We start from the raw sequence: 57,671 nt of genomic DNA on the forward strand, positions 1-57,671 counted from the left end.
GGCGGCTCATATCCGCATGGCAGGTACTTTGATTGTGGACGATGGCGCTAAAGCTGCCATCACCACCAACCACAAAAGCTTGCTACCGATTGGTGTGGTTGAGGTTCATGGCGTATTTGATGATGGCGATGTGGTTGAGATTGTGGATAAAAACAAAACTCGAATCGCTGTTGGTCAAGTGGGTTTTTCATCAACAGATGCCAAAAAGATCGTCCAAAAAAAATCTACCGAGATTCCCAAAATCCTGCATGGCGTTGACGAAAAATCCGTCATGGTACACCGTGATGATATGGCAATTTTATGACTTTATAAAATAAAACAGACAGTGATTTTTTGACTTAAATGATTTGACAGATTCAGTCAAACCCAAAAACAAATTGATAGAGACAGTTATGACAGTACAGTTTGCCTCCCTAAAAAATGACCGCCTACTACGAGCGCTCAAATTCTTGCCTGTGGATACGACGCCTGTATGGATGATGCGTCAAGCAGGGCGTTATTTACCAGAATATAAAGAAGTGCGTGCGCAGGCGGGTGATTTTTTGAGCCTATGTAAGGATACCGATAAGGCAACCGAGGTCACTTTGCAGCCTTTACGCCGATTTGAGTTGGATGCCGCCATCTTGTTTAGTGATATCTTGACTATTCCAGATGCGTTTGATTTGGGCTTGTACTTTGCTGAAGGTGAAGGTCCAAAGCTGACCAAAACGGTGCGTACAGAAGCGCAGATTGCCGCTTTGCCAAAGATTGACATGAATTCATCGCTTGATTATGTCATGAAAGCGGTGACAAGCATTCGCACGGCGCTAAATGGTCAGGTGCCTTTGTTTGGTTTTAGTGGCAGTCCGTGGACGTTGGCGACCTATATGGTAGAGGGCGGCTCTAGCCGTGATTTTCGCCATACCAAGCATATGATGTATGCCACACCTGAGCTTTTACATGCACTGCTTGCTAAGATTACGGATGCAGTGGTGGATTATTTGGATGCGCAGATTGTGGCAGGTGCGCAGATTGTGCAGATTTTTGACAGTTGGGGAGGTGCGCTTGGTCATCGCCAGTTTGCTGAATTTAGCCATGCTTATAATCGCGATATCGTGGCACGCCTAAAAGCCATCCATCCCGATGTGCCTGTGGTCTTATTCACCAAAGGTGGTGGGCTTTGGCTTGATGTTCAGGCAGACAGCCAAGCCGATGCACTGGGACTTGATTGGACAATGCCTTTGGATAAGGCGCGCCATACTTTGCACGCCTTAAATGTCAAAAAGGCGCTGCAAGGTAACTTGGATCCGACCACGATTTTTGGTTCACCTGAGATGATACGCAGCGAGGTTCGCCGTATGCTTGATGATGCTTATGTACTTGATAAAACAGGGTATATTGCCAACTTTGGGCATGGCATCACGCAGTGGTCAAATCCTGAACATGCCAAAGTCTTTATTGATGCGGTGCACGATTATCAGATTTGATCACCTATACCAAAATCCCCTAAGTATATCACTTAGGGGATTTTATTAATCATTATACTTGCTCTAAGGCTTGCTCTAAATCGGCAATCAAGTCATCAATATGCTCAATGCCAATGGAGAGTCTGACCATGTCATCGCTGACACCAGCCACTTTAAGTTCATCATCACTGAGCTGGCGGTGTGTGGTGGTTGCTGGGTGGCAGGCTAGGCTCTTGGCATCACCGATGTTTACCAAGCGAGTGATTAGCTGCAGGGCATCAATAAAGCGCGTGCCGCCACTGCGACCGTCCTTAACACCAAAAGATAAAATCGCCGAAGGCTTGCCGTCCAGATATTTATTCGCCAAATCGTGCTGTGGATGGGTGGAGAGACCAGCATAATTTACCCAACTTACTTTGGGGTGTTCTTGTAGATATTTGGCGACTGCTAAGGCATTTTGGGTATGGCGCTCCATGCGCAGGCTCAAGGTTTCTAAGCCTTGTAAGATCAAAAAGGCGTTCATCGGACTGATGGCGGCGCCAGTATTGCGTAGTGGTACGACTCTAGCACGCGCGATGTAGGCAGCTGCACCCAGCGCTTCTACATAATTGACGCCGTGATAGCTTGGGTCGGGTGTATTTAGCGATTTGAATCGCTCAGGATAATCACCCCAAGCAAATTTACCGCTATCAATGATGGCACCGCCGACACTTGTACCATGACCGCCGATATATTTGGTCAAAGAATGAATGACGATATCTGCGCCATGCTCAAAAGGCTTTAGTAGCACTGGTGTAGCGACGGTATTATCGACGACCACAGGAACGCCATATTCATGAGCAATATTCGCCACAGCTTCTAAGTCCACAATATTTCCCAAAGGATTACCGATAGACTCCAAAAAGACAAGCTTGGTTTTGTCGTCTATTTTATCACGCAGACTTTCGGGATGATTACCATCAAAAAAGCGCACTTGAATACCCTGTTTTGGCAAGGTATGAGCAAATAAATTATAAGTCCCGCCATACAGCTGTGACACCGAGACGATATTATCTCCTGCTTCAGCAATGGTTTGGATGGCATAGGTAATGGCAGACATACCAGAAGCAAGCGCAAGTGCGCCAATACCGCCTTCAAGAGCTGCGATGCGCTCCTCAAGCACTGCGGTGGTTGGATTCATGATGCACGTATAGATATTGCCTTGCACTTTTAGATCAAATAAATCCGCGCCATGCTGCGTATTATCAAAGGCGTAAGAAGTGGTCTGATAAATCGGCACCGCCACAGATTTGGTGGTTGGCTCAGGGTGATAGCCTGCATGAATGGCTAAGGTTTCGTCACGATAACTCATGTTTTGCTCCTTGTTTGATAAACTTTTAGATATTATTAATTGTTTGTGATATGTTTATAAAAATAAAAATAATCAATAAGGCTTGATTGTATTACAAATTTATGACGCATACTTATCAATCAATGCTCAATTTATTTAGTCATTATTCATTTAAAATGATCGCTCCATCTTCGATCAGTCATTTGCAATTCAGGCGTGTTTCAGCTAAGATGACAAGTTAATTTTTAATAGTTTAAGGGGTGGAGTCATGAGCGCGATTGAGCAAACAATCAACATCGGCATCGTTGGTGGAACAGGCTATACAGGCGTCGAGCTTCTTAGAATCTTAAGTCGTCATCCGAACGCAAGCATTCAGTATTTAACCTCAAGAAGTGAAGTGGGGCGCGCTGTCAGTGAGATTTTCCCAAGCTTGCGCGGCGTGTGCGATGTGGTCTTCAGTGACATGACGGACGCTGTCATGGATCAGATGGCAAAGGCGTGTGATCTGGTATTTTTTGCGACGCCGCATGGGGTTGCGATGGCGCATACCCCTAAGCTTGTAGCAGCGGGCGTCAAAGTCATTGATTTGGGTGCGGATTTTCGTTTGCAGTCGCTTGATGATTTTGAAGAATGGTACGGCATGGCGCACACTTGCCCAGAGATTTTATCTCAATCGGTTTACGGATTATCGGAGGTCAATCGCGAGCACATCGCTGCTGCTCAAGTAATCGCTAATCCAGGCTGCTACCCGACGACGGCAATTTTGGGTCTTAAGCCAGTGATTGACGCCATGAATACCCATGCTGACGCCCTGATTGATGGACGCATCATCATAGATGCCAAATCGGGGATCTCAGGTGCAGGCAGACAAGGTAAGCTGTCGATCAGCTATGCTGAAACGGCAGATAATTTTAGTGCTTATGGTGTGACAGGACATCGTCATACGCCAGAGATCGCACAAGGCGTGAATGAGATTTTATCAGCAAAATTCCCAGTCAAAATCCGTTTTGTACCGCATCTGGTGCCTATGATTCGTGGTATGTTGAGCACCATTCATGTTCCTTTAAGTGATCAAGGTGCAGCTTTGAATTGGCAGGAGATTTTTGAGCGCGCTTATCAAGATGAATATTTTATTGATGTGCTTTCAAAAGGCGTATTCCCTGATACGCGTTCGGCTCGAGCATCTAATAAGCTGCGTATCAGTATTCATCACGATTTGGATGTCTTAACGATCATCGTGGTGCAAGACAATCTGGTCAAAGGTGCGGCAGGGCAAGCGGTACAAAATATGAACATCATGTTTGGTTTTGATGAGACGACAGGTCTAGATCTGGTACCAGTGACGCCTTGATTAGGGCGCATGATTGATCAGCGGCTTGTGCAGATGATATATTTACTCTGATAGGTTGCCAAACTGTGGTGAATTTTATTAGCATTATTCAACAGCGCTCAAATAAATGGGTAATATTTGTGTGCTAAAATCTCGCCGTGATCCCACCCAACACCCAATAAAGCATAATTTTTTAAAGGTATATATGCAGACAAATACGCGTTTTCATCATCAGTCAGGCATCGGCGTTTTACTGATTGTTTCATGGCTTTTATTGGCTGTATTTGCGGTTATTATTGGCTATTTGGTGATGAATCCAGGCGTGGTAACCAAGCCATCAGAACAGATGCCTGCCGTGAGTGCGCCCAATGAACAGGAGTGGCAGCCCACCATCGCTGATGACAGTACAAGAGTACATCCTGACACACCAGCGCCTATTGCTTCATATCATGAAGCGGTGAGCCGAGCTGCTCAATCCGTGGTGAATATCTACACCACCCAAAGTGAGCGCAGCCAAGTTTATTCAAACGATCCTGTATTGCAGCAGTTTTTGGAGCGTTATTATGGCGGCGTGCCGCACCAGGGCACTAATCTGGGTTCGGGCGTGGTGGTGTCTAGCGAGGGGTATATCGTCACTAACCACCATGTGATTAAGGGTGCTGACGAGATCACGGTAGCATTTAATGATGGCCGTAAAGCACATGCTACTGTCATCGGCAGTGATGAAGACAGTGATTTGGCGGTGATTCAGGTTGAGCTTGATAATCTTGTGCCAATGGCATTTCGCGCCGAGCCGATTCGTGTGGGCGATGTGTCACTGGCAATCGGCAATCCCTTTGGCGTTGGTCAAACAGTCACCCAAGGCATCATCTCTGCGACAGGGCGCGCTGGCATCGGCGTGAGTAGTTTTGAGGATTTCATCCAAACAGATGCAGCAATCAATCCAGGGAATTCTGGCGGCGCTTTGGTCGATGCTAATGGTGCCTTGATTGGAATTAATACGGCAATTTATTCGCGGTCTGGCGGCTCGATGGGTATTGGTTTTGCCATTCCTAATCAAATCGTCCAGCAGATCATGACATCGCTCATCACCACAGGTAAAGTGAGTCGTGGATGGATGGGTATCGAGATGGCGCGAATGACAGATGATCCCACCAGTATCGAGAGCAGCTCAAATGTTGTCGTTCGTCAAGTTTGGCAAAATAGCCCAGCAGAGCGTGCAGGCTTAAAAGCTGGCGATCAGATAGTGCGTATCGATGAGGTACAAATCACCAATGCCAATGAGCTGATCGGTGTGGTCGCGCGTAAGGCACCTGGCAGTCAGATGACTGTTGAGATCATACGCGACCAAATACCGATGACCTTACAGGTAGTATTATCCGAGCGACCCAGCTCAGAAACGCTAAGTCAAGCTGCACAAAACCCACCCGATCAGTCAAGACAAAGCGCGCAGATCGAAAGGCTCTTTCAGGAGTTAGAATCCCTAAGAAACGCCCAGCGATGATATCGCTTAAACCTTGGTAAAGCTAGTTTGCCAAGGTTTGATTTTAAAAACCGTGGCGTTGGGCTTGTATGCCTTTTTTGCTATCATCTGCTTTCGCCGTGTGAGATCAGCAGATGGATAGGCAAGTGGCTTTGATAAGTGTTTTGGTCAGCATTAAGAATTAAGTTTTCACAGTTGGGTGGGTGTGCTAAAATAGCGCATTGTCTTACTTTATGCAGCCCAATTATGCGCCATGTGATCACACTGATTCGCCAATACAGCTTAGTGCTGATCATTTTAGCGCTTTGGCAACTCGTGGTGGCAGTCGGCGTGCTGCCAGATTATCTTTTGCCAAGTCCTTGGCAAATCCTAAAGGCGCTCATCGATGATGCCAATCTGTTGGCACATCATGCCAAATATACTTTAGCCACCGCCTTTATCGGGACTATCATTGGTTTGGCATTAAGTTTTGTGCTGTCGATTCTAATGGATTTGTCGCGCGGTTTTCGCCAAAGTGTGTATCCGCTGATACTGCTAAATCAAACCATTCCGACCATCGCTATCGCGCCGCTTTTGGTTATTTGGCTTGGTTATGGTATCTTGCCCAAGGTGGTTTTGGTGGTGTTGTCGGTGTTTTTTCCGATGACCATTGCGCTGCTTGATGGCTATCGCTCTGTCAGTGCAGATGAGCTGAATTTATTTCGCTCTATGAAAGCCAATGCCTATCAAACTTATCGTCATCTTAAGATTCCCTCGGCAATGGGATATTTTTTTACAGGTTTGAAAGTTGCGCTCAGCTATGCCCTGATTTCGGCGGTGGTGGCAGAATGGCTTGGGGGCTATCATGGCTTGGGTGTGTATATGACCCGAGTGCGTAAGTCCTATGAGCTTGACAATATGTTTGCCGTGATTTTTTTGATCAGTTTTTTGACATTGGCGCTGATCGCACTGGTCAAATGGCTGGAGCGCCGCGCGCTTGATTATCAATATAAGGAATAATGATGAAAATGTTCAGTTTTCGACCACTGGTTGGTGTGACTTTGGCAGCTGTTTTGGGCTTGTCATTGAATGCGTGCTCAAAAGATCAATCAGGCAATGAGCCAAAGCTTCAAGAGCTGATCATTGCGCTAGACTGGGTGCCAAATACCAATCATACAGGGCTGTATGTCGCACTTGATCAAGGTTATTTTAAAGAAGCGGGTTTTGATGCCAAGATCGTACAGCCAAGCGAAGACAGCACGTCAACCTTGGTTGCAAATAAACGCGCAGATTTTGGCGTTTATTTTCAGCCGAACATGGTTAAGCGCCTGAATAAAGGCGAGCCGATTACGGCTGTGGCAGCGATCACTCAGCACAGTAGCGCAGGTCTGCTATCGCTAGCCGAGCTTGACGCAGGTACACCCCAAGATTTGCAGGGCAAACGCTACTCAACATGGGAAGATCCTGTCGATGATGCGGTGGTTGAGCAGGTTGTCGGCGCACCGCTTAATAAGATCCCTGGCGAATCCACCGACGCGACGACTGCGCTACGCATGAATCAGTTTGACTACATCATGGCGTATTATAGCTGGGATGGCATTCATGCTGGTATCAAGGGTGTGGATACGAACTTTTTTTATTTAAAAGATGCTGATCCAGTTTTTGATTATTATGCGCCTTTATTAATTGCAAATAATGACGCTTTAAAAAACAACCCAGAAAAGTACAAAAAAGCCTTGGCAGCGATCAAACAAGGCTATCTCTACGCTGCTCACCATCCAGATGAAAGCGCCGACATCTTAGTTAAGCATGCTCCAGAGATTAATGTAGAGCTTGCAAAAAAAAGCCAAGCGTATATCTCGCCGCAATATCTTGATGAGCAAGGCGATTGGGGGCGATTTGACTATGATCGCTGGGATCGGTTTTTTAACTGGGTTTATCAAAAAGGCTTGATGGATGAATTCACACCAAAAGCAGGCGTGACCAATGATTATTTGACCCAGTAATATATCGCTCATGCACCCAAAGCTTGAATTCAAAAAAATCGGTCATGCTTTCACCACGAAGGTAAAGACGCCATTATTTAATGGTCTGAATCTTAAAGTCGCCCAAGGCAGTGTGGTCAGCATCGTCGGTGCAAGTGGCGTCGGTAAAAGCACGCTATTTAATATCGCCGCTGGCCTGATCCATCCCAAATATGGGCAAGTGATGATCGATGGTAGCGATGTTACAGGCGTCGCTGGGCATGTGGGTTATATGCTCCAAAAAGATTTATTACTGCCCTATAAGACGGTGTATGATAACATCGCTCTGCCATTGGTGCTATCGCACAAAACCAAGCAAGAGATCGCAGCGCACATTCAGCCGAATTTGGCGATTTTTGGGCTAGATGGACTGACAGCAAAATATCCCAATCAGCTGTCTGGTGGTCAGCGCCAAAGGGCAGCTTTGCTTCGCACTTATCTGTCTAACAGCGAACTGATGCTGCTTGATGAGCCATTTTCTGCCTTGGATTTTGTGACCAAGGCGGATATGCATGAGTGGTTTGGACAGTTTCGTAGAGCCAATCAGCTGACTTGTTTGATCATCACGCATGATATTGATGAAGCGATTTATTTGTCGGATGAAGTTTATGTATTAAAAGGGGCGCCGGCGGTGTTTACGCACCACTTTTTGATCCCTAAGCAGCAAGACTTTTATCAATCCACCGAATATTTAACCCTAAAACAGCAAATTTTAACCGCCATTCGGTATTAAACATGTCTTTTGGGTAAGTTATCATTTAACTTTTGCCAAATCAACATCAAAAAACCGGCTGAAGTAGCCGGTTTTAATTATCTATATCGCTTAGATGATCAGTCAATACGCTCAATGGTCACATTGCCAACATTGCCAGTCATGCCAATGGCTTGTGCAGCACCATAAGACAAATCAAGCACACGATTGGTCTTAGGGCGATCATTGATTTTGACTACCACAGATTTGCCATTATCGCGATTGGTCACTCTGACGTAGCAGTTCATTGGTAAGCTGCTGTGCGCTGCGGTTAGGGCATTCATATCAAAAGTCTCACCGCTGGCGGTTTTACGACCATGAAACTGACGACCATACCAAGAAGCGATGCCATTTTGTTTAAACTTATTGACAGTGCTAGAGGCGACAGCTGTCAAGCGATCAAGCACAGGAACGTCTTCATCAGTTTTTTTGGATTTGGCAGATTGAGCAATCATTGGACTGTTAAGCGCCAAAGACGCAGGCTGACGCGCTGACTTGACCAAGCTTGATGCATTATTATGCTGCGTGGTGAGCTGCTGTAGCACATTGTCAATATTGGCAGGATTATTGCCGGCTTGCGCATTCATGCTTAAACTTGCGGTTAAAGTAATGCTCGCCAATCCAAGTAAAGATTTGCTCACTGTTTTCATGGTTACACCTTTAGTATTGAAAACTCTGACAATGATTGAAAAATCGGAACATGCTTAGCAAAGTATGCACAAATCAGAGTCAAAACATTATGTAAAATACCACTTCAAAAGATCAATGCAGTATCAATAAAAATTAATAAAAGAAAATGCTCATTGATGTAGTGCGCATCAAATACCTTATCTTAGCACTATTTTTTGAAATTACAAGGTCAATTATTCGCTATTTTAGCGGATATTGATCAAATTTTGTACAAAATATGGATAAATATTCTAAAAATCGCATTTTAGAAAAATATTAATCCAAGTCACTATGGCACCAAACTTTAATTTCAAGCAGGTATTAATTATTGATATTATCAATAATACCTTTATAATATGGGGTTGATTTGCTAAATTTCAAGCAATCGAGTATCCTGTCGGTGATGGATCAAATAATTTGGCGGTGAATTGATGAAAAATTTGAATCAATGCTTTTTGTTTATACTTATCATAAGTACATTGGCAGCCTGCAACACGCCCACACCAACCAAACCGCAAGCAGCACCGATAAAAAAGCCGTCGGTGGTCATCACTCAAGCCAAAACGAGCGAGCACACGCATGAGCATGATGAATCTGTGAGTGATGTGGGGCTACAGACACATTTTGAGACTTGGCTGCAGACGCATCGCACCGCCGAGCAAGAGGTAGCAAGCTATCAAGCGTATTTGCGATCAAGATTTGGCGATCATGTGCCGCCTATGAGTCAGCTGCTAACGACTGCGCGCTCATGGCAGGCGTGCGGTCATGAACCTTATCAGGTGCCGCCTGCACACCTTTGGGATAAGATTGTACCGACATTGCTGTTATATCAAGATCTCAAAAGCAGGGGCATATTGCCAGACAATACGCAAATTCGCTCAGTGTATCGAAATCCTGAGCTCAACCACTGCGCTGGTGGTGCGCCAATGAGTAAGCATTTGACCAATGGCGCCATTGATATTTGGGTGCCTGACTTTGAAATACAAAGCCAAGCACTGTACGATCTTCAAAATCGCTTATGCCAGTATTGGCTAGATCATGGCGAAAACCGCAATTTTGGACTGGGTTTATACGCCACAGGCGCCATCCATTTGGATACCCAGGGCTTTAGAAAATGGGGTGCTCAATTTTCTGAGGCGAACTCTGTTTGTCGTTATGTCTTGCCTAAAAGTACGCTATAATAATTGGCTAATCTTCAGCGGTATAAGTTATGTTGCCAACGCGCCTTATTCAAAATCGTCACATCTTAACTGAACTTGGCATCACCATGTGGGCGCCAAGATATACTGATGTGATGACTCTGCCGTCTTGGTCTGGCGCATCTATGGAGGGTGCTGATGTCAAAGACTCTGATTTGTCGATGTCATCCATGCAGTCGCCTGCCCATCAGTCGCTGTCGCCGAAGTCAGAAGTGCCGATACCACCGATCATACAAAGCCTGGATCTCCAACCAAAGACAGCCCCAACATCAGTTGCGCGCAGTCCAAAGCAGGTGATCGATACCCTACTTAAGACCCAACAAGCCAAAACATCACAGCCGAAATCGCTGCCGAATGACGATCGTTTGGAGGTAGATCAGCTGCTTTCTGAATCTAAATCGAAGGCTAAGGTGCTTGAATATCATGTGAAAGTCATGATATATAGAAGCTGGATGATTATGGCTGATGTCGATGCTTTGGATACGGCGGGGCGTGAGCTTTGGCTGTCTTTGCATCAGTCACTGACTCGTCAGGCAAAGCAGCATCAGCTTTCATTAATCAGTAGACAATTTGACTATCCATTATTTGAGGATGATCCTGAAAGTAACTCTGTATCTTTGGCAAATGTCAGTCTTAGAGGATTTATTTTTGGGTGTATGCGCGAATCTGGTCAGGTAAAATACCTTGCGCCTTTGACAACTTTGCCTGATTATCTGAATTTAGAGAGCATTCAAAATTTGACGCTCATTAGCGACCATCAAATCAGCCGAATGCTGCTAGATGGCGCGGCAAAAAAAGTATTTTGGCAAGCGCTGCATCGCTGAATGATGAATTTGATGGATAGTTTTAGCGCTATAAAATAGACCAATTAATACAGAATTGGTCTATTTTAGGCGATTAATCTGAGAAAATCAGGATGTTAATGACAAGGCTTTTTGAAAATGCCGCCGCAGTCTAGCTCACCTTGCTTGATAGGTATCTGCTCGCCGTGAGCATGGCGTGATGAGGTATCAAGAGCCTGACCGATCTTGGGCTTGCCGTACATCAAAGCGCCGACCCACATCGCGACATACATCAAAAGCTCGCTGCCTTCTTCGACAATGATACCCAGATCGCCCAAATTTAGCCATCCGTGCTCGCCAATATATTGTAGCCATAATAAAACAATGCCAAATAGAAGCATCAATCTAAAGCTTGCGCCTTTTGGAATCCATCGCTGAGCTTTGCCTTTGATCAGATAATTAAGCGCAGTCAGACCGATCACGCCCATAACAAAATGCGTATAAGTGCGATTGCTGATACCAAACCAACTCGCATCAACAGGATATAACACTCCGCGCAGCATATTGGTTTCGCGAATGACAAGCAATAAAAATACCATGCCCACCCCAAGCCACAACCATCGATCCATCTGACTCAAGCGATTACCAGACAGATAAAACGAACAAAAAGTTGCCAAAATCAGCAGCAGGCATTGTAGATTTTCAATTAGCTGATATTCATCAAACCAAATTCTTGGCAAATAGGGCGCAAATGGTACAGTCAGCACCGCCACGCACAACAACAAAACCCAAAACCACCCATCAGTACTCATGTGTTTATGTCTAAAAATCATCTTAAAATCCTTACTGCGTGATCATAGCGCTGATAATTGGCTTCTTCATCTTATACATGGTGCAGTCTGATCGCTGTATTTTTGCTGGTCTAGACTTTAAATAATCAGTCATCGACTGGCGACTTAAGTAGCGTGAAATTTTAACATAATTGTCATAATTTAATAGTGCAAAAATGCCTGCAAAAATAGAAAATGATTTTGCAAATTTGTCAGTTAAATGAAAAGCTACTAAGCTTTGATCTTGTCATCCTAAGCGATCGCTTATGAAAAATAATGAAGCCTTTTTTGAGGATATTTACTGATGAAATGTTTAAATACCGTCAAATGCCATAAATTTTCATGATATACTATGATGATTTATGGCGTCTTTTTTAAGGATAATAATATGACTCGTTTTGCAAATTTTTGTGCTGGTCCTGCCACCATGCCAACCGCCGTCCTTGAGCGTGCTCAAGCTGAGATGCTTGATTGGCAAGGTCTTGGCGCATCGGTGATGGAGGTTAGCCATCGTGGTGCGGATTATATTGAGATGGCTCAAAAAGCCGAAGCTGATTTGCGACAACTCATGGGCATCAGCGATGAATATGCTGTGCTGTTTTTGCAAGGCGGAGCGTCGCTACAATTTTCAGCAATCCCCTTAAATCTGATGAACGGCGGGACGGTGGATTATCTTGAGACGGGCACATGGTCAAATAAAGCCTATAAAGAAGCCAAGCGCTATGAGTCATTAGGTCTTGGTCAAGTTAACTTGGTCGCAACAGGCAGCGAAACACAGTTTAGCGATGTCCCAGATCCAAGCACTTGGCAGCTCACCGAAGGTGCAAGCTATTTTCATTATTGCCCAAATGAGACCATTCATGGTGTTCAGATGTTTGATGTGCCGACAGTTGAGGCGCCCATCGTCGCGGATATGTCATCGTGTATTTTATCTGAGCCGATTTCGGTAGATAAATTTGGTGTCATCTATGCAGGCGCCCAAAAAAACATCGGTCCAGCAGGCTTGACTTTGGTCATCATTCGTAAAGATTTATTAGATCAAGCCAGCGCATGGTGCCCGATGATCATGAGTTATAAAAATCAGCATGCCAATGACTCTATGCTCAATACGCCATCGACGTATGCCTGGTATTTATCAGGACTGGTGTTTGAGTGGCTGCTTGAGCAAGGCGGTGTCGAAGCGATCGCTAAAGTCAATCGCGCTAAGGCAGATGCTCTGTATGCCGCCATCGATGGCAGCGATTTTTATGATAATAAAGTCAATCCAAAATATCGCTCAATCATGAATGTACCGTTTCATTTGGCGGATGACAGTTTGGATAAGTTGTTTTTGGAAGAATCCAAAAAAGCAGGCTTACTAAACTTAAAAGGCCATCGTGCGGTGGGTGGGATGCGTGCCAGCATTTATAATGCCATCACACTGGAACAAGTTCAGTCGCTGACGGCATTTATGGCAGAGTTTGAGCGTAAGCACGGCTGATCATTGATGCGCTTGGCTTTTAGAGTTTGTCAAAAACCACGAATCGCATGGCTTGGTTCGTGGTTTTTGGTATTCATGGTGGCTTTATATGGCTGTGGCTACCATGATGATCATTCTTCTAATCATAAAACCAACCAGTCGGTATCTCAAGATACGGATACCAAATCATTAAATGTCCAACCAGATTTTTTAAATACGCTTGATCCTGCACCGCTTAGCCAAGCTCGGCGCGACAGTCATTTAACCGATCGGCTGCAGACTCAGACAGCTTTGGCGTTTAATAATAGTGCCCAATATGCTCATCTTAAGCATCTACCCTACGCCAATCCTCATGCACCCAAAGGTGGCACCCTGTCGATGGCAGCGATTGGCATGTTTAATAGTCTAAATAGCTTCATTGATCAAGGAGTGCCAGCGGCGGGCACCTTTTATTTGTACGACACTTTGATGGCAGGCTCGCTTGATGAAGCCTTTGTGCTGTATCCACAGCTGGCTGACAAGGTGAGCTTTGATCCAACTGATCGCAGCTGGATTATTTATCACATTCATCCAGACGCCCGATTTTGGGATGGCACTGCAGTGACGGCTTATGATGTGCAAGCGACTTATCAAGCCATCTTATCAAAAGGCTTGATGTCTTGGCGGGCGTTTTTGTCAGGCATTGAGGCGATCGAGGTGCTAGATACTCGTCAGGTGAAGTTTTACTTTACGCCTTCGGCGCCGACTGACTTGGGAGCGACGGTCGGTTTGATGCCAGTATTTGCGCGTGATGATATTATTAAAAATTTTGATAAAATCAGCTTAACGCCGCTCATGGGCAGCGGTCCTTATCGCCTAGACCGCGTAGAGCCTTCACGCCGCATCCGCTATATCAAAGACCCGTCATATTGGGGCCAAGATATCATGGTCAATCAAGGGCGATTTAATTTTGATGCCATTGAATATGTGTATTTCGCTGATGAAGCGATTGCCTTTGAAGGCTTTAAATCAGGGGTTTATCGATTTCGTATCGAAAATGATATTAAGCGTTGGGCGACTTTTAAGCCAAAAGCTGCTCACAAGATTTTAAAAGCTGCTATCCCAAATGATAATCCCGTGCTGATGCAGGGCTTGGTGATGAATCTTAGAAAGCCACTATTTCAAGACATTCGCGTGCGCCGCGCATTGAATTTGGCGTTTGATTTTGAATGGACGAATGCACAGCTTTTATACGGCGAGTATGAGCGATTAAACAGCTATTTTTTTGGCTCTGAAATCCAAGCCAAAGGTCAGCCCGATGAGATGGAGCGCCAAATTTTATCCAGCCTACCCTTAAATGATGACGAAAAATCCGCGCTAATTGGCGTGCCAAAACAGCCCATCTCCGCCCACGATGGCATCAATCGCAGCAATTTATTAAAAGCCAAAGCGCTGCTTGAGCAGGCAAGATTTGGTTATCGGCAAGGTCATCTGATCGACCCGTCAGGAAAGCCTGTGCGTATCGAGATTTTATTGGCGGATGATCAGTATGAAGCCATTATTTTGCCGTATATTACTCATCTTAAGCGGCTAGGCATTCAAGCCAGCTTGCGACGCGTGGATCATGCCAGTTATATTCATCGCAAGCGGCATTATGATTTTGATATGATCATTGATCGGTTTATGCAGGGTAATGCTCCAGGCGCGGAGCAGGCATATCTGTGGGGTAGCGCATCCGCCGATGAAATTGGCAATCAAAACACCATCGGCATAAAAAGCGCTGCTATTGATCAGCTGATTGATCGGCTGACTCAGGCGGACACTCGGGCGGATATCGTGCGCCATGCCAGAGTGCTCGATCGGCTGCTGCTGGCGGGGGAGTATATGATCCCTTGGTATGGCAAAACAACCACCGATGTGATGTATTATAATAACTATCATCATCCTGACCGTCTGCCTAGTAGCAGCATCGGCTTGGATTATTGGTGGTATGAATAATTTTCAATAAAATTTTTTGAATAAAGTTAAGGTGTAATGATGAAAAATTATCAGATTCAAGCGGTATCAGCTTTTGAGGATAATTATATTTGGCTGATTCATAATGACACCCAGGCGATCATCATCGATCCAGGCAGCAGCCAAGAAGTGCTTGATTATTTGAACAGGCATCAGCTGATAGCCAGTGCCATTTTGGTGACGCATCATCATGATGATCATACAGGTGGCGTTCGTAAGATTTTGAATGTTTATAAAGACTGTGCATTGTACGCACATGAAGAGCACGGCTTTAAAGAGTTGCCTTTTGTCAACTTGGTGGATGAAGGTGATGAATTTGGCGTGATTGGTCTGACCTTTAAAGTTTGGCGCACCGCAGGGCATACGGACAGTCATTTAAGCTATGTGGCGGATATTGACCAAAAAACGCGCGTATTTTGTGGTGATACGCTGTTTAGTGCAGGCTGCGGGCGAGTGTTTACAGGTACGATGGCGCAGCTGTTTGAGAGTATGCGCAGGTTTAATGAGATGGACGATGGGGTGGTTTTTTATCCTGCGCATGAATATACGCTGTCAAATCTTAAGTTTGCTCAAAGTGTGGCGACTGATGATGCTCAGCCGATGATCGATCAGGCGACCCAAGCAGTCAAAACCTTGCGCCAAGCAGGCAAAATGTCTTTGCCTGTGACCCTTGAGCACGAACGGAAAATCAATGTGTTTTTGCAAGCGTGCGATGCCCAAAAAGCCAAAGAATTTGCTGCCAAGCATCATTTGGCACAAGATACTGCGCTGTCGGTATTTACATGGCTGCGCGAAAAGAAAAACAATTTTTAATCAGTGATGAGAAATAAAATTATCACCCCAAGGGCTGGTTTATGAGTTTGATTGCGCTGATTATTTTGGCATTGAGTATGTCGATGGATGCATTCTCTGTGGCGATTGCCAAAGGCGTGGCGACTCGTGATATGACGCTCGCCAAAGCGCTGCGTCAAGGATTGGTCTTTGGCTTGGTGGAGGCGATTGCACCCATTATAGGCTGGGTGATGGGTCGTCTGGCGCATCAATGGATGCAAAGTGTCGATCACTGGATCGGATTTATTTTATTATCCGCTTTGGGTGTGCGCTGTATTTATGAAGGGCTGACGGGCGAACCAAGCGCTGAGTCTTCATCACAAACCGGCATTTGGCTGGTCATTACCGCCATCGCCACGAGTATTGATGCAACCGTGGTTGGTGTTTCGCTTGCGTTTTTGGAGGTGAATATCTGGCTGGCTGCGGCATTGATTGGTGCTGCAACGACTGTCATGGCGACACTGGGACTTACTTTGGGGCAGCGACTTGGCGCACACTTTGGTAATCGCGCAATGATCTTGGGTGGGCTGATGCTGATCGCCATTGGTACTTATATTCTTTACAGTCACTTGACGGGGTGATAATGCGTTATGTTCTAAGGCGTTTGGGGCTGATGCTGCCGACCTTGTTTGTGATTTTATGTATTAATTTTATCATGGTTCAGATGGCGCCCGGTGGACCGGTGGAATATCAACTGACCAAAATCCAAAATGAACAACAAGCCTTAGCTGCTCAGGGTTTTGCGCTTGCCAATATCAACTATCAAGGGGCGAGCGGTCTATCACCGCAGATGCTTGCAGAGCTGAACGCTCGCTTTGGCTATGATTTACCTTTGATTGAGCGTTTTTGGCTGATGATGTCAAATTTTGCTCGCTTTGATTTGGGCGAGTCTTTTTTTCAGGGCAGGGCGGTGATTGAGCTGATTATAGAAAAAATGCCAATCACGCTTTTATTGGGAGTTTTGAGCCTGATAGTGATGTATGGTTTTGGCATTGTGATTGGACTGTACAAGGTGCGCCATCATCGGTCGTTGCGCGATTCTGTGTTGACGGCGGTTTTGGCGGTGCTACATGCTTTGCCGGTATTTATGCTTGGGGTGCTTTTGCTGGTTTTATTGGCTGGTTCGAGCGGTTGGCAAATTTTCCCCATTCAGGGCGTGGTTTCCCCAAATTTTGAGCAGCTTGGCTGGATTGGTAAAATCAAAGATTTGCTTTGGCATTTAAGCTTACCAGTACTTGCTGGCAGTCTTGGTTCTATTGCTGGTATTGCTTATTTGACCAAATTTAGTGTGATGGCAGAGCTTGATAAGCCATATGTTCAAGCGATGCAGGCGCGGGGATTGATGCGGACTCAAATCATCTACACCCAAGTGCTCAAAAATGCGCTGCTGCCCGTGATGTCGCATTTGCCGATGGCGGTAGTGGGTGTGCTGTTTTCGGGGAATTTTTTGATTGAAATTATTTTTGGTATTGATGGCATTGGGCGTTTGGGTTATGAGGCGGTGATGCAGCGAGATTATCCATTGATGTTTGGTATTTTATACATCTTTACGCTGATCGCAATGGTGGTGCAGCTCATCTTTGATGTGCTGTATCGCATGATTGATCCTAGAGTGGACTTTGAGGCTGTCTGATGCATCATTTGCCAGATGATTTAACCATAAAAAATCAGCCAATCAGCCGAACCGCAGTCATTTGGCGAAAGTTTCGTGCTCAGAAGCTTGCTTTGGTCTCTTTGTCTTTATTTGTGCTGATTTTGATTGTATCACTATGCGCCCCGCTGATCGCCAATGATAAGCCACTGTATGTGCATTATCAAGGCGAGCATTTATTGCCCATGTTGAAGATGTATCCTGAGACAAGATTTGGGGGCGACTTTGAAACGCCGACCAATTACCATGATCCTGCAGTATTAAAATTAATCCGTCAAAATGGCGATGTGTGGATGCCACTCATAAAGTACGGTGAACAGACATTGGTGCTTGATGCGCAGATGCCGCACCCAGCCGTCCCAAGCTTTGCGCATCCATTGGGGACGGATCAGGTGGGGCGAGATGTACTGGCACGGCTACTTTATGCACTGCGTATATCCCTGATATTTGGCATAGGGCTGTCTTTGATTGGTAGTATTTGTGGGGTGTTTGCAGGCTTATTGATGGGCTATTTTGGTGGGCTGACCGATTTATTTGGACAAAGGCTCATTGAGATTTGGATTGGTCTGCCGCAGCTGTTTGTCATGATCATTTTGGCAAGTATCTTTGAGCCTTCATTGATGGTGCTATTTTTATTGCTGCTAAGCTTTGGTTGGCTGTCGCTGGTTTCGCTGACTCGGGTGCATTTTTTGCAGTCACGAAGATTGGATTATGTGCTCACTGCCCAAAATTTGGGCGTTCCTGCGTGGGTGATTATTTATAGGCACATTTTACCCAGCACATTTTTACTGGTGCTATCACAACTGCCTTTTGTGATGGTGGCTAATATTTCTGCCCTAACCACCCTTGATTTTTTGGGATTGGGATTGCCGATGGGCTCGGCAAGCCTTGGCGAGCTTTTGGCACAAGGCAAAAACCATCTGGATGCACCGCATTTGGTTTTGTCAGGTTTTGTTGCTTTGGCAGTGGTTTTGTCGCTATTAATTTTTATTGGGGAAGGCTTAAGAAATGCACTTGACAGATGAGCGAAACCCAAATGATCTGCCTATTTTGGCGCTTCAAGATTATCACTTAAGCTTAGGCGATCGCGTGCTGATCAGTGGCTTGACAGTGATGCTGTCGGCTGGCGAAATCTTGGGCGTCGTCGGTCGCTCAGGCGTCGGCAAAAGCTCTGTCATGCTGTCGCTACTAGGGCTGCTGTCGCCTGAATTTCAAGCTAAGGCAAGGCTTGCCGCCTTAGAAGATCAGCCAATTTTGCTATCCAAACAAGGTGATGAAACAGTCTTTTTGCCCATTCGTGGTCAAGGGATCGGCTATATTTTTCAGGAACCCAAAGCGGCATTTAACCCTATTCATACGATCGCTAAACACTTTGATGTTATCTTAAGCCGGCTTAACACCCCCAAAAAATCGCGCAAATCTATGATGCTTGAGTTGCTTGAACAAGTCCATCTGCCAAATCCAGCATCATTTTTGGAGCGTTATACGCATCAATTGTCAGGCGGTGAGGCGCGGCGGATTAGCATCGCTTTGGTATTGGCGATGTCGCCTAAGCTGATCATTGCTGATGAGCCGACAGGAGCGCTGGATGCTGACTTAACTGATGAAATTTTGGCGTTATTAACCCAGTTATGTCAAGACAGATCCATTGCGCTCATCTTGATCAGCCATGATTTAGGCAGTATTGAGCATCGCTGCGATTGGCTGCTTGCCATGGATTGTAATGATCAAAGCGCGCGCCATGAGTTTGGGGCAGCTCAAGATGTCCTACGAATGCCCATCGCACTTCGGCTACTTGAGGCTGATTATGGTAAACCTATCCCAATCAGCGGTGAGCGCGCCGTACTTAGGCTGTGTGATGTGAGTGTGGGATATCGCACATTTTGGTGGGTGCGCCAAAAGCCAGTGATCCAAAATTTTAGCCTATGCATTCATCAAGGTGAAATTGTGGGTATTATGGGACGCTCAGGCGTCGGCAAGACAACACTGGCAAAAGCGATCACGCGCTTAGATAGCGATTTGGTTGTCCAAGGTGATATCAGTATTGAGGGTAAAACCCTGTATCAGCTATCAGGGCGTGCGCTTAGGCAGGCTCGCAGGCGTGTTCAGATGGTCATGCAAGCTCCACGCGCAAGCCTAAATCCAAACCTAACCATCGAACAAAGCCTCAATGAAGCGATCTTAGCTGATCATGATCAGGCAAGGCAGATGATTGATGAGCTGTTGGAACAATGTCAGCTGCCAAAACAGATACTAAAGCGCTATCCCGATCAGCTGTCAGGAGGTGAGTGTCAGCGAGTGTGCCTGGTGCGTGCATTACTTGCCAAGCCTTCGCTGCTGATCTTAGATGAGCCGACAGCGATGTTAGACCGTATCGCCATCGCTCAGCTGCTCAAGCTACTTAGGCGCATCAATCACACTTATCATACATCCATGATGATAATTAGCCATGATAAATCTGTCCAAAGCGCGATATGCCACCGCATCATTGAGATGGTAGACTTAGGATAATTGATTTAAATTTAGATCATATTAAACGGCAGAGCGATTCAGCACTTCTCGCAGCACAAAACTGGTGTGCAGCTGACTGACGCCATCAATCTTACTTAACCGATGTAGCAAAAATTCTTCATAATGGCGCATGTCTTTGACCAATACTTTGAGCAAATAATCTTCGCTGCGCCCTGTGACGACGCTACAACTGACCACTTCATCAAAATTTTGAATTTGGTTTTCAAATTCGCAAAAGCGCTCGGCGGTGTGCTTATCCATACTCACCGCCACATAGACCGACAAAGAATAGCCAAGCGCATCAGGATTTGTGGCGGCGTGATACCCTGTGATGACGCCGGCATCTTCAAGTCGCTTGATGCGGCGGATGGTGGGTGTGGCAGACAGATTAATCTTTTCGCTGATTTCTGCGATGGATACTCGGGCATTGGTGGTGAGTATGCGCAGTATTTTTTGGTCAATTGTATCTAAGATGACTTGGTCGTTGGATGTACTCATTCAAATTATTCTAAATTATGGTTATTTTTACTATATATTATCATATATTTAGTACAATCATCTAAAATATCCGCAAATGAGTGCAAAAATAAGTAAAAATTGCTATACTTTCTTTGATAAAATTTAGCCATTAAAACATTTAATATTTAAAACTCAATTCACTTTTTGGAGCTTTTATGCCACACATTACCCCAAAAAATCCGGCATTTGATTTTAATAAATATCAGCCATTTGCATTTGCGCCTAAGCTTGAAAACCGCACTTGGCCTGATAAGACCATCACCAAAGCCCCGATTTGGGCAAGTGTTGATCTACGCGATGGCAACCAAGCCTTGATCGATCCGATGAATATCGAACAAAAATTAAAATTCTTTAAATTGCTTGTGGATATTGGCTTTAAAGAGATTGAGATTGGTTTTCCTTCAGCGGCGCAAGTTGAGTTTGATTTTACGCGTCGCTTGATTGAAGAAGGTCATGTGCCTGATGATGTGACCTTGCAGGTGTTAGTGCAGGCGCGAGAGCATTTGATTGACCGTACTTTTGAAGCGCTGCAGGGTGCGCGCCGCGCGATTGTGCATGTTTATAATTCTACCTCAAAAGTTCAGCGCGATAAAGTCTATCAAATGGATAAGCAGCAAATCAAACAAATCGCCATCGATGGGGCGACCATGCTGCGCGATAAGGCGAAAAATTATCCAGACACACAGTGGGTGTTTCAGTATTCGCCAGAAAGCTTTAGCCAAACCGAGACCGATTACGCGGTGGAAGTGTGTGACGCTGTCTGTGAAGTCTGGCAGCCTGAAAATGGGCAAGAGGTGATTTTAAACCTACCCGCCACTGTCGAGGCATCGACGCCAAATATCTATGCTGACCAAGTGGAATATTTTTGCAGGCATCTAAAAGCACGCCCCCATGTGATCATCAGCCTACACACGCACAACGATCGCGGCTGTGCGGTGGCTGCCTCTGAGATGGGCATGATGGCAGGCGCGGATCGCATCGAAGGCACGCTACTGGGTAATGGCGAGCGCACGGGTAATATGGATATTTTGGTCATGGCGATGAATCTATACACCCAAGGTATCGATCCTGAGCTTGATTTTAGTCAGGTCAGTGAAATTGTGCAAATCGTCAGTGAGTGTAATAATTTGCCAGTACATCCGCGCCATCCTTATGTCGGCGAATTGGTCTTTACTGCATTTAGTGGCTCACATCAAGACGCCATCAAAAAATCCTTGGATTATAACGAAAAACATCCTGAGACTGAGCAGCATTGGGATGTGGCGTATCTGCCCATCGATCCGATGCACATCGGTCGCGGCTATCAAGATGTGGTGCGGATTAATAGCCAGTCGGGCAAGGGCGGGGCTGCCTATATCTTGCAGCGACACTATGGCTTTAATTTGCCACGCTGGACACAAATTGACTTTGCCCGCGTGGTGCAGGCTCAAGCAGAAAGCATGGCACGCGAGCTAAAAACCGATGAATTGCTTGAAATTTTTACCCAGGCGTATCTTGAGCAAGACAAATTCCGCCTAAGCGACTACACCATCAGTAATAAAGGCGGCGATGTCAGCTTCCAAGGTCAAGTGGCTGCGCCTGAAGAGGTGTTCGAAGTGATTGGTCAAGGTAATGGCGCCTTATCCGCCTTCATTGATGGGTTGGTCAAGTCCACAGGTAAGCAAATTCATGTTACCAACTATGCTGAGCATGCCATCGATAAAGCAGCTCGCAAGGATGGAGATACTGAGAATCAAACGGATGCCGCTGCTGCTGCTTATATTCAACTGTCGGTAGATGGACAAATCTATTCAGGCATCGGTACTTGTAGCAGCACCGTATCAGCCATGCTAAAAGGCACTTTATCTGCTTTGGCACAGGCTTGGTAATTATAAGACACAAAAAATCCTGCATGATCGCAGGATTTTTTTTGTTATCAGTATAATTCGTCTTTAATCATAGCTTAATTATCATAAAAATACATCAGACAATCGGCTTACGACGATAAAATAAAATGCCAGGAATGGACAATCCCAATACTAACGCTGAAATGACAAAGATCGCATCAAAAAAGTGGCTCATCATGATAATAAATAGATCCATACTAAACCCAAAATAGCCGATTTGTACCATGCTGACCATTGCCTTATAGGCGGCGATCCCTGGCATCATACAGATCAGGCTAGGCACGATCAGAGCTTTGGGCGGCAGACCATAGCGCTGTGCAAAATGCACGCCCAAAAAGCTGCCTGCCATCGCCCCAAAAAAAGTCGAGACCGCCAAATGCACCCCAAAGGCGACCATGATTTGCTTAAGACCAAAGCCAAGCGCCGTTACCATGATGCAGTGAATGATGTAGCGCTTAGGTAGCGTGAACATCAAGCACCAGCCTACTGTGATAATGCAAGATAGCAGGATTTTTTGGAGAATTTCAAGCCAATCCATCACAGCCCCCAGTGTGGAATCTGAAGAAAAATTAAAGTAATCACAATCCCCACACAAGCCGACAAAGTGAGCATGGTGGCAAACATCCATCGACCCACACCCATGTTCATATAGCCTTTTAGAATATCTGATAAGGCATTAATGATGGGAAAGCCAGGAACCAGCAGTAAGACACTGGCTGCAACAGCAATATCAGCATTGACGCCCAAATCCAAAAAATATGCCGATGCCGCCAATAAGGTCGCTGTAAAAGCTGTGATAATCACTACAACAAATGGATTAAAATGCTTCGCTAAAAGATAAACACGCATACGCATTGCCACAAAACTTGCAATCAAAGTGATCAATGACATCATCAGCGTACCGCCATTTAGGTAAGCGAAGCTTGCACAAGACATACCCACAAAAAATGACATCAAGTTATTTGGATAACTGGTGCGATTCATGTGGTCAAAATCTTGCTCAATGCCATCAATCAGCGCGTCTTGTGCATCGGATGATAGCGGCGCTTGACGACTGTGCTGATCTAGCTCGGCTTTTAGGATGATCTGCTGAATTTGAACCAAAATGCTGACATTGATGCCTTGATGAATGGTGTTTCTAACCGTCGTAATGCAGCGACCTTGATATAAAGTGGTCAGTGTGACTGCATTAAACGACAAACCACACTCCACGCCATCAATTCCAAGCGCTACCCCAAGCCGCTTGGTCAAATCGACCACCACGACCGATTCTGCGCCATATTGCATCAGCAGGAGCGCACAGCGGATACACAGCCTTGTGATGCGCTGCTGCTGAGCGTAGTTTAGGCGGCTGGCAGGCACATCAAATAAAATGCTGGGCGTATCGTCGGCTGAGTTTGTCATTGGACGACTTTGGATGGTTTGGATGTTTGGCATGGCATCACTCATATTCAAACTTCAATGAGATTGATTGAATAACCCCGCCAAAAGATCAGTCATTTTACCAATGAGCAAGGCGGTATCTTGTTTTGATAAATTCAACGCTGGTAACAAGCGAATGACATTGCCGCCTGTGACATTGATGATCAAGTGGTGCTGATCGCGAGCGATATTGACAGCCTCAGTGAGATCAATCTCTTTTGGCATGGCAAAGCCAATCATCATCCCACGTCCTCGTGCGCTGACCCCTTGTGCGCCAAATTTATCCACAATGTGCGTGCGTATGGCATCGCCTTGAGTGCGTGCATTATCCATGATCGCCTCATCAAGCACGTCATAAACGGCGCATACTACGCGGCTGCCAAGCGGCGTACCGCCATAGGTTGAGCCATGCGAGCCTGCACCAAATAGCCCAACGGCTTTATTGTTCACCATACAAGCACCAATCGGAAAGCCGTTACCCAAGCCTTTGGCGGTAGTCAGCACATCAGGTGTGATACTTGAATATTGATAAGCAAAATATTTGCCGGTGCGACCATTGCCCGTCTGAACCTCATCGAGCATCAAAAGCCAGTTGTTGTCGTTGCAAATTTTTGACAGTTTTTCTAAATAATCATCAGGGGGGGTGTGTAAGCCGCCTTCACCCTGAATCGGCTCAACAAGCACCGCACAGATGTCTGGATCGCCAGACAGTGCCGCCACTGCATCAACCTCCCCAAAAGGCACGCGCACAAATTCATCATCCAGCGTATAAAAGCCGGCACGCGCCTTAGGATTGGCGGTAGCAGAGACTGTCAAAAGCGTACGCCCATGAAATGAGTTTTCCATCACAATGACCTTAGGCTTGTCTTTGCCTTGATTGTGCGCATAAAGACGAGCGATCTTTAAGGCGCATTCATTGGCTTCAGCACCGGAATTGGCAAAAAACACCTGCTGCATGCCGGCAGCTTGGCACAGCATATCTGCCGCCTTTTCTTGCCAGTCAATGCCAAATAGGTTGCTGGTATGCACCAAACTAGAAGCCTGCTTCGTGATGGCTTGAGTGATGGCAGGGTGGCAGTGCCCAAGACCGCATACGGCAATGCCGGTCAAGGCATCCAAATAAGCCGTACCATCTTCAGTGTATAGGTACGAGCCTTCGCCACGCACAAAGCTGATGGGCTGGCGGGCATAGGTGGGCATGATGTGACTGTTCATGAAGCGTCCTTAATGTCTTTAATTAAAGATGAATTTAATATTCTGATGATTCATCATGTTCAGGCAATGACAGCTCATCGCCTGCAATCAAATACTCATCAGATGCCCACGCACCCAAATCAATGAGCTTACAGCGTTTTGAACAAAATGGGCGGTTTGGGTTGTCAGACCATGTGGTCGGCGTCTGACAGATTGGGCATGGATAGGTGATTTGAGTCATAATTTATGATACTAAAAATAATGTGTATTTTATCATAATTTGGCAAAACTAAGCAGCCAAATCCTTGAATGGCTGACATGATAATTTAAATTGTCTATATGATTATACAAAATTTGCATAAACATGCCGCTTAATACCAATGATAACTACACTTTATGCCATTTTTGCAAAATACATCAGTTTTTCTTTTAAAGTTATCAAATTCATAAAATAATACATGACAGAAATATTAAAGCAAGCTATAATCCCACGCGATCAATTTAGAACAAGACCAAAGAACTGCAACAGCAGACGAATTTAATCAATAGCAATAATAAGGAGAATATTGTGAGTGATTCAAATCCGGTCACCGATGATGATATCTTAAACAAATCATACCGCGAACTGCATCGTCCTAGCTCAAGTTTTGAGACGCGTGATGATTATCTCAAGCACGAATTACAAATCATGAAACCGCGTCGCTGGCGTGCAAACCTACCTTTTCGTGATTATCGCTTTGAATTAGAAGACACCATCCCTGCGATGGCAGGCACCATTGGTAAGATTGTGATGGTGGGCGCGATGGCGGCTGCGTTTGCTGCGCCGTTGGGACTTGGCGAGGCGTTTGTTTTGGAAAACGTGCGTTATGAGATGTTGATTGCGGCGGTATTTGTGCTGCTGTTGTCGGGATTTTTATTGCCGACAGCGAATTTGGCTGGAACACATGGACCCTTGATTCCGCTGATTCCACTGGTAGTGGCTGCAGGTGGTCATCCATTGGCTTTTGGTCTTTTGATTGGTGTCTTCGGGATATTACTTGGGTTATTTAAGGGCGGCTCATTGCTTGCTAAGCTGACCAGTAACGGTGTGGCTGGGGGGCTTTTGCTATATTTGGGCTTTGTGGGATTGACCGCTCAAGTCAAAAACATGATGGCGTGGTCTGAGTCGATTGGACTGCCGCATTTGGCATTTATCATCATCATTGCAACGATTGTGATGTATGCCTTGCTTGAACATTGGCAAAAAAGATGGCTGGCTGTACCGATTGGCTGTGCCTTGGCTGGGTTGATTGCATTTGCTTTAGGTGCGCCATTTGAGTTTAAGACTGAGCCTGGATTGCCGCCGCTAAACCCAATGTATTGGTGGGGCGAGGACACTGGCTGGACGATGGGATTGCCAGACTTAAAAGCGTTCATCGTGGTGTTCCCTTTTGCGGTGCTTGCTGTTGCGATGTGGTCGCCTGACTTTTTGGGTCATCAAGTATTTCAAAAAATCAGCTATCCACCGAATACTGAGCGCACGCACATGAATATCGACGATACCATGATCAGTGCTGCTACTCGTCAAGCAGCAGGCTCGATCCTAGGTGGTGCAAACTTTGCTTCATCGTGGGGAACTTACATTGTACCTGCAGCGATCGCCAAGCGTCCGATTCCAGCTGGCGCTGTATTGACTGCGGTTTTTTGTATCGTTGCGAGTATTTGGGGTTATCCGATGGATTTGGCAATTTGGCAGCCTGTGTTGTCAGTTGCGCTGATTGTTGCGGTGTTCGTGCCGCTACTTGAAGCAGGCATGGAGATGACGCGTAAGGGTAAGACCACGCAGTCGGCGGCGATTGTAGTATTTGCATCTGCACTGGTGAATCCAGTTTTTGGCTGGTCATTGACAATGATGCTGGATAATTTGGGTTTGATTGGGGACAAGCAGCGCAGCGTCGAGCTTGGTTTATCAGGTCGTGTGGTCATCCCATTGGTAGGATTTATCGTGCTTTGCTCTGTCATGGCTGCCGTTGGTATGTTCCCAGGCATACCTGCGTTATTACCGCAGTTTAGACTCTGATTTTTGACTGGTTTCATAAATCGCTCCACTGATTGGGGCGATTTTTTATGACTAATTTTTATGGCTCATATAGATGGTGTATAGCCCCAGTCATTGCAAAATGAAGGCAATTATGCTAAATTGTGCGATTTAACTCTTTAATAATCAAAGCCTTGGAGATTTTCATGAAACAAAGCGAGCAGACGACTTTTAATATGCGCGTAGACAAGCATTTGGTCGAGCAGTTCAAGCAAGCGGCGCGAGATAATAATCGTACCGCAAGTCAACTACTGCGCGATTGCATGATTGAATATGTTAAGAAAAATCGCCAAGCGGATATGTTTAAGCGTTAATTTTACTCACAACTCAATGGGTGATATATGGATTTTAAAGCCGTTGTTGATCATCGCCGTGCGGTGCGAGATTATGATTCAAATCGGGAGCTAGACCCAGCGTTGGTGGTCGATTGCCTAAAGCTTGCGCAGCTGTCGCCCAGTAGCTCAAATATGCAGCTGTACGAATTTTATCACATTACCGATGCCGATATGCTCAAAAAGCTTGCCAAAGCTTGCCTGTCACAGCAAGCGGCTACCAGTGCCGCCCAAATGGTCGTTTTTGTGACGCGCCAAGATAAATATGCCCAAAGAGCCAAATCGGTACTGTCTTTTGAGCGAAATAATATCAAGACCTATAGTCCGCCTGAGCGTCAAGCATCGCGCATTAAGCGCATGGAGAAATATTATGGCGTGCTGATGCCAACGATTTATCGCACGACATTTGGCGTGCCAAGTTTGCGCAGCGCGGCATTTTCAGCCATCCAAAAATTCAAGCCTGTATATGATCGTGTCTCTGCTACCGATGTACGGATCATGGTGCATAAAAGCTGTGCCTTGGCTGCCCAAACTTTCATGCTTGCCATGAGTGCAGCAGGGGCTGATACTTGTCCGATGGAAGGCTTTGACAGTAGAATGGTTAATAATTTACTCAATTTACCCGAAGATGCCGAAGTCAATATGATCATCTCATGTGGCTACCGCACCGAAAAAGGGGTTTGGGGTGAGCGTTTTCGTGTGCCTTTTGAGGAAGTTTATCGGCAGATTTAACCAAATAAAAAACCTTTTGCTTTGCAGAAGGTTTTTTATTTTAAATATCTTTAATTACGCGACTTTTTTATAAATCATCAATTAAACTTAGCGACAAGTCAATATCATCTAATTATAAATTTAAAAAATGATGAAAATGATTTGTATGTTTATTATTGATGAAATACAATGAGTTTACATTTCATATAAATTATTGTTATGATCTCTCGTCAAGCACTCAAAAATGGCATTGAAGCAGCATTCATGCTTGCTGTCGTGATGGGCTTTGGGCGTTTTGCTTATACCGCTTTATATCCGTATATGGTGAGTGAGCGAATTTTAAGCATTGAGCAGGGCAGCTTGGCAGCTTCGGCAAATTATGTGGGTTATTTGATCGGGGCTTTGATGGCGGTGCGGATTAAGCCGTCCAAAGCGCACCGAATGGCATTCGTTGCATTGCTTGGCACAGCGATTGGCTTGGTAGCTTTATATTTTGTGCAGTCAAGCTTTGGTATTATTTTTGTGCGTCTGTTGGCTGGTGTGCTCAGCGCGCTGGGGATCGTATCAACTTCGATGTGGCTTTTGGGGCAGCGTCATCTGCCGCAAGCCGCGCCCATGATGTACGCTGGTGTGGGCTTGGGCATTGCGCTATCGGCAGAAAGCGTGGTTTGGGCGGTCGGTCAAGGATGGCACTCACCGATGATGTGGCTGATGCTGGGCGCAATGGCGGTTTTGGTGATGATGAGCGTCTTACATGGGCTATTTTTTGACAGGCGCTTTGGGCAGGGAGATCAAGCCGCAGCCCAGCAGCCAGATACGCCCATCAGCGCCAATGCCTTGATTGGGATGTATGGATTGGCAGGATTTGGTTATATCGTCACAGCCACTTATCTGCCACTGCTGGTCCAAATGGCGCTGCCTAAGGCTAATATTGGTCATATTTGGGCGGCATTTGGCTTGAGTGTGATCCCATCTTGTTTTATTTGGTATCGACTGCGTCAGCGGTTTGGTAGTCGCGCAAGTCTGACTTTGAATATGGCGATGCAAGCGCTGGGCGTGATCCTGCCTTTAATTTTGCCTAATACTTGGGGATATGTGCTAAGCGCTGTGTTTGTTGGAGGCGGGTTTATGGGTACGGTCACTTTGGTGATGCCGATCGCACAGCAGCTGGCTAAGGACAGCGGTAAAAATCTCATTGCCATTGTGACGGTCTCATACAGCGCAGGACAGATCATCGGTCCGCTAGTTTCAGCAAAGCTTTATCAGTGGACACATGATTTTCAAGCTTCGCTAGTCTTAGCAGCCTGTGCGCTGAGCTTAGGTGCGCTCATTGCTTGGAAAAACGGTTAGCTACAGGATTTCAAATGCATTAAATTCTTAATCAAAAACTTTATTCTTTAACAACATCAACACAGGAGGGCGATATGCCGTATGTCAATGTCAAAGTCACAGGGGGCAGCGAAGCACCCACTACTGAGCAAAAGCAGCAGATCATCGAAGGCGTGACCGAACTGCTTGCGCGCGTTTTGAATAAAAATCCTGCCACTACTGTCGTCGTCATCGATGAAGTTGATATGGATAACTATGGATTGGGCGGCAAGACCATTACCGAAGTGCGTAAGCTTGCCAAACAAGGTTAGATGATTGAGGCGTCAATACGCCACACCGTATTGATGCCTCATTGCCACGCTTCTTTGATCCAGTCACTAGGCAGCACATGCCGATACCACTTGCCGCCACCGCCCGTGATGGCATCAGGTGGGTTAATCTCCCCATGGAAGATCACAATTTTGGCATTGGCAGGTTTTTTTGGCGGTACAAAATATGCCAAAGGAATTTTTTGTAGGCAGTGGTATTTAAAGCTGACGCACCAAGACGGATCCCAATATTCCAAATGGTGATGCTCTCTTAGATAATTTGACAAAAATGCCTGTTCGTGGCGAACTTCTTTGCGGATTTTTTCAAAATTTTGCTCGAAGTATTCAAGCAAATGTGGATATGTGTTATACCCCACTTTGAAACGATACACCGAACTGTTACCTACCATGCGCCAAGGCTTTTTCCAGTCACGGATGATCATGACACTGTCGTCATGTTCGGCTTTATGATTAAAAAAAGCATCAATATTATCAATGATAACGATATCAATATCCAAAAACAGTGCCGTACCTTTTAGCCCATATAAATCAGGCTTAAAGGTGGTGAGTTTTTTCCAGCCGCGCTCTGGGATATTGCTCGGTAAGTTCAGCTCTGGAATAGGGTGGCAGACGACTTCTTCTCGAATGCCAGTCGCATCGTCAGTCAGGCAAACCATGGTAAATGGCAAAGTCATATTACGCTTGACCATATTATACAAGCGATTAACATATTCAGCACCGTATTTGGTACCCCATTTCATACAGATGATATAATTTGTGTCACTCATAACTATCCTTAGGCGCAGCTTGAAGCTCGATGGCGATATTTTTTAGCTCATCTTTATTAAGTAAGTAAGGATTATTTGCCAGTGGTGTGTGTTTGAACCGACGATAGCCCCACATATAATGCAAAAAATGCGGATAAATCATTTGCTCCATCGCTCGGTTGAGGGCTGCGGTTGCAATCTTGGTGTTCTTTGAATACAGGCGCTCATCGTTTAGCTCATAACAAAACACTTCAAAACCATCGCCATGCTCACGTTTTATACAGCTTAAACCAACCAAAGCACAGCCAGTTTTTGCGGCAAGCTTTGGCGCTAGCGTACTGGTGATGGTCTCAATCCCAAAAAAGGGGACGATCTCACCACCTGATACATCAGGGACATGATCGGGTAATATGATACTAAAGCCACCTTCTTTGAGTGTTTTAAAAATTGCCTTAACACCGCTGGCATCCGTAGGCACCAGACTGGCATTAAGCCGTTCGCGCCCTTGTAAAACAAAGCGATCTACCGCCGCATTTTTCATGGGCTTATACATGATGGTTGGAGAGCCAAACGTATTTAACCAAGCATTCATCATCTCCCAAGTCCCAATATGAGGCACGATTGCAAGCATGCCATTGGGATTGGCAAGGGCTTTGGTTAAGATGTCTTCATGATGGACTTGTTTAATTTGTCTCACAGACCACTTTGGCGGCATTGCCCAAGTTTTAAAGCTATCTACCGTGCTGATGAGCTGGTTTTTGAGAATTTGTTTGGTCAGTTTTTGCCGCTGCTTGTCCGGCATCTGAGGGTGAACCAAGATTAAATTGGCTTGGATACTGCGATAAATGCTAAGCTGACAATGATAGGCAATATAAGACGCACACGCTGCCAATCCACGCAGGACTGACAGCGGTACATATCTTAAAAAGCCAAGCACTGATTATTCTGCTGTTTGTTTTTCGCGAATGCGAATGCCCAAATCGCGCAATTGGCGATTATCTACTTCGGCAGGTGCTTCGGTCAATGGGCAGTCAGCAGTTTTGGTTTTTGGGAAAGCGATGACATCACGGATTGAGCTTGCGCCGACCATCAGCATGATCAGGCGATCCAAACCGAATGCCAAGCCACCATGCGGCGGCGCACCAAAACGCAGGGCATCCATCAAGAATTTAAATTTAAGCTCAGCTTCTTCTTTTGAGATACCTAGCGCATCGAAGACCGCCTCTTGCATCTCGACCGTATTAATACGCAGTGAGCCACCGCCAATTTCCGTCCCATTTAGCACCATATCATAAGCGATGGATAGAGCGGTTTCAGGATTTTGTTTAAGCTCTTCAACCGACCCTTTAGGGCGTGTGAAAGGATGGTGAACAGATGTCCATTTACCATCGTCGGTTTCTTCAAACATTGGGAAATCAACGACCCAAAGTGGCGCCCACTCACAGGTAAATAAGTTTAGATCGGTACCGATTTTGACACGCAGTGCGCCCATAGCGTCATTGACGATTTTGGCTTTATCAGCACCAAAGAAAATGATATCGCCAGTTTGGGCATCGGTACGCTTAATCAGCTCAACCAAGACCTCGTCGGTCATGTTTTTGATGATAGGTGATTGCAGACCAGAATCTTTATCGACGCCGTTATTGATGTTGGTGGCATCATTGACCTTGATATAGGCCAATCCACGCGCACCATAGATGCCGACAAATTTGGTGTATTCATCAATTTGCTTACGGCTCATCTCGCCGCCACCAGGAATGCGCAGTGCCACGACGCGACCTTTAGGGTCTTGTGCTGGTCCTGAAAAAACTTTAAATTCAACATCTTGCATGATATCAGCGACATCGACAAGTTTCAAAGGAATGCGCAAATCTGGCTTATCTGAGGCATAGTCACGCATGGCATCTGCATAGGTCATGCGCGGGAAAGTATCAAACTCAACATCAAGCATGGTTTTGAACAAATCTTTGGTCAAGCCTTCGGCGATATCCATGATTTCTTCATCTGATAAAAATGATGTTTCAATATCCACTTGGGTAAATTCAGGCTGACGGTCAGCGCGTAAATCTTCATCGCGGAAGCATTTGGCGATTTGGTAGTAGCGATCAAAACCTGCCACCATCAACAGCTGCTTAAATAGCTGTGGTGATTGGGGTAGGGCGAAGAAGTTGCCTTGACGCGTACGCGATGGCACCAAATAGTCACGCGCACCTTCAGGTGTTGCGCGCGTCAATACGGGTGTTTCGACATCCAAAAATCCATGATCGTCCAAATAGCGGCGAATGGTTGAAGTGGCTTTGGCGCGGAATTTCATACGCTCTTGCATCTCAGGGCGACGCATATCTAAGAAGCGATATTTTAAGCGAAGCTCTTCTGAGACGGTGATGTTATCGTCGTTCAGTGGAAATGGCGGCGTGTCCGCTTTGGCAATCAGTTCAATTTCTTTACCGAGCAGCTCAACCTGACCGCTGACCATGTTCGGATTTTCGGTGCCTTCATAGCGGCGGCGCACGCGTCCTGTAATCTTCAGCAAATATTCTGAGCGAGCAGCATCGGCGGTAGCAAAAGCTTCAGGCGTATCAGGATCGATCACCACTTGCAGCAAGCCTTCACGGTCACGCATATCCAAGAAGATCACCCCGCCATGGTCGCGGCGACGATGTACCCAGCCTGCAATGGTAATGGTTTGGTCAATCAGCTCTTCGGTCACCTGACCGCAGTATGTGCTACGCATCATAATTTTGCCCTAAAAACAGCGCTACCGCATTCACACGGTTGCGAAAAATGTTAAATTAATAAGAGTTTAAAACGCTACATTATGCCTTTTAATTGGCTTTCGTGCAAGTATTGCCGCGAGAAAATTTATTGTTTTTGGGAGCGGTTTTGACTGATTTTAAGTGATGATTGACTTTATTGTGTCAGGGTGATTGATGAAGTGAGTGATAAAAAGAGTAGGCATATTTTTATCTGCTCATACAGCCCACTTATTATAGAATAAAAATACAGTAAAAATTTAACACTTATCAAATTTTCAAATCTTAACCATTTATATTTTGCATAAAAAATGGCAATTTTTTCAAGATTTTTTATGGCATCTGACGGGTAGCTATGGTAGGATTTGAGTAATTTGATGGCGCAAGTTTGAATGGATTTAAAATTTAAGCCAATCACTGATATTGAAACTTGTTGTATTTGCGGTAAATGAGTCGCCCTAGATTAGGATTGTAAATTATCGATGGTCACCTTAAATATTTTATATGTCGTTGCTTCATTATTGATATTTGCCAGTATCATGACGAGCACGCTGTCAGCGCGTTTGGGCGTGCCTTTGCTGTTGTTTTTTTTGGGCGTGGGCATGTTGGCGGGCGAAGAAGGTATTTTGGGGATTGAATTTGCTGAATATAATTTGGCAAATTTCATCGGTCAGGCGGCGCTTGCGTGTATCTTGTTAGATGGCGGTCTTCGTACTTCGATGCGCTCGTTTCGCGTGGGGCTTAAGCCTGCGGTCACTTTGGCAAGCTGGGGCGTATTGGCGACGGTGTTGGTGACAGGCATTTTTGCCACTTGGCTTTTGGATGTGGACTGGCGGCTGGGCGTATTGATGGCTGCCATTGTGGGTTCGACCGATGCAGCAGCAGTATTTAGTCTATTGCGAAACGGCGGCGTCAAGCTCAACGACCGTGTACAAGCCACGCTTGAGATTGAATCAGGCGCGAACGACCCATTGGCGATTTTATTAGTCACGGCGATGATCGCCTTAAATCTTGATCCGACCAGTCAGGGCATTGGTGATATCATCTTTATGCTCATCAGTCAAATTGGCATTGGTTTGGTGCTTGGGTTGTTGGCAGGTTGGGCATTATCCAAGATGCTGCCAAAAGTCCACTTGGCAGATGGCATGTACGCCATTTTGATTTTATCTGCTGGCTTAATCGTCTTTGGTATGACAAACCTTTTGGGCGGTTCTGGATTTTTGGCGGTCTATTTGGCAGGAGTGGTGATCGGTAATACCAAAGTGCGCGCCACAGAGCATGTGCTGCGCGTGATGGACAGTTTTGCTTGGCTGTCGCAAGCGGTGCTATTTGTGGTGCTGGGTTTGTTGGTGCAGCCCTCAAGCATCTTGGAAGTGATTCATTATTCACTGCTGATCTTTATCTTTTTATTATTTGTGGCGCGTCCGATCGCAGTATTTAGCTCATTATTACCGTTTCGTTTTGGCATGCGTGAGATCAGTTTTATTTCTTGGGTGGGCTTGCGCGGAGCGGTGCCGATTACGCTTGCAATCATCCCAGTGACGATGGCGGTGCCTGGTGCTGACTTGGCATTTAATATTACTTTTGGCGTGGTGATTTTATCCTTATTGGTGCAAGGAGCGACCATTCCGCTGATGTCTCGTTTATTTCGTGTTTGGGTACCAACGAATAACGAGCCAAAAGCTGAGCACGAAATTTGGGTGGGAGATCAGGCAAATATTACTTTATACGAATTTGAAGTCAAGCAGGGCGCGTTTGCCATCGGTCGCCATCCTCAAGCAATTTCTACCAAATTTGATGCGCAAGCCTTGTCTTTATTTGCGTTGGTGCGCCATGATAAGCTTGTCAATGTCAATGAAGATACGATCTTAAAGATGGGCGATGTGGTTTGGTATGCCATGCGCGGTGATGATGCGCCGAGCATTGCCAAGATTTTTAATAACTCTGCCACCCAATATCAAAAAAACAGCGAATTTTATGGCGATTGGCTGCTGTCTCCCCATGCGCGCATTGCTGATTTGCCGTTTTATAATTTGGCGACGCGCTCACTTGCCGCCAATTCATCAAGCCGCTTACCAAGACCTGTCGCCAGTGCCTTTGATGTATTTACCGTACCGCCAACGGTTGGGGCGTTGGCTGGGGTTGATGAAGATTTGGTGAATAAATTAACCGAAGCCAAAAATCAAACCGTCGAAGAATTTATGATGCAATATTTTAAGACCGAGCCTGTCAAGGGCGATGAAGTGTACCTCAATGAAACTTGGTCGCTCATCGTGCGTGATGTGGACGGACGCGGCCGCTTGCGCGGTGTGGGTCTAAAAAATAAAATCAAAAAAGACGCTTAATTGAGCGATGATCAATCTTGGCTTAGCTGGTTTGTGCGATTTTTGTAATCAAGTAGTTTTGGGTGTTTAAATTGGGTATTTTTTCCCCATTTATCACCAAATACGCTTTGATTGATTGAGATATTTAAGGAAAATTATGTTACACACTTCAAAAAAACCCATTGAACTACGCATCACCCATCTGAATAAAGTGCAAAAAGATACCAAAAAAAGAATCGAAACTATTCAGTCTGATCATGATGATGCTCCGCATAAACTCAAAGATAAGCTGTGCGAATTATTTAAAGATGTTAAAAAATTAGATAAAAAACGCGAGCAGTCCACCGATGAGCGTACAAAGCAAAAATCGATTTATGTCCTTGATTTTGATGGTGATATTAAGGCAAGCGCCGTCGCTCACTTGCGCGAAGAGATCAGTGCCATCATCAGCGTCGCTAATCAGGGTGATGAAGTGGTGCTGCGCCTTGAAAGCGGCGGTGGTCAAGTGCATGCTTATGGCTTGGCTGCCGCGCAGCTTGTACGGATCAAAGAAGCAGGATTAAAGCTCACCATCTGTGTCGATAAGATCGCTGCCAGTGGTGGCTATATGATGGCTTGTACCGCCGATAAACTCATTGCCAGTGATTTTTCAGTGATTGGCTCTATCGGTGTAATCAGTCAGCTGCCTAATTTTCACGAATTTTTGAAAAAACATGATGTGCAATTTGAGCAGTTCACAGCAGGTGAATATAAGCGTACTGTGACGATTTTTGGGGAAAACGACGACGAAGATCGCGCTAAGCACCAAGCCGACATTGAGCGCATTCATGAGTTATTTAAAGGTTTTATTAATAAACATCGTCCTCGGTTGGATCTTGAGCGCGTCGCGACAGGCGAAGTGTGGTTCGGTGAAGACGCTCTAGAGCTTAGGCTGATTGATGAGATTGGCACTTCAGATGCCTATTTGCTTGATAAGCTAAAAACACACGAAGCGTATTTATTACATTCGCGCAGCAAGCCGACTTTGGCAGAGAAAATTGGCTTAGCTGAGCAGCTTGGCAGTAGCGTCGCACATCTGATTGGGCAAACTGGCGATCTGTTGGGTCAGGCTTTGGCTAAATTTGGCAGACCTTAAGTGATGACTGAAGAGTCTTCAGAAAATTTAAGCTAAACACAATTAATGCTGTGATTTTTGGCTCGGTTGCGTTAAAATACTCGATTTAGTCAGTTGATGACGCAGATGAGCTTGGTTGTAATTTCCATGAAAAAACTTGAAGAATTATTTAGTAAAGCCGATAAATTCGGCCGTATTGTTGCCAACCGTTTTAATAAAATTAAAGACTTAAACGACATTCGCGGTGTTGGCGCAGGTAAGACGGTGCTGATCACAGGGGCAAGCTCGGGACTCGGTGCTATGATGGCGCGTAAGTTTGCGTTTTTGGGCTATGATTTGGCGATTTGCGCGCGCCGCCTAGAGAGACTTGAGGCGATCAAAGCTGAGCTTGAGGGCGATTATGGCATCACAGTGCATACTAAGCGCTTGGATGTGACTGATTATGAACAGATTTTTGAGGTTTTTGGCGAATTTGCCGAACAAATCGGTCAAATTGATAAAATCATCGTCAATGCGGGCGTGGGTGACAGTCGTGTGATCGGTCATGGCCGATTTAACATTAACCGCGCCACTGCCGAAACAAACTTTATCGCTGCTATGGCTCAATGTGAGGCAGCGATGCAGATTTTTCGTAGTCAAAACAGCGGGCAATTGGTTGTCATCTCTAGCATGTCAGCGGTGCGAGGTTTGCCGCGTCATTTGACGACTTATGCCGCTGCCAAAGCTGGTCTTGCTAGACTGGCTGAAGGCATTCGCGCTGATATGATCAAAGAAAAATTACCGATTACAGTTTCCACCATTTACCCAGGCTATGTCCGTACGGATTTAAATATCGGTGCCAAATATTTGCCTTTTGAGGTGGAAGAAGATGAGGGCGCTGATGTGATCGTCAAGGCCATCGAAGCAAAGGTTTCGGAAGCTTATGTCCCACTTTGGCCGTGGCTTCCGATTGGACTGGGGATGAAGTATTTGCCGCTTAAGGTAATTACTAAGTTTATCTAATAAAGTATATCATTTTATATAATAAAGGCTTGTATTTACAAGCCTTTTGGGTTATGAAGAACACAGTGATGGGGAAGTCATGAGTCAAAGTAGCACTGAGAATGCTGAACTAGCAAATGCCACCCTTGCGGTCGCGGATGCTGCCGAAACCGCCAAAGAAGTTGCAGCTGATGCAGCAAAAATAACCAAAGATACGCTTGAGCATGGTGCTAATGACACCTTGCAATTTTTGGGCATACCAATAGATATTAATACGCTTACTCACATGCTGATCGATTTGTCTGGTCGATTGGTGTTGGCGCTGCTCATTTTCTTTGTGGGTAAGTGGATTGGTAAGCGCATGGTGCGCATTGCCAAGCACGTCATGGCAAAAAGCCGACTGGATAATACTGCCGCCAACTTTTTGGGCAATTTATTATATGGTCTCATGCTTGTTGCGGTGGTTTTGGCATCTTTAAATAAGCTTGGTGTAAACACCAACTCATTCGTTGCTATGCTCGGTGCAGCAGGCGTTGCTATTGGTGTATCGCTAAAAGATCAGTTATCAAACTTAGCAGCAGGTGTTTTGATTGTCATTTTTAGACCGTTTGGTCGCGGTGATGTCGTCGAAGTCGGTGGTAAACTTGGAACGGTGCTTGATATCAGCTTGGTGAATACACGCATTCGTACCGCCAATAATCACGAAATCATCATACCTAATGGCGATATCATGACCACTGCCAGTATCAACTATTCATCCCTGCCAACACGCCGCGTGGATGTCGAAGTAGGTATTGGTTATAGTTCAGACATTCGCGCTGCAAGGGAGGTGATGGTCGCACTTGCCAAGGCTCACCCCAATGTTTTGGATGATCCAGAGCCAAGTGTCATCGTAACCGCTTTGGCGGACAGCTCTGTGGATTTGATGCTCAGAGCATGGACGAATAACGATGATTGGTTCATGACACATGCTGAGCTGCTTGAACAGGTCAAATATGCATTTGATGAAGCGGGTATTGATATTCCCTTTCCAAATCGTACAGTGCAAATTGATGGCTTTGAGATGGATAAACTTAATGCGCTGTTTGAGTCCCAAGCTGAGCATGCACGCTTAATCAAAACTTCTAAACAAGATCCAATCAATTAAACCAAATCCTAAAGCCTCTGTGATCGCACGGAGGCTTTTTAACGAAACTCACAATCGATCACATGATCATTCACCATGCCCACTGCTTGCATAAAGGCATAGCAAGTGGTTGGACCGATAAACTTAAATCCTTGATTTTTTAGAGCTTTTGCTAATCTTACCGAGGCGTCGGTTTGGGTGGGTATGTCGGTGAGTGTTTTGGGATGATTGATGACAGGCTTGCCATCTGGCGTCGCGATCCCCCAAAGATAGTCACTAAAACTTTGATGCTCAGTGATGGCAAGATAGGCTTTGGCGTTATTGATGATGGCGCTGATTTTACCAAGATGGCGGATGATGCCTGTATTTTGCATCAATGCTTCGATCTTGGCTTGGTCGTATTTGGCGATTTTATTTGCGTCGAACTGATCAAAAGCATCATAATAATGATCGCGTTTTTTTAAGATCGTAATCCAGCTTAAGCCTGATTGCATCGACTCTAAGCAAAGCTGAGCAAATAACATCTGATCATCATAAATGGGCTTACCCCACTCATGATCATGATAATCTATGTAGATCGGATCGGACAGGCACCAAGCGCAGCGATGGGGTGCCTTGGTCATCAAATCGCTCATATCAAATGTGATAGTCAGGCTTTAAATCTTCGCCATCAAAGACATCCAAATCATCTTTGCACAATGATTTTATGCCTTTGGGAGTGAAATTTGGATCCAATTTCTTGACCGCGGCGGTGAGTTCACAGATTTGCTTATCGCGCTCTTGGATGTGCGCCAATAAAGCAGCAATGCTCGATGCGACAGGGTCTTTGGAATCAGGTTTTAGACCATAGGCGTTAAAGAGTTCTTCGGACTGAGCTTGATGTTCGATGGGCTTTTGTTCTTGTTTGTTTTTGACGACCATGCGAGCGGCGCTACCGACCATCGTGGCACCAGCCGGCACTGGCTTGACAACAACAGCGTTTGAGCCGATCTTAGCGTCATCACCGACACTAAAGCCGCCCAAAATCTTAGCGCCTGCACCAACAACAACATTATTGCCAAGCGTTGGATGGCGTTTGGCGCCTTTTTCCCAAGACACGCCGCCCAAAGTCACGCCATGGTATAAGGTAACATCATCACCAATTTCAGCAGTCTCACCAATCACCACGCCCATGCCATGATCAATAAAAAAACGCTTACCGATCTTGGCGGCAGGGTGGATCTCAATGCCTGTCGTACAGCGACTAAAATGAGAGAGCGCTCTTGCCATAAACTTATGGTCAGAATTCCACAAGCGATGTGCCCCTCGGTGCATGATGCGCGCATGAATACCTGGATAGGTTAAGAGCACTTCCATCTGACTGCGCGCCGCAGGGTCACGCTCAAGCACTGCTTTGACATCCTCACTGATGGCATTTTTTAATTTAAATAGTTTTTTTAGCATGTGATTTTCCTAAAATTTCTGTCATCATATCGCTCAATGTGAAGTTTATCAAGTCAATCTTGGCATATTGATATGATTGACTATGAGCAATCACGCCAACCTAAGGCAAGCTTTTATCAATCTTAGCGATCAGTGCACGAATTAACGCGTATTCTTTTTGGTCGAGCTGTAAGCGGCTATTCAAGCGAGATAAGCGGTTTGGTAGATGCTTAAGATCGTCGTCGTGCGCAAGATTTAGTCTCTGCATTAATGCGATGAGCGCGCCTTCAAGGCTGGCTGCCTGCGCTTGAGTGATCGCAGGCTCATCCCAGTCGGTGCGTATATGTATGGGCAGCGAGTGATCCTCTTGCTGCACGCCTTGCGTCTGCTTGGTGCTGATAAGAGGGGATGATGTCAGCGTACTGGCAAATTGATCAAAAAAGTTAGCGGCGATGACCTGTATGGCACTGGCGACATTGAGCACAGGATAGTCTGGGTTGGCGGGAATCTGTATGTGATAATCAGCCAATGACAACTCCTCATTGGTCAAGCCTCGATCTTCACGCCCAAATAAAATGGCAATTTTGGGTAGGACATTGACCGAATCATCAGATGATTGAGCTTTATTAGCCAAAGATGGTGCTAAATCATTTGTTGGATCAGTCTTTGATAATTGCTTGAGTGCAACTTGTGCTGCCATACTTGGGGTGAGTACAGGTCTGGGCATTTGGCGTGAGCGGGCACTGGCTGCAAAAATGAGCGTGCAATCACCAATGGCATCTTTAAGGTCTTTTGTGATGCAAGTTTTATCCAGTAATGCGCCTGCGCCTGCAGCATTGGCGTAACTGCTGTCATCAATTGGCAGACGTGGATTGACAACCACCAAATCATCCAATCCCATGGTATGAAGCGCCCGTGCCGCCGAGCCGATATTGGCAGGCAAGGTGGTGCCAATCATCACGATACGAATGCGTGATAGCCAAGATTTGAGTAAAGCATGAGTCATTAGCGGAACACCAAATGATCATCAGTGAGATGATTTTTTAATTGAGCGATGTTTTGATCGCTGGGGTATAGTCGCAATCGGTCATTGGTTTGGACACGCGCAACACTGCATTCATCATATAAATACAGTGATAAAGGTACGCACAAATCGCCTACTTGACCGATATCCATAGCGTCATCATGCTCTGAATTTGGGTAGGAGCCCCGTTTGATGACTTCAGGCGGCGGGCTATTTTCTTTGATCACGCTCAAAATCCCCGCAAGCGCTTGGGTGTCATCACAAGCAAGCTTAAGATGGATTTCCTTAAGTCGGCGAATCCGTGCGGTTTCGATGGATTCAATGTGATGTAGGCGAGTGAAAATCCGACCATCGTCACTTTCACGGACACCGATTTTGGCGATGACGATATTAGCGATGGTCATATTTGCACGCTCACCTTTGGTATATAAAGGTTCGTACTCTTCATCAATGCCGGGCACGCGCTTACCTGCGGTCAAAACATCTTTAAACTTATTAAAAGTTTCGCCATAACAGCTCATCTCAATGCGACCTTTACCATCGTCAAGCTTTACGACAATGCGCTCCCCAAAAAACGCCACATCATAGATCAAGCCTGCAATCCATGCAAAGCCTTTGCCGGTATCTTTTAGATCGAGGACACTCTTGACGGTGGTATATAAGGGTAGCTCGCTGCGATACTCATCCAAAGGATGACCTGTCAAATACAGTCCAAGTGTGGCTTGTTCATAGCGTAAGCGATCTTGGGGCTGCCAGTAGACATCCTCAAGCGGTGGTGCAACAAACAGCGCATCATCGACATCTGCAAATAAATCCATTGTCCCGGTCAGTTGATTTTGGCGGTTTTGGTCAGCTGCTGCCATCGCTTCGGGGAGCTGTCGCCATAAGCCGCGGCGAATTTGGTAGCTTTGATCTGACTGATCGGTGATATAATGCGGTTTTAGGTTTTCAGCCAAAATATCAAAACAGCCTGCTTTGATGAGTGCTTCTAGTGAGCGCTTGCCCACTTTTTTGATGTCAATGCGATTACAAAAATCGTATAAATCCTTAAAAGGACCGTCCTTGCGCGCAGCGACAATACTATTAACCGCTTCTTCGCCCACGCCCTTGACAGCGCCAAGCCCATAGACAATCGTCTTGGCGTCCCTGACCACAAATTTCCACTGGCTGTGATTGACACTGGGCGGAATAATACTTAGCCCAAAATTATCCCGACAATCCGACAACAAAAAAACCACCTGGTCGGTATCATCCATTTCGGATGTCAAGACCGCTGCCATAAATTCAGCAGGATAATAATGCTTTAGATAAGCAGTCTGATAAGCAAGCACGCCATAGGCTGCCGAATGCGATTTATTAAACCCATAGCCGGCAAATTTTTCAACCAAATCAAAAATCTGCGCCGCCAAGCTGCCATCGATATTTTGTCCTATCGCTCCATCAACAAAAGTACTGCGCTGCTTAGCCATCTCTTCGGGTTTTTTCTTGCCCATGGCGCGTCTTAGCATATCCGCCCCGCCTAGGGTATAACCTGCCAAGACCTGCGCGATCTGCATGACTTGCTCTTGATAGACGATCACCCCGTAGGTCGATTCAAGCGGCGGCTGTAGCAGCTCATGCTGAAACTGAGGGTGGGGGTAAGCCACTTCCTGGATGCCATGCTTTCTGTCGATAAAGTCAGAGACCATACCTGACTCAAGCGGACCAGGTCGATACAAAGCACACATCGCAATGACATCTTCGATATTTGAGGGCTTAAGCTGCGCTAGGTATTTTTTCATGCCGCTACTTTCTAGCTGAAAGACAGCACTGGTTTTGGCTTCTTGGAGCACTGAGGTATAGACATCGGCATCATCAAGCGGTAAGGTTTCTAAATCAATTGGTGCTTGACCTTGGGCTTGGCGAGTTTGATTGATGTTATCGACCGCAGCTTGAAGTACGGTCAAATTTCGAAGTCCTAAGAAGTCAAATTTCACCAAGCCGACCGCCTCAACATCGTCCTTATCATACTGGCTGACAGGATGACCTTCACCATCACAATAGATGGCCGAAAAGTCACTGATGCGATTCGGGGCGATGAGTACGCCGCCTGCGTGCTTACCGACATTACGCGTCAGTCCTTCAAGTTTTTTGGCCATCTCCCAAATCTCAAGTGCCAGCTCATGATCTGGCGCATCTGGATTGGTGAGCAGCTCTTTGAGCTGCGGCTCTTGATCGAAGGCATCTTCAAGCTTAATGCCAGGTGTTTTTGGAATCATCTTTGAGATGCGATCACCCAAGCCAAAAGGCTTTCCCTGAACACGCGTGACATCGCGAACCACAGCACGCGCCGCCATCGTACCAAAAGTGATGATCTGACTGACCGCTTGGCGACCATACGCCTGTGCCACGTAGTCGATCACGCGGTCACGCCCTTCGATACAAAAATCGATATCAAAGTCAGGCATCGAGATGCGCTCAGGATTTAAGAATCGCTCAAATAACAAATCATAGCTCAAAGGGTCAAGATCGGTAATGTTGAGTGCATAAGCAACCAAAGACCCTGCGCCTGAGCCACGACCAGGACCGACAGGCACACCATTGGCTTTCGCCCAGCGGATAAAGTCCATCACGATTAAAAAGTAGCCAGGAAAACCCATTTTAAGAATGATGCCAAGCTCATACTCAAGACGCTCATCATAAGGTTTTCGTACCTGATCCCAATCGTCACCTCTTTCTTCAACGGGATAGAGCTTCTCAAGGCGTCTGTTTAAGCCATCGGCGGACACTTTCTTAAAAAAAGTCTCAATGGTATCACCCTCTGGGATGGGAAAATCAGGCAGAACATTGATCCCAAGTGTGATCGTTATATTGCATCGGCTGGCAAGCAGGCGCGTATTTTCAATGGCTTGGGGTAGATCAGCAAACAGCTCGGTCATCTGCGTTTGGCTTTTGAAATATTGAAGCTCGGTATATTCTCTTGGGCGCTTGTCATCCGCCAAGGTATAACCACTGGCGATACATACGCGAGCTTCATGCGCATCAAAATCTGTGCTGATGGTATTGTTTTTGTCGTTCGTCTCGGTGGGGCTTGCATGAATAAAGCGCACATCATTATGTGCAACGATAGGAATGCCAAGTTTGACCGCTTGAATGATGGCGCTTTCATTAAACCTGTCATCGCTGGCTTTGACTCGGCGAATGCCAATATAGAGCCGATCGCCAAAGATACCTTGCCAGTTTTGTAACATGGGCAGGGCATTATCAGGATTATTGCCCAGTAAAGGCTGAGCGATCTCTGAGCGATGTGTCAAGATGGCGATCAATCCATCAGAGCGTTCCGCCAAAGCCGCTTTGGTGATGATAGGCGTTTCAAATTCTACTGAGCCATGATTGTTCATTGGGCGGTTGGTATAAGCGTCCGAAATCAGGCGCATCAGATTTTGGTAGCCATCATTATTCATCGCATACAAGATGACGCTGTGGCGCGCATCGGCAGCATCTTTATCAATATGCTCACCAACCACCACTTCAGCCCCAATGATTGGCTTAATGCCAGCGCCGATACATGCTTTATAAAATTTCACCGTCGCAAACATATTATTCCAGTCAGCCAAAGCAAGTGTATCTTGACCGTCGGCGACGGCGGCTTTGACTAGGTCTTTGATGCGGACGATTGAGTCTACGATGGCGTATTCGCTGCGAATACCTAAATGTACAAAGGACATAATCTTCTATTTTGAGTTAAGCTGACTGTGCCTAAGACACAGAAACCACAGGAATGGGATTGACGTTATCAGCATGATGGTTTTGAAATTGACCAAACACATACACACCGATCAACAAAAAAATCATCAAAAGCATCAGCACGCGAATGACTCTTAACATGGCATCAAACCAAAATCAGCCAATTGTCATTGAGCCACTGGCTAAGCCAGGGCAGATTTTTCAAATTGGCATCTTCAGCAGTGATGGCATCGCCTTGAGTCAGGCGCTCAAGATGTGCTCGTTCATCATCTGTCAAATTAACTTTTTCACCATTGATGTACCACGCATCAGACACACGCACAAAGCGGCAAGCAGGATTTAGCACCAGACATTCGCCGTCTTCTAGGCGAGTTTTGAGTGCATCAGCATCCAGCTCATCTTCAAACGCAAGCAGCTCATACTGACGCTGACTGACCAACTCACCGATGGCATCTGCAAATAGCGCATCGCCTTCTTTAGAGTTTAGCAGGGTGATAAGTTCATTTTTAAGTGCTTGAAGGCTGTCTTGGCTCAGCTCATAGGCATCTTCTTGGGCAGTTTGCGGCAAGGTAAGAACATGAAACAGCTTGGCGTGATTGGTGGATACATCTGCCAGCTCATCCATGATCTGCACAAGATTGGGTCTGCGAAAACCAAATGAAAATGTCAAGCAGTCATTCATCGCAACTCCATGATGACTGAGCCCTGGCGGTACATAGAGCACATCGCCAGCTTCAAGGACTTCATCAAAAATAATCTCGCCCATATCATCCAAAAGGCGTATCGGCTGATCAGGCACAAACGGCGTATCGGCGGTGCACATCTTACCTAGCTGCCATCGGCGCGCGCCATAACCTTGGGCAAGAAATACATCATATTCATCATAATGCGCGCCCACCGAACCGCCTTCAGGGGCGACTGATACCATGATGTCATCTTGTTGCCATTTGGGAATGAAATCAAAATACGACCAAAGCTCGCCAAGCTCAGGCGACCACTGCTCAAGATTTTGTACTAAGATTGTCCAAAGTTTGGGCGCTTGATTGATATCTTCTTCATCAAGTGGCGCAGACTTTAGCGACCATTGGTGGGCATTTTCATCGCTTTGACTGATCAGGCGTGCAGATACGCCGTCTTCAAGCGCCAAATCAAGCACATCTTCAGGCTCAAACATACCCACCAAATCAGGTAAACCTCCTTTAATCAGCAGTGGCTTTTTTTGCCAATATTCTGCCAAAAAAGTCTCATGGCTCATGCCTTGGGGTAGGCAAAATCGTGTCGTATCAGTCATTATGGTCTCAAAATTAATCAAAAAACTTGGCAAAAATTTGGTGTATGGCGCACTTAATTTAAGCCTTTAGTTTAACAATTTTTTGGCTTAAAACCAATCACATTCACCAAATTTTGATGTTTTTATGGGCTTTTATTTCATGGGGCTATGCCATGATTTTGGTAAGAGCTTCTAAAACAGTGGCAAATTTTTGCTAAGTTGATTATAATGAAAAGTATTTGAATATCACTTTATGCAGGGCATGACAAAAGGCAGCTTGATGACAACTGATACCCACTTTGACGCTGACGATTTGGCGGAATATGATTTTGATTACACGATGAATGAAAATGGTCAGCTCACTCAAGCAGAGATCGCCACATTGTATGCCGAGCTTGGTGAAGCTGAGCAGGCATTGGTGACCATTCGTGATTTTATCCGCTTTGTGGTGACCAAGCTTCGCCAGTATGATGTCGTCGTGGCGCAAGGGACAACGGATGAATTTGCTGAAGCGGCGGCGATTGTTTTGCATTCTTTATCGCTTGAGTGGTCGGCTGATGAGCAGATTTTGGAGTGTAAGCTCACGCCTAGTGAAAAGCAAGAAGTCTTGACCTTATTATCCGAGCGTATCATTCAGCGTAAGCCTTTGTCTTATTTGATTAATTTGGCGTATTTTTGTGGGCTGCCTTTTTATGTTGATGAGCGCGTTTTGATTCCACGCTCTCCGATTGCCGAGCTGATCAATCAGCAGTTTTATCCGTATTTTGATGTCGATGATGTGCGCAAAAACTCATTTTTTAGCCACGGTTTAGAAGAATCGCAGTTGGCAGCGCCTGAGCATATTTTGGATTTATGCACAGGATCGGGCTGTATTGCCATTGCGCTTGCCAAGGCTTTCCCTGATGCCAATATTGACGCCACAGATATTGATAAAGATGCCCTTGAAGTGGCATGGACAAATGTTGAGCATCATGAACTTGCCCATCAAGTCAATTTACTTGAATCAAATTTATTTGCCAAACTGCCTGCTGAAAATCAATATGAACTGATTGTGACCAATCCGCCTTATGTGGATGCAGCGATCATGGCGGATCTGCCGCCTGAGTTTTTACATGAGCCTGAACATGCGCTCGCGGCAGGTCAAGATGGCTTGGATTTGGTGCATCAGATTTTGTACCATGCGCCTGATTATTTGACCAAAGACGGCTTATTGGTCTGTGAAGTTGGTGATAGTGAGTGGGCGCTACGTCAAGCTTATCCTGAAATTCAATTTGATTGGCTGATCTTTGAAAAAGGCGGCAGCGGTGTGTTTGCCATCACCTGCGAAGAGCTTTTGGAATACCGAGAGGATTTTGCTAAGCAAGTTGAGCGTGTGCAAGGTTTGGCTCACTAAAATCATTGATGATCTGTTTTATAAAAAGCAAATGGACTCTCCGTTTGCTTTTTATTATTTGTACCGCGCCCCTTTGGCATGACTTTAACTTGAAATTTTAGTATAATAATTGGTTTAATTAAATATTTTTATAGAGCACACCGTGAATATAATTCCTGTCATTGCCACCGCTGAGCAGTCCGACCAAGCAGCTCAAAAAATCAATCTTTTGGGTATGTCAAAAGACGAATTATCGGCGTTTTTTGTGTCTTTGGGTGAAAAGCCGTTTCGTGCGACGCAGGTGATGAAGTGGATTTATCAATTTGGCGTGACAGATTTTTTTGAGATGACAAATATTTCAAAAAAACTTCAGCAAAAGCTGCATGAAGTCGCTTATATCGCGCCGCCAACTGTCAAATATAAAGAGTTCAGTCAAGATGGGACGCGTAAATGGGTCTTTGAGGTGGCGGGTGGTTCGCTGGTTGAGACGGTCTTGATTCCTGCTGAAGATGGTAAGCAATTTGGGCGTAAGACATTGTGCATCTCATCGCAAGTGGGCTGTGCGCTGGATTGTTCTTTTTGTAGTACGGGCAAGCAGGGCTTTGAGCGGGATTTGACGCCAAGCGAGATCATCGGACAGCTTTGGGTTGCCAATCAGTCTTATATGGAAGATGTGACACCAACCGAGCGAGAAAACCGCGTCACCAATGTCGTCATGATGGGCATGGGTGAGCCTTTATTAAACTATGATCCTGTGGTGGCGTCGATGTCACTCATGCTTGATGATCATGCGTTTGGCTTATCCAAGCGCCGTGTCACGCTCTCAACATCAGGCGTCGTCCCAAAAATGTACGACTTAGCCAAAGACATTGATGTGGCGCTTGCCATCAGCTTGCACGCGCCCAATGATGAGCTGCGTGATGAGCTTGTCCCAATTAATAAAAAATATCCTTTAAAAGAGCTTATTAAGGCTGCCAAAGCCTATGTGTATGACGAAAATCCGCGCCACAAAAAACACGTCACCATCGAATATGTGATGCTGGCAGGGGTGAATGATTCTGATGAACACGCGCATCAGTTGGTTGATTTATTAAAAGATTTACCAAGCAAAATTAATTTAATTCCATTCAATCCATTTCCGCACGCGCCTTATGGTCGCTCAAGCAATAATCGGATACATGCTTTTAGCAATATCTTAAATCAAGCGGGATTTGTTTGTACGATTCGCCAAACTCGCGGCGATGATATTGATGCTGCTTGCGGGCAACTGGTGGGTCAAGTCGCTGATCGTACACGCCGCGCCAAAAAATGGCAAGAAAGTATCCAAAAACGCCAAAGTCATCATGACTGAATTGATGCCACTATTTACTAATGATGCCAAACCTTGATAGAATGGACGCTGCATGAAAATCCGAGTAAAGTGGCTTATGATCATGGTGACTGGGGCGGTATTGAGTGCCTGCCAAAGTACACCACCACCACCCAAAAATAATCCGCAGCTGGCACAGATCCGCACTCAGATTGCAGTCTCGCTACTGGACATGGGTCAGCTTGATCAAGCCAAGCAGCAGCTAGATGCTGCGCTGTCAGCTGATCGGCAGTTTGCGCCTGCTTATCGCACCTTGGCAAAAGTCTATCAGGCGTCAGAGGACGCTGCTCACCAAGCCAAGGCTCGACGTTTATTTGAACAGGCGATTGCGCTAAATCCTGAAGATATGCAAAGTCATATGGATTATGGGCTTTATTTGGTGCAGATGGGGGATTTGTCAGGTGCGTTGACTTATTTTGACAAGCCTAGCCGAGCCATCGGCTATGAAGGGCGTGTGATCGCCATCGAAAATATGGCGTATATTTATTATCATCAGTATCAAGCCGCCAAACTACCAACGGAAGATATGTATCATAACGCCAAAGCAGCACTTGAGCGTGCGTTGGCTTCAGGCACTCAAAATGGTGAAATTAAAAAGTCTTATGATAAATTATTAAGTGATCATAACTAGTATGTGATGATCATGACATAATGTATTTGGTTAATTGAACAATAATAACGGTAATACCATGTCAACACACAATCCGATCAAACGCCGCCCCACCAAAAAAATCCACGTCGGTAATGTCGCCATTGGCGGTGATGCTCCCATCAGCGTGCAGAGTATGACAAATACAAACACCTGCGATGTTGACGCTACGGTCGCACAAATTCAGCGCTGCGTGGATGCAGGCGCAGACTTGATGCGCGTATCGACGCCGACGATGGAGAGCGTGGCTGCCTTTGCCGAAATCAAAAAACGCGTCTCAATTCCACTGGTTGCTGACATTCATTTTGATCATAAGATTGCCATTGCGGTGGCAGATGCGGGCGCTGACTGCTTGCGCATTAACCCTGGCAATATTGGTAATGATCAAAAAGTCAGAGAAGTGGTGGCAGCAGCGCGCCATCATAATGTGCCAATTCGTATCGGTGTGAATGCAGGCTCGCTTGAAAAGGATCTGCAAAAAAAATATCGTGAGCCGACAGGGGAAGCGATGCTTGAATCGGCGCTCCGTCACATTGATATTTTAGAAAATCTTGATTTTCAGAATTATAAAATCTCAGTCAAAGCCTCAAATGTGTTTTTAACCTTGGATGCGTATCGGCTGATTTCGGCGCAGATCGATAATCCACTGCATCTTGGGGTCACTGAAGCGGGTGTATATCGCACCGGCACGGTCAAATCCGCCATTGCACTTGGTGGGCTTTTGCTTGAGGGTATTGGCGATACCATGCGTATCTCACTTGCTGCTGAACCTGAAGAAGAAATTAAAATTGGTTTTGATATTTTAAAATCACTGGGCATCCGAAGTAATGGCGTCAATTTCATTGCTTGCCCAAGCTGCAGCCGTCAAGAGTTTGATGTGATCAAAGTGATGAATGAGCTTGAAGCTCGTTTAGAGGATGTGCGTGAGCCACTGGATCTGTCAGTCATCGGCTGTAAAGTCAATGGGCCGGGTGAAGCCAAAGAAGCTACCATCGGGGTGGTGGGCGCAAGTCCTAATAGCTTGGTCTATAAAAATGGCGCAAAAAGTCACCTGATCGATACCACAAAATTAGTGGATGAAATCGAGGCGATGGTGCGCGCTCAGGTCAAAGAGCTGCAAGATAAGCGAGCAAATGAGATCATCCGCATAGGCTAAGTGTATGAGCGATCAGGATAAATTGGGCTTTGTGGATTTGGCGGTGCATGCGATGACGATGGTCAATCGACCAATGACAATCGCACAGCTGTGGGAGTTTGTCCTTGCAAATAAATTGCATCATAGGTTAAGATCTTATGATGTTTCCACCGAATCTTTCATTGGCAAATCACCAGAAAGAACATTTCGCGCTATAATTACTCGCAATAAACATATCTTCGAGGAAGTTCCAAATACTAAGCCAAAACAATATATTTTAAACTCTCAACAATCACGACAAGCACAGTCAGAAGTGACGGATAATTCTAGCCAAATTGCTCATCACTCAGATAAATATCATGAGCGAGATTTGCATCCTATATTGACTTACTTTTTGAAATCTGATGAATATTTTCAAGCTTATTCAAAAACCATCTTTCATGAAGTCAGTCCAAAAGGGACAAAAGGCGAGGATAAATGGCTATATCCAGACATGGTGGCGGTGCATTTTGAATATGCTAATTATCAAAAAAGCTCTGTCCTGAATTTTATTACGAAATTTAATAAGCCGCCAATAAAAATCTACTCATTTGAAATCAAAAAAGAGCTAAATTTTAGTAATTATAAAGAAAGCTTTTTTCAAGCGGTGAGTAATTCAAGTTGGGCAAACGAAGGCTATTTGGTAGCAGCACAGATCTTGCCTGATGGTCAATTTATCGAGGCGCTCAAAAAGCTGAGTCAAAGCTTTGGCATTGGTATCATTGAGCTAAATAGGCGCGAGATAAGTCAAAGTAAAATCTTATCACCTGCCAAATTCAAGGACATGATGGATTATTCGGTGGTTGATGAATTGGCGAATAAGAATGCCAATTTTTCACAATTTTTAAAAACAATTACCGACTTTGATGTCAATCACCCCCACCGATTTAAAGGCGAGTTTGATAAAATTTTGAACTTACAAGAACTTAACGATATCAATCATTAATTGGATTTTTATTAAGGAAATATTATGAATAAAATTAACGCCATTCGTGGCTTTAATGATGTACTCCCTGAGCAAACACCAGCATGGCGTGCGATGGAGCGGGCATTGATTGAGGTGATGGACAGCTACGGATATAGCCAAATTCGCCTCCCTTTGGTTGAGGAAACTCAGCTATTTGCACGAGGTGTCGGTGAAGCGACTGATATCGTCGAAAAAGAAATGTTTGGCGTGGTGCATGGCGGAAATAAGGGCGACGAAGGATCATCTTTTACTTTACGCCCTGAAGGGACGGCAGGCTGTGTGCGAGCGATTGTTGAGCATAACTTAACTCGTGGTGATACGCCAAAACTATGGTACCTAGGTCCAATGTTTCGTTATGAGCGTCCCCAAAAAGGACGCTATCGCCAGTTTCATCAGTTGGGCGTAGAATATTTTGGTTCTGAGCTGCCTGATGCTGACGCTGAGCTGATCGTCATGACCTATCATATGTGGCAAAAACTTGGCATCAAAGATCATGTCACACTTCAGCTAAACACTTTGGGCGAGGCTGATGAGCGCGCGGCATATAAGTCTGCATTGGTTGAGTATTTGACGGCACACCAAGAGGCTTTGGATGAGGATTCAAAACGCCGCTTAAGCACTAATCCACTACGGATTTTGGATTCTAAAGATGAAAAAACCCAGCAAATTTTACAAAACGCTCCTAAGCTTGGTGAATTTTTGGGTGAAGCGTCGTTGGCGCATTTTGAAAAAGTGCAGCAGTATTTGTCTGCGCTTAGCATTCCGTTTGAGCTCAATGATAAATTGGTGCGTGGTTTGGATTATTATAATAAAACCGTGTTTGAATGGGTGACTGACAAATTGGGCTCGCAAGCGACTGTCTGCGGCGGCGGTCGTTATGATGGCTTGGTGGGTATTATCAAAGGCAAAACCGAGCAGTCAGAGCCTGCGGTTGGGTTTGCCATGGGGCTTGAGCGCTTGATGCTATTGATTGATGCGGTTAATCCTTATCAAGCAGCATCTCAGTGTGATGTTTTTGTGATCGCGCATCCTGATTATTATATTGACGGCTTAAAATACGCCGAATCACTTCGCTTGCGTCAGACGGATTTGCGTGTCAAAATGGCAAGTGCCACAGGACTAAAATCGCAAATGAAAAAAGCCGATAAATCAGGTGCCGCTTATACGGTGATCATCGCAGAGGATGAAGTGAGCGCCAATCAGATCACCATCAAGACGATGGCAACAGGCGAACAAAGTCGCGAGCCCGCTGATTATCAATTTGTGCTATAAAGTGCGTATGGATAAAAACCGCATGAAAACGTTTGTGTGTGATATAATGCGTGCAATTTTCAATTAGAGTTTGATTATGACTGACACTCCGAAGAATGACAATAATTTTGCGGATCAAAAATCTTTAACTGCCTTAAAATTGCATGGCGAAAAGATTATTTATGCAGTGCTTTTGGTATTGGCTGTCTTTTTTGGGTGGCAGTATTATCAAAAGAATTATGCCAAGATAGACACCGTCGCTGCAGATGCTTATACGTCGATCTCGGCGCGCGACGAGCAGCTGGTACAGGCATATTTAAATCCAGAGCTCGATGCAGCTGGCAAGCAGGCACTGGCTGAAGAAGAAAAGCAGCTTTTGGGTGATATTGATGCACTTGTTGCGGCGCATGGCGATACTGCTTATGCCTGGCAAGCGCTCATGATTAAGGCGCGCCATCAGACCAATAATAATGATCTTGAAGGTGCGGTCGCAACGCTCAGCCAAGCCGCTTCAATCGATCTTGATGACGACGGTTTGACAGCGATCGCCAAAATTCGCCATGCGCGAGCCATGCTGGCAAATGGTGATGCCGAAGGGGCGCTATCGATCGCCAATGAAACCATGCCGACAGCGTTTGAAGCGTCGCGCCAAGAACTTTTGGGTGATATTTATCATGCCAGAAATGAAATTGACAATGCCAAAGCTGCTTATACCAAAGCTTGGGAAGCACTGCGTGAGCGCCAAGAAAACCGCGCGGTATTGGCTCTAAAATTGCAGTCGCTTGGGGTCAGTGTTGAGCCGATCGAGCCTGCCCCATCGGTGGTATCGATACCAAATACTCAGCCAGCAGTTGAGGGTGGGGACGCATCACAGATCGTTGAGCATGATTCGGCAGTGGCAGACACACAAAACCCACAAAATGGCAATTAGTGCTTAGTAAAGACACCTTATAATAATGGTCAAATACACTTAATTAAGAATAGCAAAGTAAGGATAGTTTATGTATCAGCGCTTTATCAATACCGCATTGGTTGCAGCATTGGCGGTAACTATGGTGGGCTGCGGCACCAAAGCCATCAAGCCAACTGAGCGTAAGCCTGCCAAATTGGTTAATATTCAGGCGCCAGTCGCTGTATTGACACAGGTATCGAGCGTCCGCTTGGATCAAGGTCGATCGGCGTTTAGTCGCAGTGGTACCAAAGTGCGAAAGGATGTGATTGATTTACAAATTGCACCTTTGGCGGATGGCATGATCGCAGCAAGTCGTAGCGGTATTGTTAGTGGGTACATGGGTGGATCTACTGCTTGGCAATATAACGCTGAAGATGCGATTACCAGTGGTGTTGGCATTGATGATCAAGGAAGGGTGGCGGTCATTGGCACACGCTCTGGCAAAATGATTGCGCTTGATGCCCGCACAGGTGCGCCGCGTTGGACGGCAGATCTTGGTTCTTCAAGTTTGGCGCCAGCTTTGATCAGCGGTGATAAAGTGATTGCCATCACTAACAGTGGTGCGATTTTTGGATTGGACATTCACAGTGGTGCCAAAGTTTGGCAGTATAACACCCAAGCACCAAATACCAGTGTGCGCGGTATGGCAAAGCCTTTGGCGCTTGATGCTCGCACGGTATTGATAGGCGGCTCAGATGGGCGTATTCATGCACTAGATACCATGACAGGTGCGCCTGTATGGGCTCGCCGTGTGGGATTGGCGATGGGTTCTGGAGAGATTGATAAGCTGCGTGATGTCGATGGCACTCCGATCGTATCAGGGAATCATCTGTACGCTGCCAGTTACAGTGGACAATTAACTGGCTTTGATATGGCAACGGGGCGCACCATGTTCGTCAGCGAGCTATCTAGCACCAAAAAACTGACCACTTTGGCGAACGCTGTTATCGGTAGCAGTACTGATGGCGATGTGGTTGCCTTTGATCGACTGACTGGTGATAAGCTTTGGGAAAATAATGAGCTAAAATATCGCGGATTAACCAACCCTGTAACCATCGGCTCTTATATCGCTGTTGGGGATGCAGATGGTGTGGTACATATTTTAAATAATCAAGGCAAAATTATCAGCCGAGTCAATACTAGGGGTTCTTTGACCAGCCTAACCGTCATCAATAATCGCCTCTATGCTCAATCAGCGGATGGTGTTGTCACTGTTTGGCAGTTTTAAATGAACAATGAAATCAGCATCCTTTGTCACTTCATGAGTGGCAAAGGTTTTGCTGTTTTGGGTCACTGATTATTAATGCAGCATCACCCAAATCCTAAGTGCTATAGATTTAATTTCAATATATTAAGAGTAAAACATGAGTATAAAACCTGTGGTCGCCTTGATTGGTCGTCCCAATGTCGGCAAATCGACCTTATTTAATCAGTTGACTAAGAGTCGTCAAGCACTGGTGGCGGATTTGGCAGGTCTAACCCGTGACCGTCAGTACGGCGATGCACATTTTGAAAATAAGTCATTCATTGTCGTTGACACTGGTGGTATCGGCGAGATGGATGATGGTTCAGGCAATATCGACGATTACATGGCGACTCAGTCATATACGGCGATTCATGAAGCAGATATCGTTGTTTTTGTGGTAGATGCGCGTGCAGGATTGATTGGTGCGGACAGTGAAATTGCCCGTTTTTTGCACACCTTGGGTAAGCCTGTATTTTTGGTAGCAAATAAGATGGATGGCGTTCACGAAGCGGCATATGCAGAGTTTTTTGCCCTAGGGTTTGGTGAGCCGTACGCTACCGCAGCCAGTCACGGCAGGGGTGTTACCAATTTACTTGAGTCTTTGACGGCGGATATGCCCGAAGATGTGCCCGAAGATGAACTTGATGACAAAGCCTTGAAACTTGCCATCATTGGCCGCCCTAATGTCGGTAAATCGACCTTGGTCAATCGCTTGCTTGGCGAAGATCGCGTGGTGGTCTTTGATATGCCTGGCACGACGCGTGATAGTATTTATATTCCTTTTGAGCGAGAAGGGCGCAGCTATGTCCTGATCGATACGGCAGGTGTGCGCCGCCGCGGTCGCATTGATGAGAAAGTAGAAAAATTTTCTGTGGTTAAGACGCTGCAAGCGATCAAAGATGCCAATGTCGTGGTAGTAGTCATCGATGCCAAAGAAGGCATTGTTGATCAAGATTTGCATATGCTTGGCTATGCACTGGACGCAGGGCGCGCCATTGTCGTGGCAATCAATAAATGGGATGGCTTAAGCCAAGATCAAAAAGATTATGTAAAAATTGAAATTGATCGCCGTTTTAATTTTGTGCCTTGGGTAAAAATTCATCTAATTTCTGCTTTATATGGCAATGGCGTGGGCAATCTTTATCCTTCGATCCATAAAGCTTATGAAGCATCGATGTTTAAGGTGTCAACCAATCAGCTGACGCGAATCTTGGAAGATGCTGTTGCTAGTCATCCGCCGCCGATGGTGGGTGGTCGTAGAATTAAGCTAAGATATGCGCATTTGGGTGGGCATAATCCCCCAGTGATCGTCATTCACGGCAATCAAACTTCTTCACTCCCCAAAAGTTATCAGCGCTATCTTGAAAATGTGTTTCGCGAAGTGTATAAGCTTGAAGGGACGCCGCTGCATGTGGAGTTTAAGCAAAATGCCAACCCATATGAAGGTAAGAAAAATCCCGTCGTCAAGAATAAAGCTAAGCTGATGCGCGAGAAAAAACGCATTCAGCGGTTTAAGCGTGCCGAGAAAAAACGTTAAAAAAAAGCAGGTAATGCCCGCTTTTGTATTTATGGTGATTCAGCCGTCAGATGCTTGATATGTAGTGGTCGCTAAGATTGCCAGTGATTTGGATTGGTAAATCCTTGATCATATAATTCACGAATCGGTGAAAAGCTGCGACGATGCTCAGGTAAAATGCCATATTCTAAGATAGCAGCTTTATGCTTGGCGGTCAAATAGCCTTTATGCTTATCGAGCAGATAGTCAGGATAAGATTTGGCATACTCAACCATCAAACGATCGCGATGTACTTTAGCCAGTATACTAGCACAAGCAATACTGCTATGCGTGGCATCACCTTTGATCATAGCATGAATTTTAAAATGCTCGCCTAATCCGCCAACCATTGAAGGCGGCTGATTGCCATCCACCAAGATGGTTGTGTTTTTTTCACTTAAACCATGCTTCATAATCAATGTCTCAATGGCAAGGCGCATACCGAGCATGGTGGCTTGATAAATATTTATCTCGTCAATGATCGCCCTTGGAACATCAACAATCACATAGTCAAGCGCCAGATCTGAGATGATGCCAAACAGCTGCTCTCGGCGTTTTTCGCTCAGCTTTTTACTGTCGTTT

Annotated in this window: 53 protein-coding genes (2 of these 53 only partly in view); 35 read left to right on the plus strand and 18 right to left on the minus strand. The window is 45.6% G+C overall.

The window, feature by feature from the left end:
• Both proB and hemE read left to right on the plus strand, forming a co-directional pair.
• Positions 1 to 304, plus strand: partial view of a glutamate 5-kinase gene (gene proB / locus B0180_RS03520; RefSeq protein WP_420866054.1) — the final stretch only. The gene continues 809 nt to the left of window position 1, outside the view; 304 of the gene's 1,113 nt are visible here — the last part of the coding sequence; its start codon lies beyond the left edge, outside the window; the stop codon is at positions 302 to 304.
• A gap of 88 nt (positions 305 to 392) precedes the next feature.
• On the plus strand, positions 393 to 1,466 hold the full coding sequence (gene hemE / locus B0180_RS03525; RefSeq protein WP_078255681.1) for a uroporphyrinogen decarboxylase: 1,074 nt from the start codon (positions 393 to 395) through the stop codon (positions 1,464 to 1,466).
• A 52-nt stretch (positions 1,467 to 1,518) separates the two neighbouring features.
• Here hemE and B0180_RS03530 read toward each other — a convergent pair whose 3' ends face one another.
• A complete protein-coding gene (locus tag B0180_RS03530; protein ID WP_078255682.1) occupies positions 1,519 to 2,796 on the minus strand; it encodes an O-acetylhomoserine aminocarboxypropyltransferase/cysteine synthase family protein in 1,278 nt (425 codons plus the stop codon).
• A gap of 247 nt (positions 2,797 to 3,043) precedes the next feature.
• Between B0180_RS03530 and argC the strand changes: the two genes are divergently transcribed.
• The 5 genes from argC (at position 3,044) to B0180_RS03555 (ending at position 8,324) form a co-directional block, all read left to right on the plus strand.
• Positions 3,044 to 4,126 carry an N-acetyl-gamma-glutamyl-phosphate reductase gene (gene argC, locus B0180_RS03535; RefSeq protein ID WP_078255683.1) on the plus strand — a complete coding sequence of 361 codons (1,083 nt, stop codon included), beginning with the start codon at positions 3,044 to 3,046 and terminating at the stop codon, positions 4,124 to 4,126.
• A gap of 184 nt (positions 4,127 to 4,310) precedes the next feature.
• On the plus strand, positions 4,311 to 5,609 hold the full coding sequence (locus tag B0180_RS03540) for a S1C family serine protease (protein ID WP_078255758.1): 1,299 nt from the start codon (positions 4,311 to 4,313) through the stop codon (positions 5,607 to 5,609).
• Between the two features lie 225 nt (positions 5,610 to 5,834).
• Positions 5,835 to 6,587 carry an ABC transporter permease gene (locus tag B0180_RS03545; protein WP_078255684.1) on the plus strand — a complete coding sequence of 251 codons (753 nt, stop codon included), beginning with the start codon at positions 5,835 to 5,837 and terminating at the stop codon, positions 6,585 to 6,587.
• Between the two features lie 2 nt (positions 6,588 to 6,589).
• A complete protein-coding gene (locus B0180_RS03550; protein ID WP_078255685.1) occupies positions 6,590 to 7,573 on the plus strand; it encodes an ABC transporter substrate-binding protein in 984 nt (327 codons plus the stop codon).
• 10 nt (positions 7,574 to 7,583) lie between these two features.
• Entirely contained in the window at positions 7,584 to 8,324 is a 741-nt protein-coding gene (locus B0180_RS03555) for an ABC transporter ATP-binding protein (RefSeq protein ID WP_078255686.1), read from the plus strand.
• 98 nt (positions 8,325 to 8,422) lie between these two features.
• Here the strand turns inward: B0180_RS03555 and B0180_RS03560 are convergent, their stop codons facing one another.
• Positions 8,423 to 8,992: a septal ring lytic transglycosylase RlpA family protein gene (locus tag B0180_RS03560; RefSeq protein ID WP_049235754.1), complete on the minus strand. Its 570-nt coding sequence runs from the start codon at positions 8,990 to 8,992 to the stop codon at positions 8,423 to 8,425.
• 474 nt (positions 8,993 to 9,466) lie between these two features.
• Here B0180_RS03560 and B0180_RS03565 point away from each other — a divergent pair, with 474 nt between their 5' ends.
• Complete coding sequence (locus B0180_RS03565) at positions 9,467 to 10,192, plus strand: D-Ala-D-Ala carboxypeptidase family metallohydrolase (protein WP_227538744.1); 726 nt, start codon at positions 9,467 to 9,469, stop codon at positions 10,190 to 10,192.
• Positions 10,193 to 10,221: 29 nt separating this feature from the next.
• Positions 10,222 to 11,034, plus strand: a complete 813-nt coding sequence (locus tag B0180_RS03570; protein ID WP_078255688.1) for a hypothetical protein — start codon at positions 10,222 to 10,224, stop codon at positions 11,032 to 11,034.
• 95 nt (positions 11,035 to 11,129) lie between these two features.
• Here the strand turns inward: B0180_RS03570 and B0180_RS03575 are convergent, their stop codons facing one another.
• Positions 11,130 to 11,825: a hypothetical protein gene (locus B0180_RS03575; RefSeq protein ID WP_078255689.1), complete on the minus strand. Its 696-nt coding sequence runs from the start codon at positions 11,823 to 11,825 to the stop codon at positions 11,130 to 11,132.
• Positions 11,826 to 12,210: 385 nt separating this feature from the next.
• Between B0180_RS03575 and serC the strand changes: the two genes are divergently transcribed.
• Genes serC through B0180_RS03610 form a run of 7 tightly spaced genes read left to right on the plus strand, consistent with a single transcriptional unit; the run spans position 12,211 to position 20,269 of the window.
• Entirely contained in the window at positions 12,211 to 13,302 is a 1,092-nt protein-coding gene (gene serC, locus B0180_RS03580) for a 3-phosphoserine/phosphohydroxythreonine transaminase (RefSeq protein ID WP_078255759.1), read from the plus strand.
• Between the two features lie 6 nt (positions 13,303 to 13,308).
• Complete coding sequence (locus tag B0180_RS03585; protein WP_078255690.1) at positions 13,309 to 15,258, plus strand: extracellular solute-binding protein; 1,950 nt, start codon at positions 13,309 to 13,311, stop codon at positions 15,256 to 15,258.
• Positions 15,259 to 15,297: 39 nt separating this feature from the next.
• Positions 15,298 to 16,089, plus strand: coding sequence for a hydroxyacylglutathione hydrolase (gene gloB / locus B0180_RS03590; protein WP_078255691.1), 792 nt, complete (start codon positions 15,298 to 15,300; stop codon positions 16,087 to 16,089).
• 41 nt (positions 16,090 to 16,130) lie between these two features.
• A complete protein-coding gene (locus B0180_RS03595; protein WP_078255692.1) occupies positions 16,131 to 16,688 on the plus strand; it encodes a manganese efflux pump MntP in 558 nt (185 codons plus the stop codon).
• Entirely contained in the window at positions 16,688 to 17,740 is a 1,053-nt protein-coding gene (locus B0180_RS03600; protein ID WP_078255760.1) for an ABC transporter permease subunit, read from the plus strand. The genes B0180_RS03595 and B0180_RS03600 overlap by 1 nt, the downstream gene beginning before the upstream one ends.
• On the plus strand, positions 17,740 to 18,783 hold the full coding sequence (locus B0180_RS03605) for an ABC transporter permease subunit (RefSeq protein WP_078255693.1): 1,044 nt from the start codon (positions 17,740 to 17,742) through the stop codon (positions 18,781 to 18,783). The genes B0180_RS03600 and B0180_RS03605 overlap by 1 nt, the downstream gene beginning before the upstream one ends.
• A complete protein-coding gene (locus B0180_RS03610; protein ID WP_078255694.1) occupies positions 18,767 to 20,269 on the plus strand; it encodes an ABC transporter ATP-binding protein in 1,503 nt (500 codons plus the stop codon). The genes B0180_RS03605 and B0180_RS03610 overlap by 17 nt, the downstream gene beginning before the upstream one ends.
• A gap of 21 nt (positions 20,270 to 20,290) precedes the next feature.
• Here B0180_RS03610 and B0180_RS03615 read toward each other — a convergent pair whose 3' ends face one another.
• Positions 20,291 to 20,767: an Lrp/AsnC family transcriptional regulator gene (locus B0180_RS03615; RefSeq protein WP_078255695.1), complete on the minus strand. Its 477-nt coding sequence runs from the start codon at positions 20,765 to 20,767 to the stop codon at positions 20,291 to 20,293.
• Between the two features lie 176 nt (positions 20,768 to 20,943).
• Here B0180_RS03615 and leuA point away from each other — a divergent pair, with 176 nt between their 5' ends.
• Positions 20,944 to 22,656: a 2-isopropylmalate synthase gene (gene leuA / locus B0180_RS03620; RefSeq protein ID WP_078255696.1), complete on the plus strand. Its 1,713-nt coding sequence runs from the start codon at positions 20,944 to 20,946 to the stop codon at positions 22,654 to 22,656.
• 94 nt (positions 22,657 to 22,750) lie between these two features.
• Here the strand turns inward: leuA and B0180_RS03625 are convergent, their stop codons facing one another.
• Genes B0180_RS03625 through B0180_RS03640 form a run of 4 tightly spaced genes read right to left on the minus strand, consistent with a single transcriptional unit; the run spans position 22,751 to position 25,531 of the window.
• Entirely contained in the window at positions 22,751 to 23,212 is a 462-nt protein-coding gene (locus B0180_RS03625) for a threonine/serine exporter family protein (RefSeq protein WP_078255697.1), read from the minus strand.
• Entirely contained in the window at positions 23,212 to 24,111 is a 900-nt protein-coding gene (locus B0180_RS03630; RefSeq protein ID WP_078255761.1) for a threonine/serine exporter family protein, read from the minus strand. Before B0180_RS03630 ends, B0180_RS03625 begins: the two co-directional genes overlap by 1 nt.
• Before the next feature lie 21 nt (positions 24,112 to 24,132).
• Positions 24,133 to 25,311, minus strand: coding sequence for an aspartate aminotransferase family protein (locus B0180_RS03635; protein WP_078255698.1), 1,179 nt, complete (start codon positions 25,309 to 25,311; stop codon positions 24,133 to 24,135).
• 34 nt (positions 25,312 to 25,345) lie between these two features.
• Positions 25,346 to 25,531, minus strand: a complete 186-nt coding sequence (locus tag B0180_RS03640) for a DNA gyrase inhibitor YacG (protein WP_078255699.1) — start codon at positions 25,529 to 25,531, stop codon at positions 25,346 to 25,348.
• Between the two features lie 327 nt (positions 25,532 to 25,858).
• On the opposite strand from B0180_RS03640, the gene B0180_RS03645 reads away from it, so the two are divergent.
• From B0180_RS03645 to B0180_RS03660, 5 genes are all read left to right on the plus strand, one after another.
• Complete coding sequence (locus B0180_RS03645; RefSeq protein WP_078255700.1) at positions 25,859 to 27,349, plus strand: DUF3360 family protein; 1,491 nt, start codon at positions 25,859 to 25,861, stop codon at positions 27,347 to 27,349.
• A 164-nt stretch (positions 27,350 to 27,513) separates the two neighbouring features.
• On the plus strand, positions 27,514 to 27,681 hold the full coding sequence (locus tag B0180_RS10145; protein ID WP_167366915.1) for a hypothetical protein: 168 nt from the start codon (positions 27,514 to 27,516) through the stop codon (positions 27,679 to 27,681).
• Positions 27,682 to 27,708: 27 nt separating this feature from the next.
• Positions 27,709 to 28,431, plus strand: a complete 723-nt coding sequence (locus tag B0180_RS03650; RefSeq protein WP_078255701.1) for a nitroreductase family protein — start codon at positions 27,709 to 27,711, stop codon at positions 28,429 to 28,431.
• Between the two features lie 198 nt (positions 28,432 to 28,629).
• Positions 28,630 to 29,760, plus strand: a complete 1,131-nt coding sequence (locus B0180_RS03655; protein WP_143821264.1) for a YbfB/YjiJ family MFS transporter — start codon at positions 28,630 to 28,632, stop codon at positions 29,758 to 29,760.
• A gap of 74 nt (positions 29,761 to 29,834) precedes the next feature.
• Positions 29,835 to 30,050, plus strand: a complete 216-nt coding sequence (locus tag B0180_RS03660) for a tautomerase family protein (protein WP_078255702.1) — start codon at positions 29,835 to 29,837, stop codon at positions 30,048 to 30,050.
• A gap of 38 nt (positions 30,051 to 30,088) precedes the next feature.
• Here the strand turns inward: B0180_RS03660 and B0180_RS03665 are convergent, their stop codons facing one another.
• Genes B0180_RS03665 through aspS form a run of 3 tightly spaced genes read right to left on the minus strand, consistent with a single transcriptional unit; the run spans position 30,089 to position 33,551 of the window.
• Entirely contained in the window at positions 30,089 to 30,835 is a 747-nt protein-coding gene (locus B0180_RS03665) for a glycosyltransferase (RefSeq protein ID WP_078255703.1), read from the minus strand.
• A complete protein-coding gene (locus tag B0180_RS03670; protein WP_078255704.1) occupies positions 30,828 to 31,751 on the minus strand; it encodes a lysophospholipid acyltransferase family protein in 924 nt (307 codons plus the stop codon). Before B0180_RS03670 ends, B0180_RS03665 begins: the two co-directional genes overlap by 8 nt.
• Before the next feature lie 3 nt (positions 31,752 to 31,754).
• Positions 31,755 to 33,551, minus strand: a complete 1,797-nt coding sequence (gene aspS, locus B0180_RS03675; RefSeq protein WP_078255705.1) for an aspartate--tRNA ligase — start codon at positions 33,549 to 33,551, stop codon at positions 31,755 to 31,757.
• A 498-nt stretch (positions 33,552 to 34,049) separates the two neighbouring features.
• On the opposite strand from aspS, the gene B0180_RS03680 reads away from it, so the two are divergent.
• From B0180_RS03680 to B0180_RS03695, 4 genes are all read left to right on the plus strand, one after another.
• Positions 34,050 to 35,912 carry a potassium/proton antiporter gene (locus B0180_RS03680; RefSeq protein WP_078255706.1) on the plus strand — a complete coding sequence of 621 codons (1,863 nt, stop codon included), beginning with the start codon at positions 34,050 to 34,052 and terminating at the stop codon, positions 35,910 to 35,912.
• A gap of 136 nt (positions 35,913 to 36,048) precedes the next feature.
• Positions 36,049 to 37,026, plus strand: a complete 978-nt coding sequence (gene sohB, locus B0180_RS03685; RefSeq protein WP_078255707.1) for a protease SohB — start codon at positions 36,049 to 36,051, stop codon at positions 37,024 to 37,026.
• A 126-nt stretch (positions 37,027 to 37,152) separates the two neighbouring features.
• Positions 37,153 to 38,007: an SDR family oxidoreductase gene (locus tag B0180_RS03690; protein WP_049235829.1), complete on the plus strand. Its 855-nt coding sequence runs from the start codon at positions 37,153 to 37,155 to the stop codon at positions 38,005 to 38,007.
• Between the two features lie 79 nt (positions 38,008 to 38,086).
• Entirely contained in the window at positions 38,087 to 39,133 is a 1,047-nt protein-coding gene (locus B0180_RS03695; RefSeq protein WP_078255708.1) for a mechanosensitive ion channel family protein, read from the plus strand.
• Positions 39,134 to 39,171: 38 nt separating this feature from the next.
• On the opposite strand, the gene B0180_RS03700 is transcribed toward B0180_RS03695, so the two are convergent.
• The 6 genes from B0180_RS03700 to B0180_RS03720 form a co-directional block, all read right to left on the minus strand.
• Positions 39,172 to 39,765 (minus strand): DNA-3-methyladenine glycosylase I, encoded by a 594-nt coding sequence (locus B0180_RS03700; protein WP_078255709.1) that lies wholly within the window; start codon positions 39,763 to 39,765, stop codon positions 39,172 to 39,174.
• Positions 39,749 to 40,555, minus strand: a complete 807-nt coding sequence (gene cysE / locus B0180_RS03705; protein WP_078255710.1) for a serine O-acetyltransferase — start codon at positions 40,553 to 40,555, stop codon at positions 39,749 to 39,751. Before cysE ends, B0180_RS03700 begins: the two co-directional genes overlap by 17 nt.
• A 100-nt stretch (positions 40,556 to 40,655) precedes the next feature.
• Positions 40,656 to 41,540, minus strand: coding sequence for an RNA methyltransferase (locus B0180_RS03710; protein ID WP_078255711.1), 885 nt, complete (start codon positions 41,538 to 41,540; stop codon positions 40,656 to 40,658).
• On the minus strand, positions 41,540 to 45,265 hold the full coding sequence (dnaE, locus tag B0180_RS03715) for a DNA polymerase III subunit alpha (RefSeq protein WP_078255712.1): 3,726 nt from the start codon (positions 45,263 to 45,265) through the stop codon (positions 41,540 to 41,542). The genes B0180_RS03710 and dnaE overlap by 1 nt, the downstream gene beginning before the upstream one ends.
• Positions 45,266 to 45,296: 31 nt before the next feature.
• A complete protein-coding gene (locus B0180_RS10300; RefSeq protein WP_264755536.1) occupies positions 45,297 to 45,425 on the minus strand; it encodes a hypothetical protein in 129 nt (42 codons plus the stop codon).
• A 4-nt stretch (positions 45,426 to 45,429) separates the two neighbouring features.
• Positions 45,430 to 46,575, minus strand: a complete 1,146-nt coding sequence (locus tag B0180_RS03720) for a cupin domain-containing protein (RefSeq protein ID WP_078255713.1) — start codon at positions 46,573 to 46,575, stop codon at positions 45,430 to 45,432.
• A gap of 259 nt (positions 46,576 to 46,834) precedes the next feature.
• On the opposite strand from B0180_RS03720, the gene prmB reads away from it, so the two are divergent.
• The 9 genes from prmB (at position 46,835) to der (ending at position 57,071) form a co-directional block, all read left to right on the plus strand.
• Positions 46,835 to 47,947 (plus strand): 50S ribosomal protein L3 N(5)-glutamine methyltransferase, encoded by a 1,113-nt coding sequence (prmB, locus tag B0180_RS03725; RefSeq protein ID WP_078255763.1) that lies wholly within the window; start codon positions 46,835 to 46,837, stop codon positions 47,945 to 47,947.
• 142 nt (positions 47,948 to 48,089) lie between these two features.
• Positions 48,090 to 49,277 (plus strand): dual-specificity RNA methyltransferase RlmN, encoded by a 1,188-nt coding sequence (rlmN, locus tag B0180_RS03730; protein ID WP_078255714.1) that lies wholly within the window; start codon positions 48,090 to 48,092, stop codon positions 49,275 to 49,277.
• Positions 49,278 to 49,353: 76 nt separating this feature from the next.
• On the plus strand, positions 49,354 to 49,926 hold the full coding sequence (locus B0180_RS03735) for a tetratricopeptide repeat protein (RefSeq protein ID WP_078255764.1): 573 nt from the start codon (positions 49,354 to 49,356) through the stop codon (positions 49,924 to 49,926).
• Positions 49,927 to 49,984: 58 nt separating this feature from the next.
• Positions 49,985 to 51,100 (plus strand): flavodoxin-dependent (E)-4-hydroxy-3-methylbut-2-enyl-diphosphate synthase, encoded by a 1,116-nt coding sequence (gene ispG / locus B0180_RS03740; RefSeq protein ID WP_078255715.1) that lies wholly within the window; start codon positions 49,985 to 49,987, stop codon positions 51,098 to 51,100.
• Between the two features lie 4 nt (positions 51,101 to 51,104).
• Entirely contained in the window at positions 51,105 to 52,064 is a 960-nt protein-coding gene (locus B0180_RS03745; RefSeq protein WP_078255716.1) for a hypothetical protein, read from the plus strand.
• A 24-nt stretch (positions 52,065 to 52,088) separates the two neighbouring features.
• Complete coding sequence (gene hisS, locus B0180_RS03750; protein WP_078255717.1) at positions 52,089 to 53,357, plus strand: histidine--tRNA ligase; 1,269 nt, start codon at positions 52,089 to 52,091, stop codon at positions 53,355 to 53,357.
• A gap of 76 nt (positions 53,358 to 53,433) precedes the next feature.
• The gene (locus B0180_RS03755; RefSeq protein ID WP_078255718.1) at positions 53,434 to 54,267 is read left to right on the plus strand and encodes a YfgM family protein; all 834 of its coding nucleotides are present in this window, start codon (positions 53,434 to 53,436) and stop codon (positions 54,265 to 54,267) included.
• A gap of 70 nt (positions 54,268 to 54,337) precedes the next feature.
• Positions 54,338 to 55,516: an outer membrane protein assembly factor BamB gene (gene bamB, locus B0180_RS03760; RefSeq protein ID WP_078255719.1), complete on the plus strand. Its 1,179-nt coding sequence runs from the start codon at positions 54,338 to 54,340 to the stop codon at positions 55,514 to 55,516.
• A gap of 136 nt (positions 55,517 to 55,652) precedes the next feature.
• Positions 55,653 to 57,071 (plus strand): ribosome biogenesis GTPase Der, encoded by a 1,419-nt coding sequence (gene der / locus B0180_RS03765; RefSeq protein WP_049235788.1) that lies wholly within the window; start codon positions 55,653 to 55,655, stop codon positions 57,069 to 57,071.
• 71 nt (positions 57,072 to 57,142) lie between these two features.
• Here der and B0180_RS03770 read toward each other — a convergent pair whose 3' ends face one another.
• Positions 57,143 to 57,671: the 3' portion of a ribonuclease HII gene (locus tag B0180_RS03770; RefSeq protein ID WP_233424912.1), read on the minus strand. It continues 221 nt past the right edge of the window; 529 of the gene's 750 nt are visible here — the last part of the coding sequence; its start codon lies beyond the right edge, outside the window; the stop codon is at positions 57,143 to 57,145.

The organism is Moraxella canis, from assembly GCF_002014965.1.
Taxonomy (GTDB): Bacteria; Pseudomonadota; Gammaproteobacteria; order Pseudomonadales; family Moraxellaceae; genus Moraxella; species Moraxella canis.

Coding starts and splice junctions, on each gene's coding strand:
- hemE (WP_078255681.1), top strand. CDS start 393: ATGACAGTACAGTTTGCCTCCCTAAAAAATGACCGCCTACTACGAGCG.
- B0180_RS03530 (WP_078255682.1), bottom strand. CDS start 2,796: ATGAGTTATCGTGACGAAACCTTAGCCATTCATGCAGGCTATCACCCT.
- argC (WP_078255683.1), top strand. CDS start 3,044: ATGAGCGCGATTGAGCAAACAATCAACATCGGCATCGTTGGTGGAACA.
- B0180_RS03540 (WP_078255758.1), top strand. CDS start 4,311: ATGCAGACAAATACGCGTTTTCATCATCAGTCAGGCATCGGCGTTTTA.
- B0180_RS03545 (WP_078255684.1), top strand. CDS start 5,835: ATGCGCCATGTGATCACACTGATTCGCCAATACAGCTTAGTGCTGATC.
- B0180_RS03550 (WP_078255685.1), top strand. CDS start 6,590: ATGAAAATGTTCAGTTTTCGACCACTGGTTGGTGTGACTTTGGCAGCT.
- B0180_RS03555 (WP_078255686.1), top strand. CDS start 7,584: ATGCACCCAAAGCTTGAATTCAAAAAAATCGGTCATGCTTTCACCACG.
- B0180_RS03560 (WP_049235754.1), bottom strand. CDS start 8,992: ATGAAAACAGTGAGCAAATCTTTACTTGGATTGGCGAGCATTACTTTA.
- B0180_RS03570 (WP_078255688.1), top strand. CDS start 10,222: ATGTTGCCAACGCGCCTTATTCAAAATCGTCACATCTTAACTGAACTT.
- B0180_RS03575 (WP_078255689.1), bottom strand. CDS start 11,825: ATGATTTTTAGACATAAACACATGAGTACTGATGGGTGGTTTTGGGTT.
- serC (WP_078255759.1), top strand. CDS start 12,211: ATGACTCGTTTTGCAAATTTTTGTGCTGGTCCTGCCACCATGCCAACC.
- B0180_RS03585 (WP_078255690.1), top strand. CDS start 13,309: ATGCGCTTGGCTTTTAGAGTTTGTCAAAAACCACGAATCGCATGGCTT.
- gloB (WP_078255691.1), top strand. CDS start 15,298: ATGAAAAATTATCAGATTCAAGCGGTATCAGCTTTTGAGGATAATTAT.
- B0180_RS03595 (WP_078255692.1), top strand. CDS start 16,131: ATGAGTTTGATTGCGCTGATTATTTTGGCATTGAGTATGTCGATGGAT.
- B0180_RS03605 (WP_078255693.1), top strand. CDS start 17,740: ATGCATCATTTGCCAGATGATTTAACCATAAAAAATCAGCCAATCAGC.
- B0180_RS03610 (WP_078255694.1), top strand. CDS start 18,767: ATGCACTTGACAGATGAGCGAAACCCAAATGATCTGCCTATTTTGGCG.
- B0180_RS03615 (WP_078255695.1), bottom strand. CDS start 20,767: ATGAGTACATCCAACGACCAAGTCATCTTAGATACAATTGACCAAAAA.
- leuA (WP_078255696.1), top strand. CDS start 20,944: ATGCCACACATTACCCCAAAAAATCCGGCATTTGATTTTAATAAATAT.
- B0180_RS03625 (WP_078255697.1), bottom strand. CDS start 23,212: ATGGATTGGCTTGAAATTCTCCAAAAAATCCTGCTATCTTGCATTATC.
- B0180_RS03630 (WP_078255761.1), bottom strand. CDS start 24,111: ATGCCAAACATCCAAACCATCCAAAGTCGTCCAATGACAAACTCAGCC.
- B0180_RS03635 (WP_078255698.1), bottom strand. CDS start 25,311: ATGAACAGTCACATCATGCCCACCTATGCCCGCCAGCCCATCAGCTTT.
- B0180_RS03640 (WP_078255699.1), bottom strand. CDS start 25,531: ATGACTCAAATCACCTATCCATGCCCAATCTGTCAGACGCCGACCACA.
- B0180_RS10145 (WP_167366915.1), top strand. CDS start 27,514: ATGAAACAAAGCGAGCAGACGACTTTTAATATGCGCGTAGACAAGCAT.
- B0180_RS03650 (WP_078255701.1), top strand. CDS start 27,709: ATGGATTTTAAAGCCGTTGTTGATCATCGCCGTGCGGTGCGAGATTAT.
- B0180_RS03655 (WP_143821264.1), top strand. CDS start 28,630: ATGATCTCTCGTCAAGCACTCAAAAATGGCATTGAAGCAGCATTCATG.
- B0180_RS03660 (WP_078255702.1), top strand. CDS start 29,835: ATGCCGTATGTCAATGTCAAAGTCACAGGGGGCAGCGAAGCACCCACT.
- B0180_RS03665 (WP_078255703.1), bottom strand. CDS start 30,835: ATGAGTGACACAAATTATATCATCTGTATGAAATGGGGTACCAAATAC.
- aspS (WP_078255705.1), bottom strand. CDS start 33,551: ATGATGCGTAGCACATACTGCGGTCAGGTGACCGAAGAGCTGATTGAC.
- B0180_RS03680 (WP_078255706.1), top strand. CDS start 34,050: ATGGTCACCTTAAATATTTTATATGTCGTTGCTTCATTATTGATATTT.
- sohB (WP_078255707.1), top strand. CDS start 36,049: ATGTTACACACTTCAAAAAAACCCATTGAACTACGCATCACCCATCTG.
- B0180_RS03690 (WP_049235829.1), top strand. CDS start 37,153: ATGAAAAAACTTGAAGAATTATTTAGTAAAGCCGATAAATTCGGCCGT.
- B0180_RS03695 (WP_078255708.1), top strand. CDS start 38,087: ATGAGTCAAAGTAGCACTGAGAATGCTGAACTAGCAAATGCCACCCTT.
- cysE (WP_078255710.1), bottom strand. CDS start 40,555: ATGCTAAAAAAACTATTTAAATTAAAAAATGCCATCAGTGAGGATGTC.
- B0180_RS03710 (WP_078255711.1), bottom strand. CDS start 41,540: ATGACTCATGCTTTACTCAAATCTTGGCTATCACGCATTCGTATCGTG.
- dnaE (WP_078255712.1), bottom strand. CDS start 45,265: ATGTCCTTTGTACATTTAGGTATTCGCAGCGAATACGCCATCGTAGAC.
- B0180_RS10300 (WP_264755536.1), bottom strand. CDS start 45,425: ATGTTAAGAGTCATTCGCGTGCTGATGCTTTTGATGATTTTTTTGTTG.
- B0180_RS03720 (WP_078255713.1), bottom strand. CDS start 46,575: ATGACTGATACGACACGATTTTGCCTACCCCAAGGCATGAGCCATGAG.
- prmB (WP_078255763.1), top strand. CDS start 46,835: ATGACAACTGATACCCACTTTGACGCTGACGATTTGGCGGAATATGAT.
- B0180_RS03735 (WP_078255764.1), top strand. CDS start 49,354: ATGATCATGGTGACTGGGGCGGTATTGAGTGCCTGCCAAAGTACACCA.
- ispG (WP_078255715.1), top strand. CDS start 49,985: ATGTCAACACACAATCCGATCAAACGCCGCCCCACCAAAAAAATCCAC.
- B0180_RS03745 (WP_078255716.1), top strand. CDS start 51,105: ATGAGCGATCAGGATAAATTGGGCTTTGTGGATTTGGCGGTGCATGCG.
- hisS (WP_078255717.1), top strand. CDS start 52,089: ATGAATAAAATTAACGCCATTCGTGGCTTTAATGATGTACTCCCTGAG.
- B0180_RS03755 (WP_078255718.1), top strand. CDS start 53,434: ATGACTGACACTCCGAAGAATGACAATAATTTTGCGGATCAAAAATCT.
- bamB (WP_078255719.1), top strand. CDS start 54,338: ATGTATCAGCGCTTTATCAATACCGCATTGGTTGCAGCATTGGCGGTA.
- der (WP_049235788.1), top strand. CDS start 55,653: ATGAGTATAAAACCTGTGGTCGCCTTGATTGGTCGTCCCAATGTCGGC.